The following is a 57,671-nucleotide window of genomic DNA, read 5'->3' on the forward strand; positions in this document are numbered from 1 at the left end:
ACGACCCGACCAGCGCCGGGCAGGTGGGTGACCAGCTCAGCGCCGCGCAGGTCGACGAGCTGCTGGATGACGGCAACCTGCGCGAGCTGATGACGGCCTTCTACAACGCCGCCTACTTCCACCACGCCTCGCCCGATCCGACCCTGAAGACCGTCGTCCAGGAGCTGTTCGCCGACGCGGACTGGGACCGGGCCGCGCAGCTCGGGCTGGACGTGCCGGCCCTGCAACGCCAGCACAAGCAGCTCGACACGCTCTCCGGTGCGCTGATCGGCGGGCTGGCCAAGCTGGCCGGCCGGGGGCACACCTTCGGCGAGGGCGACCCGTTCGCCCTCGGCCGGGTGGCCGGGCAGTCGGAGAAACCGCTGACCGACCTGATCGCGCTCGGCGGCAGCCAGGCCAACCGGATCGCCCGCCACGGCGACCAGGCCAACCGTGGCGGGCCCGGCAAATTCACCCCCACCCACCTGGCTTCGCTCGGCGCGCCGCTGAGCGACCGGGAGAAGAGGTATCTCTCCGGCCGGGGACGTCGGCCCTTCACCGCCGTCGAGACGGACGGCACCGGGACGGTCCACGCCGAGCCCGACGCCTCGTGGACCGCCGAGGGTTCGCTGGGCGTCGAGATGCCCCTGCCCTGGATCGGCGGCCGGGCCGGCGTCGTGCTGGACACCGGTTCCCGGCTCGCCTCGGTCTGGTACCGCCGGACCCACCACGAGGCGGGCCTGCCGGTGACGGCCGGCATCTCCGGCACCACGGCCCGGCTCATGATGGCGTTCGAGTGGCTGAACGTGCCGGGGGTCAGCCGCGAGGACTTCCTGCTGGCCGTCATCGCGTGGATGCTCACCTTCCAGGACCACTCGCTGTACGAGATCCTGCGCGGCGCCGAGATCGTGGGCAGCGGCCCCCCGGTGTCCACCATGGCCGCCGACGAGGTGTACGAGGCGCTCGCCGCCCTCGGCGTTCCGGCCCCCGTCCTGCGCCAGGTCGGCGATCCGCAGCACCGGCTGCCGGCGGCCGCGCCCGAGGGGCTGCCTCCGGCGGTCGACCTGGCCGACACGGCGCTCCTGGAGCAGTTGCTGCCGCACGAGGCCGCCTACTTCGCCAAGGCCCGGGCCGCGCACACCGCGCACGGCTACGCCGCGGTGACGTCCGACGAGTTGGACGGGTCCCTGGAGGTGGCCGACGAGTTGGCCAACGCCGCCTACGACGTGGCGACGGCCAAGCAGCTCACCCAGGAGTGGCTCAACTTCAACTCCGTGGACCCGAAGGCCCTGGCCAACCGGCTCACCCGGGCCCACCTGCTCGCCCTGCAGGTGTGGACCGGCTCCAACCACAGCCTGCTCAACGCGGTCGCCCCCGCCGGCCCGTTCACCGACCTCGCCGCCGAGCTGCTGCTGGAGCACAAGATCCGGGAGGCCGTCGACCTGCTCATCGACCTCGTCCCGGCCGAGATCCCGACCATCCTCGCCAACGACCCGGTCCTGCGTGGCCTGCACGACGACATGGCCACCGACCCCGACCGGACGCCGGAGCGGATCGCCGCCGCGCGGGAGCAGGCGCAGGACCGGGGCCGGGAGATCCGGGACGCCGTCGAGGCCGAGCTACGGGCGCACTTCGACATGGTCGTCGACGCGCTGCGGCAGCTCCCCCCGGCCGACAAGGGCGTCGTGTGGCGCGCGGACTGGGCGGCCGGCGGCCTGACCAACCCGCTGGGGAAGATGTTCTCGGCCTACGGCGGGGACGACCTCACCCTCTCCGGCCTGAACAGCGCCAGCCGGGACGAGCGCGTCGCCCGGGGGATCCTGGCCAAGTACACCAACAGCGCCACCAGCCACCGGGTGCTGATCGGGATCGAGCTGGCCGGTCACGCCGGCCGGGACATCACCCCCTTCTCGGCGAAACCCACCGAGCAGGAGGTGCTCTTCCTTCCGGGCGCCCGCTTCGTCGTCACGTCCCGCGAGATCGACGAGACCGCCGGCATCGAGAAGATCATGGTGAGGGAGGTGGAGCCCGAGGGGGTCGCCCGGGAGACGCTCGTCGCCGAGGCCAAGCGGTCCGTCGCGGAGGTGTCGGGGCTCGGCGTCGCCGTCCGGAGTCTCGCCGAGACCGTTCCCGCCCTGGCCGAGCAGGTGCGGGCGCTGAAGCCGGGGTTGACCGCGGCCATCGCGAGGTTCCGTGACCTGCTCGACAGGTCCACGGCCCCGTCCGACGCCGACGGGTCGGTGCGGGAGCGGCGGAGCAGGGTGCTGGCGGCGCAGCGGACGACCGCCGACTACCAGCACACGATCGCGAGGGCCTGGGTCGCCGTGCGGGACCTGGAGGACCGGGCGCAGGACCCGGGCAACGCCCGCGCGATCGTGACGGAGGCCGAGCGGATCTGGGCCGACCTGTACCAGGCCGGCGAGGACGCCCACGACATCCTCGAGGCCATGGAGCACGAGGCCCTGGCCGCCAACCGGGCCCTCGGCCAGGCGCAGCACGTCCTCTTCACCGACTTCCCCGCCACCGAGTCGGGGCCGCGCACCATCGACGAGGCCGGGCAGGCCGTGGACACCATCGAGGACGGCGTCACGCAGCTCGCCGCGGCCGAGCAGGAGTCCGCCCGGCTCACCCACGGCCTGCCGGCCGACGACGACGACGGACTGCTGAGCCGGTCGGCGGCGCTGGCCCGCAACCGGGACGCCGCCACCCGGGCGATGCTGGAGGCCGAGGCGGCGCACGCCCACCTGCCGACGCAGATCCGTGGCCTGGCCGACGACCTCCGGCGGGTCGAAACGGCGGTCGCCAACGCGGAGTGGGAGATCGGCAGCGCCGACTCGGCCCTCGACGCGGTCCGGTCCCTGGCGGAGCAGATCGACGACCGGTACGGCCAGTCGCAGGAGCTGGCCCGGTTGATCGACGAACTCCTCGACGACCTCGACGTGCTCGTGTTCGACGCCGCCAACACCTTCGGGCCGGCCGCCTCGCCGCTGGAGGGCGAGCTGACCATCGGCTGGGTCACCGACCCGGTCGTCGACGAGCAGGTCCCCGCCGGACGGGTCCTGGTCACCGCAGCCGACGGGGCGAACCTGGACGCCGCGCGGGCCTTCCCGGCCGACCCCGACCGGTACGTGATCTTCGCGCACGGCACGCCGCACGAGCTCGACCTCGGCGGGGGGCGGGGCCGCAGCCCGGCGGACGTGGCCCGGCTGATCAGGGACGACCCCGGGTGGCAGGGCCGGCCGATCCTGCTGATGTCGTGTCGCACCGCCGCCGACGCCGACACCGGCTTCGCCGCCGCGCTGGCCCGCCTGCTCGACGTGCCGGTGACCGCCCCGACCGGCACCGCCTGGAGCACCCCGGACGGTTCGGCGCTCGTCGCCGGCACCGTCCTCGACGCCGAGGGGCGGCCCCGGCCGGCGCAGCCGGGCCCCGACGACGGGTGGCGCACCTTCACCCCCACGGCCGACGACCTCCTCGCCGTCGACGACCTGGGACCCCGCCTCGCCGGGTCGGCTCCGCCCCACACCACCGCCTCCGCGCCGCCGCCGCACCCGGTCGCCTGGAGTCCCGACAGCCGCCCCTACGGCGCCCGGCCCATCCTCGACACCGCCGAGTACCGGGAACACGCCACCCGGTTCGAACGCGACCTCGGCGCCCACCTCTACCAGCTCCCCCACGTCCAGCACGCCGCGAAGGCCACCGTCGAACGGCTGCGTGAGGTCCTGGAGGCGTACGCCAACGACGGGCGTCCCGACGGCGTGCGCCGCTCGTTCGTCAAGGACGACCCGACCAGCGCCGGCCAGGTGGGCGACCACCTCACCGACGCGGAGGTCCGTGCGCTGCTGCGCGACGGCAACCTGCGTGAACTCATGACCGCCTTCTACAACGCGGCCTACTACAACGACGCCGGCCCCGAGGCCACCCTCAAGAAGGTCGTCCAGAGCATCGTCGCGGACCAGGACTGGACCCGGGCCGACGCGTTGGGCCTCGACAGCGCCGCGCTGCGGAAGCTGCGCCGGCAGTTGACCGGCTGGAACCGCACCGTCATGCAGGGCATCGCCGGCATCGTCGGCAAGGGCTACAACTACGCCTTCGACCCCTTCGCCCTCGGGAACATCACCGCCCTGTCGAAGAAGCCGGCCGCCGACACCACCGCCATCACCGCCAGCCAGGCGGGCCGCTCCAACCGGCTCGGCACGGCCGACTTCGCCAAGAACCTCGGCGTGCCCGGCAAGCTCACCCCACGGCAGCTCGCCGCCCTCGGCGCCGCGCTCAGCGACCGGGAACGCCGCTACCTCACCGGCCCCGGGCGCAGGGCCTTCACCGTCACCACCGCCGACGGCACCGAGCAGCGCCATGCCCAGCCGGAGAGCAGCTGGACGGACGAGGGCGCCCTCGGGGTCGAGCTGCCCCTGCCCTGGGTCGGCGGACGCGCCTGGTTCGACAACGACACCACCTCGCTGTGGTACCGCCACACCCACACCAAGACCGGCCTGCCGGTCGTCGCCGGCATCTCCGGCACCACCGCCCGGCTGCTCGCCGCCTTCGCCTGGCTCAAGGTCCCGGGCGTCGCGCCGGAGCATTTCCTGCTGGCCATCGCCGCCTGGATGCTCACCTCCGAGGACCACTCGCTGTACGAGATCCTCCGCGGCGCCGAGATCGTCGACGTCGGGCCCGTCGTGTCGGAGGCGACGAGCGCCGAGGACGTCTACCACGCGCTCGCCACGCTCGGCCTGCCGGTCACGACCCTGCGTGGCCTCGCCGACACCGGCATGCTCCCGCACGAGGCCGCCTACCAGGCCAAGGCGGAGGCACACGGCTTCAAGAGCATCACACCGGGCGACCTGGCGCGCGCCGGCAGGAGGCGGTACGAGCTGTGGCAGGCGGTGGGCCAGCCGCACCTGGCGTCGACGGCCATGCTCGACTGGATCGCCACCAACGGGATGGACACCCGGGCGCTGACCCGGCAGCTCACCCCGGCGCACTTCACCGCGCTCCAGGCGTACACGGGCAGCAACCACAGCCTGCTCAACGCCGTCGCGCCCGCCCCCGTCGTGGGCACCGTCGCGTCGGGCCTGCTCCTCGAACGTGCGGTGCGAAGGAGCGTCGACCGCCTCGTCGAGATGGTCCTCGGCGCTGCGCCCCAGGAGATCCCCTCGGCGGTCAGCACGGACCCGGCGGTCGTCGAGCTGCTCGGGCAGTTCCAGGCCGACCCCGACAAGCACGACAAGGCCGACTCCTACCGGCAGAAGCTGCGCGACCGGGCGAGCGCCCTGGCGGCCGAGCTCGAGGCGGAGATGCGGGCGCACTTCGACATGGCCATCGAGGCCATCCAACTGCTCCCGCCCGCGACGGGCATGACGGTCTGGCGCAGTGACTGGGCCGCCGGGAAGCTGGGCGACCCGGTGTCGGGGAAACTCGGCCAGTACGGCGGCGCCCAGATCACTTTCGGCACGCTCAGCAGCGCGAGCCGGCGGAGCAGGGTCGCGGAGGAGTTCCTGGCGGGCTACACCGCCGACGGCACCACCCATCCGGTGCTGCTGGAGCTGCGGCTGGACGGCCATTCGGGACGGGACATCACACCGCTGTCGGCCAAGCCCGGCGAACAGGAGGTGCTCTTCCTGCCCGGCGCCCGCTTCGAGGTGGTCAGCCGCACGACCAACGACCGCTACGAACACATCGTCGTCGAGGAGGTCACGCCGGCCGCCATCGCCCTGCACACCTTCGACACCACCGCCGAGCACGCACTGTTCGAGCTGACGGGCATCGGCCGCAGCATCGAACGGACCGTCGACGCGGTCACCGACCTGACCGACGCGGCGACCCGGACGGCGGCGCAGGTCGACCAGGCCGCCGCCGACGTCGGCCCGCCGCACCGGCGGGTGGCCGACCTCGCCCGGCAGGCCCTGACCACCCTCGGCGAGGCGAAGGCACTCGACGAGCAGGCCGGACGGGACCGGCAGGCCGCGCTGACCGTTGGCGAGCGGGCCCTCGCGGAGATCGCGCCCCTGGTCACCGACCGGCCGACGCCGGCGGCGCAGCGGGCCAGGCAACGGCGGGACGCGTTGACCCAGGCGCTGCGGGGCGCGATCGCCGCCCGGTCCGCCGCCCAGCAGGCCCTGCAAGGCGCCCTGCACGCCACCCAGCAGCTCGACCTGCTCGACCGGGCGACCCGCCAGGCGGCCGACGTCGCGTCGCGGGCCGCCGCCTACACCGACGGCGTCGCCCGGCACGCCCGGCAGGCGGAGACGACGGCACAGGCCAGCGCCACCACGATCGCCACCGCCATCGCCGCCGCCTCCGATCTGGCGAAGCAGGCCGCCGACGGGACGGCAGCCGACCCGAGGACCACCGCGCTGCTGCTGGCCCGGCACCGGGACTCGGCCGGCAACGCGGCGGCGGACGCCGAGTCGGCCCGGTCCACCACGGAGGCCGGGATGGCCGACGCCCCCCGCGCCCTCGCCGACGCCACCCGGGCCCTCGCCGAGGCGACGTCCCACGCCGGCACGGCCGAGCGGTACCTCGGTCGGCTCGACGCCGAACGTCGACACGTCGAGCACCACACGAGCGAGGTCGCGCGCCTGAACGCACTCGTCGTGCAGGCCGCGGCGGACGCGGTCGACGCGGCCGAGATCGCCGGCATCGAGGACATGGCCGCCCTCGACGTCGCCCTCACCGACCTGAGCGCCGAGGTCACGGCCGCGTCGGCCGAGGCGGGCCGGCTCACCGGGGAGTCGCGGTCGCACCGCCGCACGGCGGATCTCGACCGGGCGGCGACGGCCGGGATCGCCGCCGCCGAGGCCGCCGACGGGCAGGCGCGCACGGCGTACGACGACGCCCGCGCGGCCGTCGAGCTGGCGGCAGCGAAGGTCACCGAGCTCGCCGCCAAGGTGCCCGCCGCCAGGCTCCAGCCGGCGAGGGACGCCCAGTCGGCCGCGCAGGACGCCCTCAGCCGGGCCGAGGAGGCGCTGGCCACCGCCGCCGGGTCGCTCGACGGGGCCCGGGAGACGGCCGAGCGCCTGCACGCGTACGCCGCGTCGGTCCACCCGGCCGTCGCGCAGCTCGACCGGGCCGCGAAGGACGTCAGCGAGGCGACCGCCGAGGTCGCCAGGGCGCAGGCCGCGGCCCGGGACGGCGCGGCCCGGATCGCCGCCGCCGAACCCCACTCGGCCGCCGCCCGCCTGGCCGCCCGCGAGGCATGGGCGGCGTACGCCGCGGCGAAGTCGGCCCACGGCCGGGCCCGGGCCGCGCTCACCGCTGCCGCCGACGGCCTCGCGCGGGCGGACGCGGCGGCGGGGAGCCCCGAGCAGTGGTCGGCCGCCCTCGACACGGCCCTGCCTGAGGTCACCCGGCAGCAGCGCAGCGCGACCCTGCTCGCCGGGGAGACGACCGAATTGGCGACCAAGGTGACCACGGCCGCGCAGCAGGCGGCCCGGGAGCCCGTGCCGTGGGCGCGGGGGGACGCGCCCGGCGACGTGGTCGACCTGTCCGTGCCCGCCGGACGGGTGCTGGTGCCGGGGTCGGACCGGGCCAACCTCGACGCTGCCCGCGCCTTCGCGCCCGACCCCGACCGGTACGTCGTCTTCGCCCACGGCACGCCCGAGCACCTCGTCGTCGGCGACCGCCGGATCACGCCCGCGCAACTCGCGCGGATGATCCAGGACGACCCCGCCTGGGGTGGCCGGCCGGTCGTCCTGATGGCGTGCGACACGGCCGCGTCGCCGGCCGGGGCGGCACCGTCGGCGAGCTTCGCCGAAATGCTGGCGGGCCTGCTGCCGGGGACGCCCGTCACCGCGCCGAACGGCACGGCGTGGCTGGCCGGGGACGGTCAGGCGTTCGTGGCGGGCACCGACTACGACGCCGACGGACGTCCCCGGCCGGCCCCCAGCACGGAGGCCGACCAGTGGCGGACCCTGACGGTGGATCCGGACACCGGTCAGGTCGACTCCCGTCCCGACGGGGCACGCCTGGGCGGGGCGGCGCACCCGGCGGTGGCCGGGCCGGTCAGCTGGGCGCCGTCACCGCCGCCGCCGTCCTGGGAGCAGCAGGCGTGGCAGGCCTTCCAGGACCTGCAGGAGGCCCGGGGCTCGGAGCGGCAGGCGGAGCGGGAGCAGCAGCTCCAGGCCCTCGCCGGCACCCCGGAGCAGCAACAGAAGCTGCTGCTCATGGTGAGCGACCACGTGATCGAGACGACGAAGCGGCACCTCTACCGTGGCTCGGCGAACCAGGTCGACCACGTGGCCCGCACCGGCGGGCTGACCCACGAGTATCTCGGCAAGGTCCGCAGCGGCGACTACTTCACCCCGGACCAGGATCCGGCCGTGCGCCTGGCCCAGCAGGGCGTGGTCGCCACGCACCTGCACACCGGCAACTGCGGCGAGAACGCCGCGCTGGCGTTCTCGCTGCTCTGGCAGCTGCTGCCCGGGGTCCGGCTGACCCAGATCAACCACAGCCTCGACCACGCGTTCGTGGTCATCGGCGACCCCGACAGCGCCGACGCGGTGATCTGCGACCCCTGGCCGGTCCAGGCCACCGCGACGACCCGCCGCGACTACTTCATGTCCAACTACGACGGTCAGGACAACTTCACGGCGGTCTCCGACGGCACGGACCTGCTGGCCCGCGCCGCGTCCACCGTCGACCTGGAGGCCCTGGGCGCGGTCATGGACATGGAACGGCCCAGCGTCGGACTCGACGAACTCACCAGCCAGTTCGGCGACACCCTTCCGCGGGGCCTGTACCGGCACCTGCACACCACCGCCAACCCGCCCCCGCCCGTGGCGGCGGCCACCGGGCCCGGCGACGGCGACACCGGGGGCGGCGGCCGGGCCGATGCGGAGTCGGAGTCCGACGGCGGGGCCGACGCCATGGACACCGAGGACCTCGACGACGCCGCCTCGGACGACGACGCGACGACCGACGATGCCATGGACGACGCGATGGACGAGGCCCCGGACCCGGCCGACTCGGACGACGACGAGGGGGCCGACGCCGGCGACGACATGGAGCTGGACGACGGCGACGGCGACGGCGACGGGATGGACGTGGACGCGCCCGCCGCCGTCCGGTTCGCCCAGCCGCCGACCGCCGCCGGTCCGGGCCCGATCGTGTCCACACCCGTGCCCGCCGGCCTCGTCTGGCTGCCGGCCGCCGACACCGCCAACCTGGACCTCGCCGCCAGCCACCCGCACACCTCGGGCCGGTACCTCGTCTTCGCCCACGGCACCCCCACCCACCTCGCCGCCGCCGACGCCACGCTGACCGCCGCCGAGCTCGCCGCCCTCGTCCGCGCCGACCCGGCCTGGCGTCCCGGGCAGGCCGTCACCCTCGTCAGCTGCGACACCGCCGCCCGACCCGACGGGTTCGCCACCCAGCTCGCCCACCACCTCGGCGTGCCCGTCACCGCGCCCACCCACGCCGCCTGGACCACGCCCGACCACCACACCTTCACGGCACCCACCGTCTACACCGCGGACGGCCGCCCCCGACCCGGTGCCGCCGGCACCGCCGTCTGGCACCACATCACCCCCGGCGCCGGGGCCACCACCAGCGTCGGACCCCACCTCGACCAGCCGACGACGGCGCCCGGCCCGGTGGCGGTGCCGTGGGGCCCGGCCACGGCACCGGTGGCCCCGCGACCGGTGCCGGCCGGGCTGCTGCTCGCCGACCCGGACGACACCGCCGCCCTCGACGCCGCGCGACGCTTCCCCGCCCGCGACGGCACGTTCGTCGTCTTCGCCGACGGCGACGCCGGCGGGATCGTCGTCGGCGACACGCCGCTGTCACCCACGCAGCTCGCGGACGCGATCCGCGCGGACCCACGCTGGACGGGGCGGCCGGTGCTGCTCCTCGCCGGGCGCACGGCGGCCGGGTCGGGCTTCGCCGAGCAGCTCGCCCGGCTGCTGCCCGGCACACCCGTCACCGCCCCGGAGGGTACGGCGTGGACCACGTCGGACGGCCGGGCGTTCGTCGCGCCCACCCGGCGCGACGGCGGCCGGGGCCGACCGGCGGAGCCCACCACCGCCGACCGGTGGAGGACGTTCACCGTGGACCCGGCGACGGGCCTGACGAGTGAGGAGTTCCTCGCCGCCGCGCTGCTCCCGGCGCGCCCCGACGCCGTGCCGGCCGGCGGGGAGGACCCGGTCTCCTGGGACGTGTCGGCGGCCGGACCGGGCACGCCGGACCCCACCGGCGACACCGACCTGGGCATCGGCGACACCGAGAACATCGTGCTCACGGACAGCTCGGGGAAGGTGGTCGCCGTCGTCTTCCCCGTTCAGCCCCGCGACCGCGAGCACATGCCCGAGAGCGTGCTGGGGATCGATCAGGACGGCGATCTGGGGTCCTACACGCAGACCACCAGCCTCCAACCGGACAGCGAGGAGCAGGAGCTGCCGATGCCCTTCGGCGGCCGTCGGGCGTTCGACGGACGGGAACCGGTGTACGTCTACACCCAGGGAAACCCGACGAGGTTCGCGGTGGCGTTGCGCGGCGGCGGCACCAGACTGCTCACGGGCGGGGACTTCGCCGCCCTCGTCCGGCAGACCGGCGCGTTGCGGCGGGCGCGTTCCGGGGCGCTGGCGCCGATCCTGTTCCTGACGCCCTCCAGCGCCCGCTACCCGGGCCCGGGCGGTGCCGCGCACGACTTCTTCCGGCAGGTGCAGGAGTGGGGACATCTCGGCGAGGCGTACGGGCCGACCCAGCGGCTGGTGCCGTCCATCTTCGAGAAGAACAAGATCACTGTCTCCGACATGGGGATGTTCGTGCAGATCCCCCAGTCGCCGGGCGACCTCACACCGGCGCCGCCGACGGCACCGGCCGTGCCCCTGGCCGTCACCGCGCCGACCGCCGCGGACCAGCCGACCAGGCGGGGACAGCCCCTGACCATCGACGACGTCGAACACGTCGTCGTGCGCAAGGCGGACCGGGTCGTCGGCATCGTCTTCCCGATCAAGGGCAGCACCAGGATCTGGTACGAGTTCCAGGATGTCGCCGAGGACGACCCGCTGGACCACTACGCCCAGACCAGTGACGGCGACCCCGACAGTTTCCAGCAGGAGCTGCCAACCCCGTTCGGCGGTCGCGCGGGGCTCGGCCAGCGGCAACTGTTCTACATCAGCGCCCACGCCGAACCGGCGAGCTTCCTCGTCCGGCTGGCGGCCAGCGGCGCGCACCGCAAGCTCAGGGGCAACGAGCTGGCGTTCCTGGTGTGGCAGTCCGGCGCCCTCCTCCAGGCGCCCTCCGGCAGGCAGGCGCCGCTGCTGTTCGTGTCGTGCAGCGGCGCCCGCTATCCCGGGCCGGGTGGCGCGGTGTACGAGTTCGTGCGCAGCGTCCAGGCGTGGGGACACGACGGCGAGGCGTACGGCGGCACGCAGACCACGTGGGTGTCGCTCACCGACAAGCACAAGATCACCGTGTCCGACATGGGGACGCTCGTGGCGTTCCCCGGCTCCGGCCGGCCGGCCGGGGGGCCGCCGCCCTGACGCGGCCGCCCGGCCGAGGCGGCCCGCCCGGCCGGGGCGCGGTGCGGTCGGGCAGTCCACCGCGCTGCCGGGGCAACGATGCGCGGGCACGGCTCGCGGGACGCCGCGCCGCCGTAGGTTGGGGCGCAACGACAGGACGGGAGGCGGGCGATGACCGAACCGACGACGCTCGGGCGTTACCACGAACTGCTGCTCAGACTGGCCGGACGGGTGTCGGACGTGGTCGTCACGGGGGCCCGGCAACGGCTGTCCGAGGGGCGCGTCGAGGACGTGGCCCGGGCGCTGCGCGCCGCGGTCGGGTCGGGCCGGCTGACCGTCGACGCCGCCGAGGCGGCGCTGCTGGCCGCCGCCCTGCCGGACGTCGACGATCCCGCCCCGCGCAACGCCGGGCGGGCGGCTGCCCTGCCGGCGTACGCCTTCGCGCCGCTGCTGCCCGGGGATTCCGCCACGATGGTGCCGGTGGTGCTGGACCTCACGTCGACCGTGGCCGCCGACGGTGGCCCGGACGCGGCAGCCGTCGCCGTGGCGGCCGCCGCGCCGGGGGCCGTCGGCCTGTGGCGGGCGTGGCGGGCGCCCAACGCCACGAACCCGGGCCGGCCGGCGCCGGTCTACCTGCTGGAGACCACGGCCGATCCCGAGGGGCAGCCCGGCATCGCCGCCGCCGTGCAGGGCGCGCTGTGGTCCGCCGGGGTCGAACACCCGCAGGTCGAGGTGTACGGTCCGGCGACCGCGCTGCCGCCGTACCAACGGCTCGCGCGCGGCCGTTCCGCGCTGCTGTGGGCCGCGCGGCCCGCCGGCCCGGTCACGATCGCCCGGGTCTTCGACCGGGTCGACCCGGTCGCCGGGCCACGCTTCGACCCCGGCCACGAGGTGCTGCCGGCCGGCCCGGAGCGGGACCGCGTCCTGTCCTACCTGCGCGCCGGGCACGTGCTGATGGCGACGACCGCCGGCGCACCCGACGTCGTCGAGCCGCGGCGCGGCGACGTGGTGCCGATGAGCTACCGCACCGACGGGGCCTGGATCTGGACCGACACCGTGGCGTACTACCTGGAGTGTCACGGCCTGAGCCCCGACGTCGAGCTGATGGCGCACCTACGGTCGGCCGGTGACCGTCCCGTCGTCGACTCGGTGGCCGCGCACCGCGCGATGGTGGCGCTGACCGCTCCCGTCGAGCAGCCGCCCGCCTGGACCGTCGCCGCGGCTCCGGCCCGGTGAGGCCCGGTGCCCCCGACCCGAGAGGCCGCCGAGATGCAGCCTGAGCTGCCGCACGACGCCGCGCACTACTTCCTCCTGATGGACCCGGCCTGGGAGCCGGAGCCGGGCGAGGAGGTGCCGCCGCTGGAGGTGGTCGTCGGCGGATGGCCGGTGACCGACGACGGCGACATCGGGGCGTTCCGGGCGAACCCCGGTTACGTGCCGAGCGACGAGAACGCCCCGACGGATCCGCTGGACGCCGTGCTGCGGCTCGTCATGTCCCACCGGGCCGACGCGGAACAGTTGCAGCTCGTCCTCCGCGACTCGGCCCTCGACATCGGCATGGACGGCGACGGGCGGCCCCTGGTCGCCCGGTCCCCCGACGGCGTGCCCTGCGTGGTGGTGGCGACCGGGCCCGCGCACCGGGCCCGCAGCGCGCCGCCGGCGTGGCGGCGCGGGGACCTCGACGACCTGGTGACCCTGCTGGTCGACGGCGTCGACGTGCTGGTCAACCCGGGTGGCCCGGCCGCCACCCGGCTGACCGGCGAGTTCGTCCGCGAGACGGTGCTGATGACCGACGCGGAGGTGAGCGCCGCTGCCGGGCGCTGCCTGCGCGCCGACGACCGCGTCGCCGTCGTCCGGTGGGACACTCCCCCGGCCGACGGCGACGCGGCCCGCCCCGGCGACGGCGCTCAGCCGGCCGCGCCGACGCCCGCCGGGGCCTCCGACGACGGCTCCACGCCCGAGCGGCACTCGGGTGAGCTGGTGCCCGACCGGAACCCGATCCCCGCGTACCGTTCGTAGTCGGCGACCGTGCGCGCCGGGCCGCACCCCCACGGGCCCGGCGTCGCGTTGCGCAGCATCGTCACGACCCGGCGGCGGCTCGCCCGGTCCCGCGCCCACCAGGGCTTGCCCGCCCCGGGCTCGGTGTGGTCGGTCCAGTGCTTCGCGTCCTCCTGCCGCAGGTAGTAGTGCCAGGCCAGCAGGTCCGGCAGGTGGAACAGGTCGTAACCCCAGGTGTACGCGCGAACGGTCAGGCTGATCTCCTCGCCCATGAAGTAGACCCGCGGGTCGTACGGGACCTCGGTGACGAACGACCCGGGCGCGAAGAGGAAGTGCGCCGAGACGAACCGCGCCCGGGGTGGGCCCGCGAGCTGCTGCCAGCCGTCGATGGCCCGCTGGCCGAACAGCGGGATGCCGTCGTCGGTGAAGCTCTCGCACACCATCACGGTCGGCTCGCCCGTGCCGTCGCAGTCGGTGCCCGGCTCGTAGGCCGGCAGGTACGACGTGACGATCGGCTTCGCCGCGCCGGTGGCCGCCGCGTGCCGCAGCACCCTGCTGTCCCAGCCCGGCGCGAACCGGGTGTGACTGTCGATCTGGAGGAAGTGGTCCTCGCCGTCGTAGAGCCGCATGACCTCGGCGCGGGCCCAGCAGGCACCCCGGCTCTCGGCCGCGTCGAACTCCACGATCCTGATCCGCGCGTCGCCGCGCAGCGCGGAGATGTCCTCTCCGTCGGCGTGCTGCCAGTTGACCCCGATGCGGAGGCTCTCGGGCCGGTCGGCCTTGGCCAGGCAGTCCTGGACCGTGGCGACGAGCTCCGGGTCGCGGTACGAGGCCACGGACACGAAGATCGTCCTGTTGGTGGCCGGTTCGGTCATTCCTGCTCCCTGGTTGGTCTGGCTTCCCGGTCAGGCCGTGCGCGCCGGGGCGAGGTCGTGCCGGAACGGGACCGGGTGGTCGCGGCCGTGGCCGCGCGCCGCCGACGCCGGGGCGGCCTCGGCCCGGGCCGGGGGACGCCCGCCCGCCGCCAGCACCCGGCGGTACGCGGCGCGCAGGGCCGGACCGGGCTCGACGCCGAGTTCCTCCCGCAGGGTGCGCCGCAGCCGCCGGAACACCACGAGGGCGTCGGCGTGCCGGCCGGCCCGGTGCAGCGCCCGGACCAGCAACTCGTGGACGGGTTCGTGCAGGCAGTTGGCGCGGGCCAGGCCCGCCAGCTCGGCCACCAGCCCGTCGTCGCGGCCACGGTCGAGCAGCAGCCGGGCCCACTGCTCGGCGGCGGCCAGCCGCAGCTCGGTCAACCGCTCCCGCTCCCACTCCAGGTGCGGCGCGCGGAGCCCGGCGTAGGGGTCGCCGTGCCACAACCGCAGCGCGTCGCCCAGCCGCCCGATGGCGCCCTCGGCGTCCCCGGCGGCCACCTTCGCCGCCGCCTCGGCCCGCCAGCGCTCGAAGACCGCCGCGTCCAGCGCGTCGCCGGGCAGCCGCAGCACGTAGCCGTGCGGCGTGGAGGTGAGCAGGTCGCCGGCCGGGGGGCGGGCCGGGTCCGGCTGGAGCCGGCGGCGCAGCCCGCAGACGTACGTGTAGACGCTGCCGACCGCCGTGGCCGGCGGGGAGGCGCCCCACACCGCCTCGACCAGCTCGTCCCGGCCGACCGCCCGGCCGGCGCGGGCGGCGAGCACCGCGAACACGGCCCGCTGCCGCGCCGGGCCGAGGTCGATCTCACTGCCCTCTACCCAGGCGCGGAGCCGGCCCAGGACCGACACCCGCAGGCGCGCCGCGGCCGCTCCGCCGACGGCGACCCGTTCCATCTGTTCTGTCCCCACCATTGCTGACCGCCTTTGCGCAGCTTCGACGAACCGTCTTCCCGGCCACCGCCGGGTGGACGCCGGAAAACATAGGTCAGCGGTTTACGGCGACGATGGGTCCAAGTGCCCACCGCGGTCGTTGTGGGGGGCCCAATTCTCGGGCCCCGCCGTCGTTTCGCAATGGCGGCACCGGATCGCCGGACGACAGTTTCCGGCGGGAACGCGCTGTTCGCATCCATGCTGGACACCGGGCGGAAACACCGCGTCAATCTGCTCCGGCTCAACTTGCTCCGCTTCCGCCGCGGCCGGTATCGTGCCCGAATCATGGGGACGGGGGACGATGTGGGCGGGAAGGATTCGTCCACAGAGGACGCCGCCGGGTCCGACCGGCACATTCTCCCCCGGGGCGAGGCCCAGCGTCGCGTCCAGCTCGGCGCGCTCCTCGTCGGCGTCGCCGTGGCGACGATCGCCCTGCCGTCCCTGATCATGGGGCCCGGCGGCGACGACGACCCGCCGGCGACGAGCCCGCCGCCGATGGCGGTGTCGGCTCCGGCGAGCACGCCCGTCGGCCCACCGGCCTCGTCCGGCTCGCCGACCCCGGTGCCGTCGTCGGCTGCCGCGTCGCCGAGGTCCGGCGCGGCCACGCCCTCCGGCGGCTCCGCGTCGCGTCCCGCTTCCGGGTCGACCGCGTCGGGCACGACGCCTCGGTGCGCCGCCGAACCCGAGGGCAACGACGTCACCCTCACCGCGGCGGTCTCCTGCGGCGTCTACAACGCCGGTTTCGGCAACGGCTGGCGGGCAACCGGCGACGGGCTGAAGCTCCTGCCCGGCTGGAAGGTCCCGGACACCGGCGAGGTCGGCCTGCGGGTGGAGCGCACCCGGCCGGGGCTGCCGCAGACCGAGATGGCGCTGATCGCGGCCCGACCCGTCCGCATCGACGGTGACGACGAGCTGCGGTTCCGGGTGTGGGGCGGCCGGGACTACGGCACCGTCCTGCGGGTCTCCGTCTCCCCCGCCGGGCGCGGCATGGTCACCGTCAGCGCAGGCGCGGACCGGTGGACCAACTACTCGGTCCGGCTGGGTCAGCTGACCGGCGCCGCCTCGCTGACCCGCATCGACCTGGTGGTGGCCGCCGACGAGGTCCCACAAGTCAACCGGTTCTACCTCGATGACATCGCCATCGTCGGCTGACCGGATCCACCCGGCCACCCAGGTCGAGCGGCTGGCGGCGGTGGCGGCGCTGTGCCGCGCCGTCCTGCTCGGGCGGGCGATCGTCACGGTCACCGCCTCGGCCGCCGGCCTGCTCATCGTCGAGCGCCCGGACCGGCTGCTGATGGTGATCGGCCTCGTCGTGCTGTCGACCGCCGTCGAGGTGACCGTGCTCTCCCGGCACCCCCACTGCGTGCGGTTCGTCGGCTCCGCCCTCACCCTCGACGCGCTGCTGCTCGGTGCGGTGCTCGCCCTCCAGGCCGGCGGCGCGGCGTTCTTCCTGTTCGCCGCCGGCGGCGCCGCCCTGGCCGGGGTGCTGCTGGGCACCCGCGCCTGGCCGTTGTGGGCGGTGGACGCGCTCCTCGGGTTCATCGCCGCGGCGCGGATCCTGCGCGCCGACGACGTGCCGTCGGAGGTGTCCGCGTTCGTGGTGGCGTTCCCGATGGCGACCGTCGTGACGGGGATCGTCGCCGCGTGGGTGACGCAGGCGACCGTGCGGCACGTGGACATGCTGGTCGACATCATCGGGGTCGCGCAGCGGTCGGCGGCGGCCTCCGAGCGGGCTCGGCTGGCCCGGGAGCTGCACGACTCGGTGGCGAAGACGTTGCGGGGGGTCTCCTTCGCCGCCCTGGCCCTGCCGGCGTCGCTGCGCAGCGGCCCGGAGCTGGCCGAACAGCTCGCCAACGTCGTCGCGGCCGGTGCCGACGCCGCCGCCGGCGAGGCGCGCGACCTGATCGAGGGGCTCCGCCTCGACGACGCCGACCAGGACTTCGCCGCCAGCCTCGACCGGATCTGCCGGGAGTGGTCGGCGGCCACGGGGACGCCGGTGCGGCTGACCGCCGAGGACGTCGACCCGACGGCGGCCGTACGCTACGAACTGAGCCGGATCCTGCGGGAGGCGCTGCACAACGTCGAGCGGCACGCCGAGGCCGGCCGGGTGACGGTCGGCCTCGCGCACACCGGCACGGTGCTCCGGCTGACCATCGAGGACGACGGGAAGGGCTTCGACGTGCCGGCCGACCTCACCGAGCTGCGCGCCAGGGGCCACTACGGCCTGCTGGGGATCGCGGAGCGCGCCCGCACGGTCGGCGGCACGGCCACGGTGCGCTCCAGCCCGGGGCGCGGCCTGACGGTCGAGGTCGGCGTACCGCGACCCGCGCCGGTCGCCGCGCACCGACCGGCATGATCGACCTCGTCGTCGTGGACGACAACCCGATCGTCCGGGCGGCCGTGCGGGGCTTCCTCGCCGCGGCGTCCGACGTGCGGATCGTCGGCGAGGCGTCGGACGGCCGGGAGGCGCTGCGGCTGGTGACCAGCCTGCGCCCGCACGTGACGCTGCTCGACTACCGCATGCCGGTCGCCGACGGGCTTTCGGTCGTCGGCGACCTGAGCGCGCACACCAGGATCCTGGCGTTGACCAGTGACACCGACCCCGGGACCGTCTCCGGGATGCTGCGCGGCGGGGCCGGCGGCTATCTGGTCTGGGGCCAGTTCCGGCCGGACGACCTGCTCGACGCCGTCCGGGAGGTCGCCGCCGGGGGAAGCTGGCTGTCGCCCACCGCGGCCTCCGTCGCGGTCACCGCGCTGCGCCGGCACGAGCCCCCGCCGGACGACGCCCGGGACCGCGACCTGGCCCGGCAGTCGGCGCTGCGCAGGTATGGACTGTCCCGGCGCGAACAGGAGGTGCTCGACCTGCTGGGCACCGGCATCACCAACGCCGCCATCGGCCGCCGGCTGGGGCTCACCGAGAAGACCGTGAAGAACCACCTCAACCACGTCTTCGCGAAGCTCGGCGTCCAGAACCGCACCGAGGCCGTCCTGCTCTGGCTGAACCACGACCACTGATCCACCCCGTCGCTCCCGCCGGTCTGATTCTGCACCGCCCCGAGGCCCGCGCTCGTCCAGCCTGGCGCTCGCGTGCAGTCATGTTGCGCGCTCGTACCTCCCCGCCGCCGGGGCGCAGACCCGGCCGGGCCCCCGCTTGTACGGTCCGGTTGCCGCATGGCCCGCAGCGGGCGAGCCGCGCGGGTCGTGCGCCCGTCACCCGACCTCGACGGAAGGTGGAACGCCGTGGTATCCCTGCTCCGAGGCCGCTTCCGTGGTGACCGGGACCCCGGAGGCATCGTCCGGCACACCGTGGGCAACGCCGTGGTGCTGCACGCCGAGGGCGTGATCAGCCCGGAGGCCCAGTCGCTGGCGCTCTCCGTGGCCGAGGACCACGAGAACGACGTGGTGGTGCTGGACCTCGCCGACGGGATGCCGATCACGTCGTGGGAGTCGATGGCCGGGGCGCTGCCCCGCCGCCGCCGGGGCATCCGCCTGATGACCTGCGGTCGCCAGCACGGGCCGGCGGCGATGGCCGGGCAGTGGCTGTCCGAGCGGCTCAACCGCACGGTCGTCGCCCCCGACGGCACCCTCGTCCGGGGGGCGGCCGGATCGCTGTTCGTCCACTCCGCCTCCGACAGCGGCTGGATCCGGTTCCGGCCCGGCCGGGCACCGGAATGGGACTCGAAGCGCTATCCGGCGCCGTCCTGGGACGCCGCCGCCGTGCGGCGTCGCGCGTCCAGCTCGACGGGGGAGATCGAGCCGCTGCCGGGCGGCGTGTGGATCCACGACACCGGCGAGCCGGAGCTGATCGAGCGGCACCGCGACCGGCTGGTGAGCGGCGTGCCGTGCCACCACGAGACGATGACCGTGCTCCTCGGCTGCCCCGGCACCGCGCCGTTGTCGCTCGACGACGTCATGCGGTTCTGGCGCGATCTCGACGCGGACAGCCGCACCCGGGCCCGCTTCGTCCAGTACGGCACCGTCGACCTGCCCGACGGCGAGGCCCTCGGCCAGCGGCTCGCCGACCTCTTCCAGTCCACGGTGGTCTGCTACACCGGGGTGCCGATCGGCACCCCGGACCGGACCGAGTTCCGCACCGTACGCGCCGACGCGTCGCTGGGCTGGCCCGTCTTCGCCAGCGAACTCGGATACGCGCCCCGCTCGCGCCCCCGGTCGGCGGCCCGGTGTCCCGTGGTGCTCAGCCACCGTGGCCCGCTGCGCTGGAGCGACGAGGTGGAGCCGCGCGTCTACTGGTACGCCGCGGACGCCGTGATCGAGGTCGTGCAGGCCGGGCTGTGGATCCGGCCGCCGCAGGTGCCCCCGAACGCCGAGCGGGTCCGCGCCGCGTTCGTCGACCCGGAGCACAGCACCCTGTTCTTCGACGACTCGGTCGAGGAGACCGCCGCCCGGATGCGGGAGCTCGCCGCGGACGTGCTGGCCCGGCTCGACGAGCGCACGGCGGCGGGCAACGTGCTGCTGCCCGCGTCGGCCCTGGCCCCGGAGCCACGGCCCGCCGGACCGGCGCTCGGCGCGCTGAGCCCCGACGGGGATCGGCCGCCGGTCGTGGCGGTCCCGGCCGTCCCGGCGTCACCGGCCGTCGGGGTCCTGCCGCCCGCCCCCACCATCGGGACCGCCGCTGCCGTCGTGGGTGCCGTCGCCGAGGTCCTCGCCGCCGAGGTCGTCGCCGCGATCGAGCCGGTCACGGCCGTCGAGCCGGAGCCGACCGCAGCAGTGCCGATCGCCGCCCTGCCGGAGCCGATCGCGCTGGCGGTCGGGCTGGCGCCGGTGTCGCCCGGACCGGCGTCCGCCCCGCCGCCCCCCACGCCGCGCCCGCACGACACCGCCTCCGACGCGACCGGCACCGCCCCCACGCCGCGCCCGCCCGCGCCCGCACCGGCCCCGGTCCGCCGGCAACCCGTCCCCGCTCCGGCGGCGGCGGCGCTGCTGGTCGAGGGACGACCACTGACCGACGAGCGGGCCTGGCTGCGGCGGACGCTGAGCCGCGAGTTCGACCAGCTCGCCAGCTCGGTGGCCCGGTTGCTGTCCGAGCATCCGGGGATGCAGCGCAGCGCCGGGCACGCCGTCGACGAGGTCCTGGCCGACTGGGTGGCCGTCCGCCTCTACCTGTCCCGGCGCGGCGCGGCCATCGACGCGGGCCTGCGCAGCGGGGAGCCCGGACCGCACGTGCCCTTCGCCCGCTGCGCGGTTGCCGGCCTGTCCCGGCTGCCGTCGCACCGGGGCGCCACCGTCTACACGACCACGGCCTCCGACGCCCAGTGGGCGCTCTACCGCCGGGGCGGGCTGGTCACCGAGTGGGGCTTCGTCAACGCCCTCACCGCGCCGTGCGCCGGTCAGGACGGCGACGTGGACGTGCTGCTGTGGTCGATGACCGCGCGCCGGACCGCCCTGCTCGAACCCGGCGGCGAGGAACGCGCCGACGACCGCGTGCTGTTCGTGCCCGGCACCAGCTTCAAGATCCTTGAGGTACGCCGCCCTGAGGGCGGCCGGCGCGGTCACGTCATGATGCGGGAGCTCGGCGCCAACGAGATCGACCCCGACGGGCGGGTCGACCCCCACCGGCTGTCCCTGGACGAGCTGGCCCTGACCACGCTGCGGCGCGGGGTGGACCGGTGGGCCGGGGCCGAACCCGCCACGCGGGTGGGCCCCGGGGCGGCGGGCCGATTCGCCGCGCTGCCCGGCCTCGTCGGCGGTGCGGCGCGATGAGCGGCGAGGTGCTGGTGGTCGGCGGCGGCCGCCCGAACGCGTACCCGAGCATCGGCTCCGCGCTGTCGCGGGCCCGCCCGGGCACGACCATCGCGGTGCACGCCGGGCGCTACAGCGAGAGGCTCGTTGTCGGCAACAGCGTCACGATCGTCGCCGAGGACGGCGTCGGCACCGTCGAGGTGCACGTCGAGGAGGGCAGCGTCCTGGTCGGCAACGGCACGGGGGCGCAACTGCGCGGCATCGTGCTCTCCAGCGCGGACGACCGGCTCGCCGCCGTGGACGTGCACTCCGGGCAGGTCGCGCTGGACAACTGCACCGTCCGGGGTGCTGCGTGGGTGGCGCTGCTGGCCCGGCACGAGGGCTCCATCGCGCTGCACGGCTGCACGGTCGGCAGCACGGGTGGCGCCGGCATCGTGGTCACCTCGGAGCGGCTCAGCACGGTCGAGGACACGGTGGTCACCGACGTCAGCTCGTCCGGCATCGTGGTCGCCGAGAAGGGCGTGCTCACCCTGCGGCGCAGCGCCGTGCGCAGCCCCGGCGACAACGGCATCTGCGTCAACGGCGACGCCCGCTGCGTCATCGAGGAGTGCGAGATCACCGGTGCGGGCAAGCCCGCGCTGGTGGTGGAGCAGCGCGGGCACGCCCGGGTCACCGGGCTCACCGTGCGCGACAGCCGCAACGTCGACCTCTACGTCCGCGGCGAGGTGGACGTGACGGTCACGGGCTCCGAGTTCGCCGGCGCGCAGGTGCAGGCGGCGCACGTGGCCGACGGCGCCACGCCGCACTTCCACGACTGCCTCTTCCGCTCGGCGGGCGGGGCCGCCGTGCACGTCACCGGCGGCGCCCGCCCCCGCTTCACCGACTGCACGGTCGCCGACTCCCCGGTCGGCGTCCAGGCCGACGGCGGGAGCCGGCCACGGTTCGACGGCCTGACCGTGCACGGCACCGGCGAACACGTCGCCAGGGTCGTCGGCGGCGCCGACGTCGAGCTGGGGCGGCTGCGCGCGGACTGGTTCGCCGGCGCCGGCCTGCTGGTCGACGGCGCGACGGTCGAGGGCACGGACCTGCGGGTGGACGGCGGCGCGGGGGTCGCCGTCGAGGTCCGCGGCGGGGGCGTCGCGACGGTGTGCGACGCGCGGCTCTCCGGCGGCGGCGAGCACGCCGTCACGGTTGGCGGCGGGTCCACCCTGGGGCTCGAATCGGCCCGGCTGCGGGGCGCCGGACTGCTCGCCGTGGACGCGGCGACCGTCACCGTACGCGACTGCGAGATCGTGGCGGCATCGGGCACCGCGCTGACCGCCGGGGACGGGGTGGTCCTCACGGCCACTCGTACCCGGATCCGCGACGCCGGCGGCACCGGCGTGCTGCTGGGCCCCGGCAGCAGCGGCAGCCTCACCGAGTGCGAGGTGCTGGACAGCGCCGGCGACGGGGTCGGCGTCGACACCGGCCTGCCGGTCGAGCTGACCCGTTGCACGGTGCGGGGCAGCGCCGGGGAGGACCTGCGCCGCGGCGCGGACGCCCGGGTGGCGCTGCGGGACACGGAGGACCCCGCTCGCGCGCCGGGCCACTCCCCCCGCCCGCCCGACGCGTCCCCGGCCGACGACGGGCCGCCGACCCCACCGCCCGGCGCGGAGTCGCCGGCCGGGGCGCTGGGCGAACTCGCCGGCCTGATCGGGCTCAGGGGCGTCAAGCAGGAGGTCAGCGCCCTGGTCAACCTCATCCGGATGGCGCAGGCGCGGCAGCGGATGGGCCTGCCGATGCCGCCGATGAGCCGGCACCTCGTCTTCGCCGGCCCGCCGGGCACCGGCAAGACCACGGTGGCCCGGCTCTACGGCTCGGTCCTGGCCGAACTCGGCGTCCTGACCAAGGGACACCTGGTCGAGGCGGCCCGGGCGGACCTGGTCGGGCAGTACATCGGATCGACTGCGATCAAGACCACCGAGCTGGTCACCAGGGCGCTGGGTGGGGTCCTGTTCGTCGACGAGGCGTACACGCTCTCCGCCGGCTCGGGCGGGTCCGGGCCGGACTTCGGCCAGGAGGCCATCGACGCGCTGATGAAGATGATGGAGGACCACCGCGACGAGCTGGTCGTGATCGTGGCCGGCTACTCGGAGCTGATGGGGCGGTTCCTCGACTCCAACCCCGGCCTGGCTTCCCGGTTCACCCGGACCGTCGAGTTCCCGAACTACTCGGTCGACGAGCTGGTCACGATCACGTCGAACCTGTGCGCCAAGCACTACTACGAGCTGACCGACGACGCCCACGACGCCGTGACCCGCTACTTCGAGCGGGTGCCGAAGGGGCCGACGTTCGGCAACGGCCGGGTCGCCCGCAAGCTGTTCGAGGCGATGATCAACAATCAGGCGTCCCGGCTGGCGGCCCTGCCGCCGGGCCGGGACGTCGCCCTGAACCGCCTGACCGCTGCCGACCTGGGGCCGGAGCTGGCCCTGCTCGACGAGCTGCCGACGCCGGCCGACGCCGCGCCCGACGCGGCGACCGACCCGGCCGGCGCGGTCGACGCGACCCACGGCTGGCGGCGGATGGGCGAGCTGGTCGGCGGCGAGGCCGTGCGCGAGGCCGCGGCGGCGACCCTGGTGGAGCTCTGCCGGCTACGCGGCCGTCACCGGTCGATCGGCAGGGCCGGCAACGTCGTCATCACCGGCCGGCGGGGCGACGGCCGCACCGAGTACGCCCGGCACTACGCCGCGGCGCTGTCCGAGCTGGGCCTGGTGTCGACCGGCCAGTTGGTCCGGGTGTCGGTGGCCGGCGAGCTCGCGCCGCAGTGGCCCGGCCAGGCCCGCCACCTGGTCCGGGCGGCGGTCCGCGACGCGCGGGGCGGGGTGCTCGTCGTCGAGCACGCCCGCGCCGAGGCCGCCGCCGAGGTGCTGGAGGCGTTGGTCGACGAGATGCGCGACAACCCGGCCGACCCGCTGGTGGTCCTGATCGGCGAGGAGCCGGCAACCGACGGGGTGCCGGGGCTGGCGGACGCCTTCGGCCGGCACTGGCGGGTGCCGCCGCACTCGGCCGCCGAGCTGGGCGAGATCGCCGTACGGCAGCTGCTGCGCCGGGGACACGAGGTGCCCGACGACGTCCGCGCGGCGATCGCGGACCTGGCCGCGCGGCTGGCCGAGCCCACCGTACGCGGCGCGCACCTGCTCGCCGCCGGCCTGGCCCGCACCGCCGCGTCGCGTACCCTCGCCGTGGCCGACCTGGTCGGCGTGAGCTGGAGCCCGCAGCCGACGGGCGGCCTGGCCGCGGTCGGCTGAGGGCGGGCCCGTTGGACGCCGAGGACTTCGCCGGGGACCTGTTCCTCGCCCTGGCCACGCAGGGCCGCCTGGAGCTGGACGCGGCGGTGGCCGACGAGGCCGTCGCCGGGCTGCGGCGCACGCTGGACGTCGTCGTGGAGCGGATGCGGATCCTGCGGGTGTGGGAGGGCGGGGCCCGTCCCGCCGTGTGCGACCTGCCGCCGGGGCTCGCCCAGGCCGTGGTGGACGTCGTCTTCGCCGAGCAGCTGACGCCCGGCCGGCTGGAGCACGCCGCCCGGGAGCTACCCAAGTACATCGAGGCCCTCCGGCTCGCCCGCCGGCCGCCGCGGTGAGCCGCCCGCCGGGATCGTGAAGGGTTCGTGAAGACGCCCTGCCGAGACTTGGTCGCGTGCCGAGTCACCGGGAGGTTGTTGTGGAACAGGTCAGGGTCGCCGTGCACGCGACGGATCCGCTGAGCCGGGCCGGCGTCGGCGACTACCTTCGGCATCGTGCCGACGTGACCCTGCTCGACGACGGGCGGCAGGACGAGGCCGACGTGCTGCTCGTCGTCGCCGACCGGCTCACCACCGACGTCGTGGCGGTGCTGCGGCGCAACGCGGCCGGATCCGGCACGCCCGCCGTCCTGATCGCCAACGAGATCAGCCAGACGGAGTTGATCACGGCGGTCGACTGCCGGGTGGTGGCGATCCAGCCCCGGGCGGCGATCACCACGGACCGGCTCGTCGACAGCCTGGTGGCGGCCCGCGACGGCGGCGGGGTGATGCCCCCGAACCTGGTCGGCGAGCTGCTCAAGCACATCGAGCGGCTCCAGCGCGACGTGCTCACCCCGCACGGCCTGACCGCCTCGGGCCTGAACGCGCGGGAGATCGACGTGCTCCGCCTGATGGCCGAGGGCCTGGACACCAACGAGATCGCCAGCCGGCTCTGCTATTCCGAACGCACCGTCAAGAACGTCATCTACGGCTTCACGCACCGCCTCAAGCTGCGGAACCGCTCGCACGCGGTCGCGTACGCCCTCCGTGCCGGGATGATCTGACCGCTGCCGTCGGCTGCGGGTCGCCCCCGCGTCGCGGCTCGTGCGCAACGGCGCCGGATCACTGCTGCTCCCCGCACGAGCGGCGGGCCACCAGTGCCGGTCAGAACCGCTCGAACCGGAACGCGGCCAGGGCGTCGTCCCGGTTCTCGCCGAGCGCCTCGGCGGCAACCAGGTCGCCGGCGTGCACGCTCAGGGTCGCCCCGCTGTGTGAGACGGCGAAGTGGAAGTTGGGCAGGTCGACCACGCGGCCCAGCACCGGCAGGCCGTCACCGGGGATGGGGCGCTCGCCGACCCGCACGCTCTCCACGACCACGTCCCGCAGCCCCGGGTACAACGCGCGGCCGGCGGCGAGCACCCTGTCGACCGCCGGTTGGTCGACGCTGATCTCGCCACTGTCGTCGAGGTGCGCCGCGCCGTCGATTTCGTGGGTGTGCAGCAGGAGCCGTCCGCCGCCGTCGGGGCGCAGGTGGACACCGGGTGCGTGGACGACGCGGGACACCGCGACCGCGGCCGGGGACGTGTAGACGAGCACGCCCCGGGTGTTGCGCATCGGCAGCGTCAGGCCCGCCAGTCCGGCGATCCGGTCGGCCCCCGGCCCCGCGCAGTTCACGACCGCGTCCGCGACGATCCTCCGCCCCGAGGCGAGGTGCACGGACCGGACCCGGCCGTCCGCCACCTCAAGGCCGGTGACGGCGTCGTCGCGCACCAGCTCCGCGCCGGCGACGACCGAGGCCGAGAGCAGGTGGCCGATCAGCCGGGTCGGCTCGATCCATCCCTCCTGCGGGAAGTAGGCGATCCCGTCGTCGGGCAGCTCGGCGGGGTTCATGTCCGGTTCCAGGCGCAGCGCCTGCGCCCGGGTGAGCCAGCGCGCCTCGTAGCCGTAGTCGAGGACGCCGTCGACCTTCCGGCGCAGCTTCGCGCGCCCGGCCTCGTCGTCGGCCCATTCCAGGTTGCCGCCCTCGTGGTACCAGTCGCTCAGGGGCACCTCGGCCGCCAGCCTGCGGTGTGCGGCCATGCCCGCGACGCTCAGGTCGTGGTACGGCCGGGGCTGCTTGCCGCAGGAGTTGGTCCAGGAGAACGTCGCGCCGGAGGTGCCGCCGGCCGGCGCCGCCGCGTCGACGACGGTGACGCGGGCGCCGCGCCGGGTCAGCGCGGCGGTCACCGCCGCGCCATAGACGCCGGCGCCGATGACGACTACGTGCTCAGCCATCTGGGTTCCGTTTCTCTCCGGGGACAGGTCGGGTCACTGACGGGGGGCAGCGGGACGGGGTGCACCTGTCGGGTCGTCCCGAACAGTCCGATGTAGAGCTCCGCCAGGGACGCGTACGCCCGCCGGACCTGTCCCGTGTCCACCACCCCACCCTAGGGCGATTTGACACCCCCGATAGCTAACAGTTATCTATTACCGGTCTACGAAGGGTGGGGCCGGGTGCAGGACGTGGTGCTGGCCATGCTGGCCAAGGAGCCGGCGTACGGCTACGACCTGCGCAGCCGGTTGCGGGCCGCGCTCGGCCCCCTCGGCGAGACGATGAACGCGGGGCAGATCTACGTGACGCTGACCCGGCTGGCCAAGGCGGGGCTGGTGACCTCGCAGCGCGTGGAGGGGCTGCCGGACCGGCCCGACCGCCGGGTCTACGCGTTGACCCCGGCCGGGCAGCAGCGGGTCGCCGCCTGGCTGGCCGAGGTGCACTGGCCGAGGCCCGACCTCACCGAGTTCCACCTCAAGCTGGTGGCCGCCGCTGCCGCCCGGCTCGCCGACCCGGTGGATCTGGTCGACGCGCAGCGGCGTGAGGTGCTGCGCCGCCTGCGCGACGCCCAGCGGGCCGCGTTGGACCGGGCGGTGGACCCGGTCGTCGGGTTGCTGTTGGAGGGGGTCGTGTTGCGGCTGCGGGCCGACCTGGAGTGGCTGGAAGCGTGCGAGCGGACCTGGACCGGGCGTGACCAGGCCGGGCAGGAGGGAAAGCGATGACCGAGGGCAGCGGGGGCACGCCGGGTGGCGCCGCATGACCGGGCCGGCGGTGCTGCGGGCCCGCGCGGTGAGCAGGTGGTACGGCCGGGACAGCGCCCTCGTGCGCGCGGTCGACGACGTCGACCTGGAGGTGCCTGCGGGGCAGACGTTGGCCATCATGGGTCCCAGCGGCTGCGGCAAGTCGACCCTGCTGCACCTGCTCGGCGGGCTGCAACGCCCCACCCACGGCGAGATCGTGCTGGCCGGGCAGCGGGTCGACGCCATGAGCGAACGCGCCCTCGCCCGGCTGCGGCGACAGCACATCGGCTTCGTCTTCCAGTCGTTCCACCTCATGGACGAGCTGACCGCCGTGGAGAACGTCGAGCTGGCCGCGCTGCTGGCCGGGCGGTCTCCCCGCCGGGCCCGGCAACGCGCCCTGCACCTGCTGGACCGGGTCGGGCTCGCCGACCGCGCCCGGCACCTGCCGTCGGCGTTGTCCGGCGGGCAGCGGCAGCGGGTCGCGATCGCCCGGGCGTTGAGCAACGAGCCGCTGGTCGTGCTGGCCGACGAGCCCACCGGAAACCTGGACAGCGCCGCCACCCTGGAGGTGCTGCGGCTGTTCGAGGAGCTGCGCGCGGCGGGGCAGACTCTGGTGGTGGTCACCCACGACGCGCGCATCGCCGCGGTCGCCGACCGGGTGATCTCCATGCGGGACGGGGCGTTCGCCGACGACAGCCGGTTCGCCGCCGGCACCGCCGGCCGCGCGGGCACCGGCACCGTCTACGGCGGGGGGCGCTGAGATGACGGGACGTCTGCTGCTCGTGTGTCGGCTGCTGGCGCGGGACCTGCGCCGACGCCGCGTCGAGACCGCACTACTGCTGCTCGCCATCAGCGCCGCGACCGCGACCCTGACCCTCGGCCTCACCCTGAACGACGCTCTCGCGAAGCCGTACGAGCGGACCCGGGCCGCCACCGCCGGCCCCGACGTGGTGGCGACGCCGGCCGCGTCGGGCCCGGCGGCCCTGGCCGCCCTCGCGCCGCTGGCCACCGCGCCCGGCGTCACCGCGCACAGCGGACCGTACCCGATCGGCTATCTGATGCTGACCGCCCGAGGACGGACCGTGCAGGCCGTCGTCCAGGGCCGCGACGACTCCCCGGCGACCCTGGACCGGCCGGCGGTGACCGGCGGCACCTGGGTACGCCCCGGCGGCGTGGTCGTCGAGCACGCCTTCGCCGCCGCCCTCGACATGCGCATCGGCGACACGGTCAGCATCGACCGCCACCCCCTGCGGGTGGTCGGGACCGCGGTGACCGCCGCCCGCGCCGTCTACCCGCGCGCCGACTGGCGCGCCGATGCGGGCAGCCCCCTGACGGAGAGCGCCGGCCTGGTGTGGGTCGACCGCGGCGAGATCTCGGCGCTGGCCGGCGCACGGCCCCTGTCGTACGCCCTGAACCTGAGATACGCGGACCCGCACGTCGGCACCTCCTTCACCCACAAGCGCGAAGACGGAATCGAGTACACGAGCTGGACAGGGATCGCCGAGGCGAACGGCAGGCTCGTCACGGGGGCGCGGCTGGCCCTGCTGGTCGGCAGCTGGCTGCTCACCGCCCTCGCGGTGGTCGGCGTCGCCAACATCGTCGCCGGCCGCATCGCCGACCAGCGTCGCCGGGTGGGGCTACTCAAGGCCGTCGGCGCCGGACCGGCCATGGTCGCCACCGTCCACCTCGCCGAACACCTCGTCGTCGGGCTCGCCGCCGCCGGCACCGGCCTCGCCGCCGGCTGGCTCGCCGCGCCGGCGCTGACCGACCCCGGCGCCGGGCTCCTCGGCGCCACCGGGACCCCGCCACCCGGGCTGCGCGCCGTGGTCGCCGGCACCGCCCTCGCCCTCGCCATCGCCGCCGCGGCGACGCTGGCGCCCGTGCTCCGCGCCGCCACCACCGACACCGTCCACGCCCTGGCCGACGCCGCCACGCCACCCCGGCGGCGCGGATGGCGCGTCTGGCTGTCCCGCCGGATGCCCACCGCCCTGCTGATCGGGGTACGCGTCAACGCCCGCCGCCCCCGCCGCGCCCGCCTCGTCATGGTGAACACCCTGATCACCACGACCGGCCTCGCCGCCCTGCTCATGGGCCTGCGGCAGGACCGGCAGATCGGGCTCGGCGGGGCGGAGCTGGCCAACCCCCGCGACGCCCGGACCATCCAGGCCATGCTGCTCGTCATCGGCGTGCTGTGCGCCCTCGGGCTGGTCAACGCCGTCGTGAGCACCTGGACCGCGGTCCTCGACGCCCGCCACCCCCTCGCCGTCGCCCGCACGCTCGGTGCCACGCCGGCGCAGGTGACCATGGGGATGGCGGTGGCGCAACTCCTCCCCGCCACGCTCGGCGTCGCCGTCGGGGTCCCGGCCGGCATCGGCCTGTACCTGGTCGTCAGCGCGGGCGAGCAGCGGTACGCACCCGTCTCCTGGCTGCTCGCCATGGCCTGCGCGGTGCTGCTCGCCGTCGCCGCGCTCGCCGCCGTCCCCGCCCTGGCCGCCGCCCGGCGGCCCGTCGCCGACGTCCTGCGGTCCACCCCGGCCTGACCCGCACCCGGTTGAGCTATAACGACCTGATGGGAACAAGGCCGACGCTCGTCGTCGTCAGCGGACCGTCGGGGGCGGGCAAGACGACACTCGCCCACCTGCTCGCCCGGCGGATCGGGTGCCCGGCGATCTGTCGGGACGAGATCAAGGAGGGCATGGTCCACGCGGCCGGCGACTTCGTCGCCGCACCGACCGACGAGCTGAGCCTCCGGACCCTGCCCACGTTCTTCGAGGTGCTGCGGCTGCTGTTGACCGCAGGCGTCACGACGGTCGCCGAGGCGGCCTTCCAGGACCGCCTCTGGCGCCCCGGCCTGCAGCCGTTGCTCGGGATCGCCGACGTCCGGGTGGTGCACTGCCAGGTCACCGCGCAGGCGGCCTTCGACCGCGTCCGGCGACGGCAGGACGAGAACGCGACCCGGCGGGCCCACGCCGACGCGTACCTCGGTGACCGGCAGACCCACGCCCTCGGCCACCGGGGCTTCCAACCCGTCCGGCTCGCCGTGCCCGAGATCGAGGTGGACACCAGCGACGGCTACCGCCCGGGGCTCGACGAGATCGCCGCCTTCGTGAACGCCGGCCGATGAGGCGCTGCCGCCCGCACGCCGCACGGAGGGGAGGTCACGGGTCGATGAGCCCCTCGGCCAGCAGATCGCCCCACAGGGCGTCGGGCACCGGCGTGGCGGCGAGCTGCACGTTGCGGTCGACCTGTTCGGCGTTGCCCGCGCCGAACAGCACGGAGACGACGGCCGGATGCCGCGCCACGAAGGCCATGGCCGCCTGCGGCAGGCTCACCCCGTGCGCGCGGCACACCTGCGCGATCCGCACCGCCCTGGCGTACGTCGCGTCCGGCACCGGCCCGTAGTCGTACGTCCGTCCCGGTGGCTCGGTGGCGAGGATGCCGCTGTTGAAGACCCCGGCGGCGAGCACACCGACCGCCCGTTCCCCGCACCGGGGCAGCAGCGTACGCGCCGCCGACTGGTCGAGCAGGGTGTAACGGCCGGCGAGCATCACGGCGTCGATGTCGGTGTCGGTGACGAACCGCTCCAGCATCTGCCACTGGTTCATCCCGACGCCGATCGCACCCACCACGCCCTGGTCGCGCAGCTCGTGCAGGGCCGGGTACGCCTCGTCGACCGCCTGCCGCCAGTGCTCGTCCGGGTCGTGGATCAGCACGACGTCCACCCGGTCGAGGCCCAGCCGGGCGAGGCTGGACTCCAGCGACCGGCGTACCCCGTCGGCGCTGAAGTCCCAGCGGCGCGCGTGGTCGGCGGGTACGTCGAACCCGCCGGCGTCGTCGCGCAGATGCGCGGTCTGCGGCGACGGCACCAGGATCCGGCCGACCTTCGTGGAGACCGTGAACTCCGCGCGGGGCCGGCCCGCCAGCGCCGCGCCGAGCCGGCGCTCCGACAGGCCGAGGCCGTAGTGCGGGGCGGTGTCGTAGTAGCGGATGCCGGCCTGCCACGCGGCCTCGACCGCCCGGCGGGCCGTGTCGTCGTCGACCGCCCGGTACAGGTTGCCGATCCCGGCCGCGCCGAACCCCACTGTCGTGACCGGGGCCGACGAGCGCCCCAGGCGGGTGGTCCTCATGACGTCTCCTCGTTGCCGGGTCGGGGGTGGGTGCTCGGCGGGGGGCCTCCGGCGGCGGCCGGCCGGACGCGCAGGCCGTGCACGCCGCCGTCGACGGCGAGCACGGTCCCGGTGGTGGAGGCGGCCAGCGGGCTGGCCAGGTAGGCGATCGCGGCGGCGACCTCGTCGGCGGCGACCAGCCGGCCCATGGGCTGGCGGGCCCGCAGGGCGGCGAGCTCGGCGGCCGGGTCGGCGGCGGAGTCGAGCAGCCGGCGCACCCAGGGGGTGTCGGCGGTGCCCGGGTTGACGCAGTTGACCCTGATCCCCTCCGCGACGTGGTCGGCGGCCATGGCGAGGGTCAACGCCTGCACGGCGCCCTTCGTGGCGCTGTAGAGCGCCCGGTCGGGCAGACCCACGGTCGCCGCGATGGAGCAGGTGTTGACGACGGCCGCGCAGGCGGAGGCCCGCAGGTGGGGCAGGGCCGCCCGGGTGACCCGGACGATGCCCACCACGTTGACGTCGAAGACCCGGTGCCACTCGTCGGACGGATTCGCCTCGACGGACCCCTGCGCGCCGACGCCGGCGTTGTTGACCAGGATGTCGATGCCGCCGAGGTGGTGGGCCGCGGCGGCGACGGCCTCGGTCACCGACGTGTCGCTCGTGACGTCGCAGCGCAGGCCGTGCAGCGGGGCCGGCACCCCGAACGGGTCCAGGTCGAGGCAGGCGACGGCCGCCCCCCGCCCCGCGAGCATGCGGGCGGTGGCCAGGCCGATGCCGGAGGCACCGCCGGTCACCACGGCGGTCAGTCCGGTGAACTCGCCGGTCATGACTCTCCCCACTCGGTCCGGACGCGGCCGTCCCGGCCGGCGTGGTCGCTCATCGTCTCCTGTCGAAGCATCGCACCGAAACCCCGGCGCCGCAGTCACCACCGGTCGCCCATTTCCCATGACCCAGGGGGGTTATCGTGGTGACGCCCTCCCCCACCAGCGACGGAGACCCCAGTGTCCCTGCACAAGCTCGGCTTCCTCACGATCGGCCTCTTCGACGAGGCGGATCCCCTGGCGGGCCACGAGGCGACGCTGAACCTCATCGAGCTCGGCGAGCAGCTCGGCTTCGACAGCGCCTGGGTGCGTCACCGCCACCTCCAGTTCGGCATCTCCTCGCCGGTGGCCGTGCTGGCGGCCGCCACGCAGCGCACCCGCCGCATCGAGCTCGGCACCGCGGTCATCCCGCTCGGCTGGGAGAACCCGCTCCGCCTCGCGGAGGACCTGGCCACGGTGGACGTCCTCTCCGGCGGCCGGTTGAACCCGGGGGTCAGCGTGGGCCCGCCGATGCACTACGACCGGGTGCGGCACGCACTGTATCCGGACACCGGCGACGCCGAGGACTTCGGCCACACCCGAGTCCGTCGGCTGCTCGACCTCGTACGCGGGGAGCCGGCCAGCGACCTCGACGGCGTCGAGGGATTCGAGGCGTACTCCCGCCGGGTGCAGCCGTACTCCCCCGGCCTGATCCACCGGATGTGGTACGGCGCCGGCAGCCTCCGGTCGGCGCGCTGGGCCGGCGAGCAGGGCATGAACCTGCTGACCAGCAGCGTGGTCAAGGCCGAGGAGGCCACCGAATTCGACGACATCCAACTCGCGCACATCCGCGCGTACCGCGCCCACCACCCGGCCGGGCCCGCCGCCCGGGTGTCGCAGGGGCTGGTGGTCATTCCCACCGACAGCGCCACCGCCGAGCAGCGCGCCCGCTACGAGGAGTACGTCCGTCGGCGCACCTCCCGGACGGCGGCGCCGCAGGGGCCGCAGCGGATGGTGTTCGCCCGCGACCTGATCGGGCCGTCCGACCGGATCGCCGAGGAACTGACCGCCCTCGCCGCGTTCCGGGAGGTCGACGAGGTGGCCTTCGCCCTGCCCTTCACCTTCGACCACGCCGACTACGTGCAGCTGCTCACCGACATCGCGACCCGGCTGGGCCCCCTGCTCGGCTGGCGCCCGGCACGCTGACCCCGCCCGCCGGGAAGCGCCGGACGGCCTAGAGCGGGAAGCGGCCCTGCCGCCACTGCCAGTGACGCCCGGCCGTCAGGTGGTCGACGACCGCCCGCTGGAGCGCGGTGCGGCGCGGCAGCCGGTCCAGCGGCGTGGTCAGGGTGCGGAACACGAACCGCAGCACCTCGACGTCGGCGTCGAGCCCTTCCGGCTCCTCGTAGGGCTCCAGCTCGAACCTCCGCTGGAACCGCACGATGTTGGAGCTCTCGGGCAGGTATTCCCGCAGCTGCGGGTCGAGCAGCCACGAGCCGCAGGCGAACGCCGTGTAGCGCTCGTCGGGGAAGTGGCGCGGGAAGAATCCGCGGGCCTCGTCGAGCGACGCCGCGACCGCCTCCGGGGTCAACGGCCCCGAGTCGGGGATGTGCAGGCCGATCGCGCCGTCGCCCCGGTGGTGCTGCAACCGGCCCAGCTCGTAGAGGCCGCCGCGCACGTGCAGCGTCAGCCAGCTCTGCATCACCGGCCAGCCCTCGCCGCGCATCCGCCGGTCGACCGCGAGGTTGCGGCCCAGGTCCGCGAGGGTCGTCCACGACACGGCGTCGGCGATGCCGTGGTCGCGGTGGTAGCCCCTGACGACGTCGACCAGCGCCAGGTAGGCGTAGCCGTAGAGGTGCCGCCAGGCGGGACCCCGGTCGCGGGGCAGCGCCGGGCCGGGCGACAGCCAGCCGTGCCCCCCGAGATCTGCGCGGACCAGGGCGGTCGAGCGATCGAGCAGCCAGCGCAGCTCGGGTGTCCACAGCGGAGAGTCGGCGTCCGGCCAGCCGGCCATGATCTCGGCGGCGTCGTCCGGGGGCACCGCGAGCCGGTCGAGGATCGCGGGCGCGTCGGCCCTGGCGGGCAGCGGAGCCGACGGCCCGTCCCCGGCGAGCCGGTGCACGCGCTCGACGTCCTCGACGGGCACCCCGAGCCGGGCGGCGATGGCGGCGAAATCCACGCCGACGACGCTACCGGCCGCCGGGCCGCCGCGACAGGCCGGCGACCTCGGCCGCCTCGGTTGGACCGCTCGGTTCGGCTGGCCTCGGTTGGGCCGCCTCGGTCCGGCCGACCTCGCCGTGCTGGCCCGGTGCGGGCGGGAGCACGAACAGGGGCGGCGGACCGGGGCACGGGCCGGTCAGCGGCGGTGCTGCGCCGCCGGGTCGAAGCGGGCGACGAAACGCCGCTGCCACGGCGTCTCCACGGCCTGGGGCAGGTAGTGCGCGCGGACGTAGGCGACGGCCTCGGCCGGGGGCACCCCGTCGAGGATCGCCAGGCACGACAGTCCCGTCCCGGTGCGCCCGAAGCCGCCCCCGCAGGCCAGCTCGACCCGCTGCGTGCCGGCCCGGTCCAGCGCCTCGCGCAGGGCGGCCACGAAGTCCGCGCGGTCGGCCGGCAGCCAGAAGTCGCGGCAGCGGACCCACCGGCTGTCCCACGGCACCGGCCCCGGCGGGGCGCCCACCAGGTAGACCCCGAACTGCGGCTCGGGCCCGTCCGGCAGCGGGTTCCGCAGGCCACGGCCACGCACCAGCCGTCCGGACGGCAGTCGCATGACGCCCGGCGCGCTCGGCTGCCAACCGGCTTCGGTCATCGCCACACCTTCCCCACCGCCGGCGTCAGCGCCGGGCACCGCCCGGTCGACGCCGGTCGCCGCCGGCGGCCCGGTGGCCGACGCGGGGAGCCTGCACCACCGGGGAGTTGCCCCGCCCGGGGCGGGGGCTTCGCGCCGCGTCGGCGACCATCTCGTCGGGGTCGTCACGGAGCGCCTGCCGGATGTGCGGCGGAACCAGCTCCGACGTCGCCACCGCCATCCGCACCTGCACCGACCGGTCGTCGACCAGGTGCCGCAGGTCCGCCTCGGTCAGCTCGACCGCGAGCACCAACGCGACGCGCACGTCCGCCACGGGGTCCCGGGCGAGCGCGCCACGCTGGGCGGTGCTGGTCCGCGGGTTGCGGGCGAGCCCCCGGCGTACGCGCGCGGTGCGGTCGGCCAGCAGGGCGGTGATCACCTCGGGGTCGTGGGTGTGGGTGGCGAGACGTTCCCGCACCTCGGGGGAGACGTCGTCGACCAGCCGCGCGGCCAGGTCGGGCTCCAGTTCGCGCGACTCGGCGAGGAGACCGCGAAGCTCCTTGTCGTGGGCCTGCGCCATCACCCGGCGAACCGACTCGTCGCAGGCCGGATTGCCGGCGACCGCCCAGCGGACCCACCGGTCGGCGTCCTTGACCAGCCGCACCAGGTTGCCGACCGAGGCCGAGGGGTTCCGCGCCACGGCCTCCCTGACCTGACGGTCGTGGTCCCGGGCCAACGGCCGCAGCGCCTGGGCGGGCGCGTCGGTGCGGCCCGCGACCGCCCTGCGGACCAGGGGCGACGGGTCGGCCGCCAGGTCGATGAGGGTCAGCTGGGGCGTCTCGGGGTGCTGGGCGAGGGCGAGCCGCGCCTCGGCGCTGTCACCGTCCGCGCCGTCCGCGAGAGCGCCCGACCCACTGCGGCGGTGGGGCCCGCCGACGTCCCCCTGGTTTGCCATGGGCGCCATCATGTCACGGGCCCGTCCGGGTACGAAGTTCGTCGGCCGGGCGGCGGGCAGGCGCCTCAGTACCGGTCCCGGGTTCCCAGGAGGGCGTGGTGCGCGGCGCGACGCCAGGGCTTGAGTTCGGTGTCGATCGCGGCCCAGCGGGTGTCGTCGACGCGGAGGGCCCCGTCGACGTCGGGCAGGGCCTCGATCAGGCGCATCCGCTGGTCCTCGCTCGGGTGGGTGCTCCACAGGTCGGTGGCCCGCCGGCTGACCTGACGGGCCAGCGGCAGCTGGACGGCCAGGCGTTGCCGGGCCTCGGCCGCCAGCTCCTCGAGCTGTTCACCGTCGATGCGGGGCGCCAGATGCCACAGGTCCCGCCAGATCCGGTCGGCGAGCAGCACCGTCTCCGACGAGCGGAGGAAGGGCGCGGTGCCGGCGACCCGGCGGGCGACCAGATCGGCCCGGTACTCGGCGCGGCGGCTGTCGGGCATCGCGACGCTGTCGACGAGCAGCTGCACGGTCGCGCCGACGACATTGACCAGGGCGATGGTCCCGTGGACGGCCATCCCGAGGAGGACGACCAGGCCACTCTGCCGTTCGGCCAGCGAGTCCGCCGTGCCGAGGGCCCGCCGCCACGGGTTCCGCCCACCGGTGGCCGCCACCGCCCGGGCGCCGAACGTCCTCGCCGGCAGCGTCCACCGCACCCGCAACGGGTCGCCGTTGGCGAGGTGACCCAGTTCGTGGGCCAGGACCGAGACGCGGGCGGCCCGCGGCAGCATCACCCAGAGGGGGATGCCGATGACGAGCACCGACCGCTGGCGCCACCCCAGCTGGGCGACCGCGGCGTTGATGCTCAGGTCGGCGCAGATCACGTCAGGGACCGGCGTTCCGGCGGCCTCGGCGACCTCGCGCACCAGCCGGTGCAGCTCGGGGGCCGCGCGCTCGGTGATCAGGCCATGCCTGGGCACCCGCCCGAACGCGGGCTTGACCAGCAGCAGGACGAGCACGGCGGGGATCGCCAGGACCAGCCGGATCCCCGGCGACAGGTCGCTGGCGACCACGAGCCAGCCGAGATAGCCCAGCGCGGCCACCCCGAGCAGGGCCAGCACCACGGAGACCGCCAACAGCCAGACCTCACCGGTCGACGCGCCGGCCTCGCGCCCCTGCGGGTCGGCCAGCAGCTGCTCGTGCGTCGACCGGTCGAGCTTGAGCCCGCGCCGGAATCCCCATCGGCCGATCGTCCTGGTGCCGCGCCAGGGAGCCAGGGCGACGTCGTACACCTCCAGGTTCCACCGGCAGGCGGGGCACCAGGGAACCGTGCCCACCTGCGGCGGAAACAGGTCGTGGGCACAGGACGGACACCTGCTCGGCGTCCTCGTCGTCGTCGGCACGACGCCGGAGTCTATAGCGCGGCGCCTGCGGATCCAGGCGTGGCGATCAGACGGGTCGCGACGGTGGCCCAGATCGCGCCGGCCATGGCCGGCGGCCACCATCCACTGTGGCAGGCGGGTGTCACGCCGGTTCGCCCCAGACGACGGCGACGCTGTTCGGGTCGGTCGGGCTGTAGCGGACCGCCACCGTGCCGCCGGGTCGGAGTTGACCGAGGTACACCGGCGGCACGAGGCCGGTGTGCGTGGCGGGGAACGGCGGCCGGTCGGCGGGGGTGACCATGAGCTGGATCTCGACGAGGGGGGCGTGGTTGACGTACCCCCCGGTCTGGCGGAGCCCGACGATCGTGGCCGTCGCCGGCGTGCCGGTCGTGGCGAGGTGGGCGGTCGCCTGCTGACCGGCCAGTTGCTGGCGCATCTGCTGCATGGCGGCCAGCCCCTGGCGCAGTTGGGCCCCCGGGTCGTAGGTGCGGTCGATCTCGTCGGCCTGGCGGCGCAGGTCCCGCAGCGAGCTGAAGAATCCCATGGTCAGACCTGCGCTTCCTGGTAGAGCCGACCGAAGTGGGTGGCGAGCTGCATGTCGCCCCGCATCCGGGCGTTCCACCCGGCGACGGCCGCCGGCCAGGCGGCCGGGTCGACGCCGAGGGTGGCGGCGTACCGGGCCATGCCGGCCTCGTCGAGGCCGCGGGTGGCGGCGGCCTTCGACGCCCGGGCGTACAGCTCCAGGCCGACCCCCTCGATCGGGGTGAGGCGCGGGTCGCCCGGCGGCACGTCGGCCGGCTGCGGCACCGCCACGTTGCCGTAGCCGGCGACGCCACCGCCGTAGCCGGGGCCGAAGCCGCCGGCGGCCTGGGCCTGGCTGGCCTGCTGCTGCAGGGCGCGGGCCTCGGAGATCATCGCGGGGGCCGCCTCGACGACGTTCCGCATGTCCTTGAGCTGCTTGAACAGTCCCATTGCCGGGTTCCTTCCCTCTCGGCGCCGGCGCGGTGCCGGCGGTGGAACCAGTTCACGCCACCGCGCGGCCCGACGCCTGAGTAGCCGCTACTCATCCTGCCCAGGGCCGTTGCTCAGCCGCCGGCCGGCGCACACCCCCTAAAGCGTCCTAGGACAGATTGGTCGGCGGGTGGCCGGCCGATCACTGCGGCCCGCCCGCCTCGGTGAGCCGGCCGCCGGCCAGCCGGAGCCAGCGGTCCACCCCGATCGCGGCCAGGAAACGGTCGTCGTGGCTGACCACGACGAACGCCCCCCGGTACGCCAGGAGCGCGCTCTCCAGCTGCGCCACGCTGGCCAGGTCGAGGTTGTTGGTGGGCTCGTCGAGCAGCAGCAGCTGCGGTGCCGGCTCGGCGTTCAGGACGCACGCCAGCGTGGCGCGCAGCAGTTCACCGCCGGACAGCACGCCGACCGGCAGGTGGGCGCGGGCGCCCCGGAACAGGAAGCGGGCCAGCAGGTTCATCCGGTCCGCCTCGCTGCGCGAGGGCGCGAAGACGGCGAGGTTGGCGGCGACCGTCCGGTCCGGGTCGAGCAGGTCGAGGCGCTGCGACAGGTACGCCACCCGGCCCTCCGCCCGCGCGACGGTGCCGGAGACCGGCTCCTGGTGGCCGCCGACCAACCGCAGCAGGGTGGACTTGCCCGCGCCGTTCGGCCCGACGAGGGCGACCCGTTCGGGGCCACGGATGTCCAGGCCGACGCCGTCGCCGGCGAAGACCGGACGCCCGTCGTAGGCGGCCTGCAGGGCCTCGCCGTGGAAGACGGTGCGGCCGGCGGGCACCGTCGTCTCCGGCAGGTCGAGGGCGAGGTCGTCGTCCCGGCGGGCAGCCGCGCTCGCCTGATCCAGCCGGGCCTGCGCCGCGCCGAGGCGCGCGGCGTGCACGTCGTTGGACCGGGCCGCCGACACCTGCGCGTCGCGCTTGAGGTTGCCGGCGACGATCCGGGCCAGCCCCGCGTCGGCCAGGTTGCGCGAGGCGGTGGACGCGCGGCGGGCGGCCCGTTCGCGGGCCTGCTGGAGCTCGCGCTTCTGCCGCTTGACGTCCTGCGCGGCCTGCCGCACCTGCCGCTCGGCGACCTCCCGCTCGGCCCGCACCGCCTGCTCGTACTCGGTGTGGTTGCCGCCGTACCAGCGGATCTCGCCGTGGTCGAGGGCGGCGATGCGGTCCACCTCGTCCAGCAGCGCCCGGTCGTGGCTGACCACGAGCAGGCAGCCGGCCCAGGAGCGGAGCACGGCGGTCAGCCGCGCCCGCGCCTCGCCGTCGAGGTTGTTGGTCGGCTCGTCGAGCAGGAGCACGTCGGGCCGCTTGAGCAACTGGGCGGCGAGGCCGAGGGACACCACCTCGCCGCCGCTGAGGGTGCCGAGCCGGCGGTCCAACGCGACGTCGGTCAGCCCGAGGCGGTCGAGTTCGGCGCGGGCCCGTTCCTCGACGTCCCAGTCGTCGCCGACGTTGGTGAAGTGCTCCTCGGCGGCGTCGCCGGCCTCGATGGCGTGCAGCGCGGCGACGACGTGGTCGACCCCGAGCACCCGGGCGACCGTCTGGTACCGGGCGAAGGGCAGGTGCTGGGGCAGGTAGCCCAGCGTTCCCTCGACGGTGATGCTGCCGCTGGCGGGCCGGAGCTCGCCGGCGACGAGCCGCAGCAGGGTCGACTTGCCGGCGCCGTTGGGCGCGACCAGGCCGGTGCGGCCGCCGGGCACGGAGAACGACAGGTCCTGGAAGACGGGGGTGCCGTCCGGCCAGGAAAAGGACAGGGCGGAGCTGACGACATGACTGTCGGACATGGGGAACCTCGGCAGACAGGTGATCCGGGCGCGCACGCGCCGCCCGGCGTGAGCAGGGCATGACGACATGGGCGACGCGAAGGCGCGGGTCGTGCGCCGTCGGTCACCGCTGCGGGCTCTCACCCGGAGATGTCGTCGTCACCTGCCACGCTGTGCTCCTGTCCGGTCGGCTGGAGCCAGGATAGCTCACCGGGCCTTCGCCGCCCGGCGTCCTGGATCCGGCTCAGGCCGCACCGCGCGACGACGCGGCGCGGCCGCTGATCTGGATGAAGTGGAAACCGTTCACGATCACCCGGTGATCGCCGAGAGCCTCGATCGCCGCCGCCAGATCCGCGTCGGTCAGGCCCTGCGCCAGCAGCGCGGGCCGCAACTGCGGGATGCCGGCACGCAGCAGCCGGCAGCCCGGATCGCCGCCGCGCCAGCTGCCGCCCCGCACCCGGAAGGCCACCTCGGTGAGGCCCGCCGCGACGAAGGCCGCAGGAGCCCGCTGGGGCCACGCGAGGTCGAAGCCGGCGGCCACGAGAGCCGCCGCATGAGCCGCCATGTAGCGGGTCAGCACGTCGGCGGTCGCCTCGTCCGGCGCGTACGTCACGAAGTCGCCGGGGGCGGGCGCGAACTCGCCGACGAGCAGCACGCCACCGGGCGCCACCGCCGCGACCATCCGCCGCAGGGCCTCCTCACGTCGGGGCAGGTGGCCGAGCAGCAGGCGGGCATGCACGAGGTCGAAGAGGCCCAGCGGCCCGTCGGCGACGATGTCGTGTCGGCGGACGGCCAGGCGCGCACGAGCCGGGATGTGCTGCGGCGCGATGTCCGTGGCGACCACCTCGGCGCCCCGTTCGGCCAACCACACGGCGATGCTTCCCGCGCCGGCGGCCACCTCGAGGCAGCGCTTGCCGTCCAGTTCGGTCAGCGCCCCGAGCAGCTCACGGGTCGACTCGTCCAGCAGGTCGGCCAGCGCGTCGTGGTGGCTGCCGGCCTGTTCGCTCGCGTTGTCGAACGCGTAACCCTTCGTGGTCATCTCACCATCGTGCATCGTGGCTCTGCCGAAACGGTGACGCGCCCGCCCGCCGGGCGGCCGGGCCACCCCGTGCGCCAGCCGCGCACCCTGGGTCTGACGGGCCGGGACCTGCGCCGCCCCGTGGCCACGTCACCCCGCCGGGGGTGCGGTGCTCTGCCGGACCGTGAGGGTCGTCGCCAGTTCCAGTCGCACCTGGGCGGTGCGTTCCCCCCGCCCGAGGGCGAGCGCCAGCTCGGTGGCGGTGGCGGCCATCTCGGCCAGCGGCTGGTGGACGGTGGTCAGCGGGGGGTCGACCAGCGCCGCCAGCGGCAGATCGTCGAAGCCCACCACGCTGAGGTCGGCGGGGATCCGCAGCCCGCGCTCCCGCGCGGCCTGGTAGACGCCGAGGGCCTGCTGGTCGTTGCAGGCGAAGATCGCCGTGGGCCGGTCGGGTCGGCCCAGCAGGTCAAGCGCGGCGGACCGGCCGTCGACGTGGTTCAGCCCGGTGTGGACGACCAGGCCGGGCTCCACCGGCAGGCCCGACGCGTCGATGGCGGCCCGGTAGCCGTCCAGCCGGGCCCGGCAGCACAGGACGTGCTCCGGGCCCCCGATCATCGCGATGCGCCGGTGGCCCAGCTCGATCAGGTGGCGGGTGGCGGACCTTCCGCCGGCCCAGTTCGTCGCCCCGACGAACGGCACGTCGTCGGGCAGTTCGGCGGTGGGATCGAAGACCACGAACGGGATCCCGCGGGCGCGTAGCTGGTCGTGCTGCTCCGCGCCGAGCTGGGCGACCACCACCAGGCAGTCCGGGCGGCGGGCGAGGGTGTCGTCGATCCAGTACCGGATCGCGTTGTGCTGCGGGCCGAACTCCGTCAGGACGACGCCGACGCGCTGCTTGCGGGCCGCCCGCTCGACGCCGCGGATGATCTGCAGGCCCCACATGTCCTCGATCTCGTCGAAGACGAGCTCCATCATGTTGCTGCGGGTGACCGGCGCCGACCGACGGTATCCGTGCTGGCTGAGGGCCGCCTCCACCCTGGCCCGGGTGTCGGCGGCGACGCCCGACCTCCCGTTGATCACCTTTGACACGGTCGGGATCGACACTCCGGCCGACCGGGCGATGACGGCGATCGTCACCGGCCTGGTCGAATCGGCGACCGAGCCCGCCTCGTCGACCGGCTCGCCCGACTCGCCGTGTGTCAACCCGGCCTCCTCTTCCGCACCAGCCTCGCCGACGACGCCGACGCACCGCTCCCGCGACGGCCACCCGCCACGCCGGTCCCGCCGTGTGGCGCGCCACCGGCGTCGTTCCGCGCGCAAGGATAGCCGTTCGGCCGTCGCCCGGCGGGCACCGACGCTTTCCACGCTTGATCTGAAAATTTCCGAAGTGGATCGCCACCCGCGGGAAAGGCTTCTCGCCTGGCGAGGGCCCGGCGACACCGCCGCCCGCCGGCCCCCGTCCCCGGGGAGGCGAGATTCATTGACGCACATCACCGGTTGACGTACCGTCGGGCCGGAAACTTTCGGCCTTGACGGACCGATCGTTTCCCTTCGGGAGCCTTGAAGGTCGCGGCGGACGCCTGGGCAGCGTCCGCACACTCCGCATTCTCCGGTCGCGCGGGCGGGCGGCGCTGTCCGCCCGCGCGGCCCCGCGTACCCCCTCAACCGCCACCATGGCGAGGAGTCCCTGATGAGTTCGCAGTACCTCGGAAAGACGCGACGGCGGATCGGCCTGATCGCCGCCGCGGTCGCCACGCTGATGATGGCGGGCACGATGGTCGCCGGCAACGCCCAGGCGGCGGCCGGCTGCCGGGTGGCGTACGCGGTGCCGTCCCAGTGGCAGGGCGGCTTCACCGCCGACGTGTCGGTCACCAACCTCGGCGACGCGGTCAACGGGTGGACGCTGGGCTGGACGTTCCCGTCCGGCCAGCGGGTCACCCAGGCGTGGAACGCCACGGTCACCTCGTCGGGTGACCAGGTCACCGCGAAGAGCATGAGCTACAACGCGGCGATCGCCACGAACGGCTCGGTCTCCTTCGGCTTCAACGGCTCGTGGTCGGGCGGCAACACCGCACCGACCTCGTTCACCCTCAACGGTGTGGCCTGCACCGGGAGCGTGGGCGGCACGCCGACCCCGACCCCGACCAGCACCCCTCCCCCGTCCCCGACGCCCACCACCTCGCCGTCACCGTCGCCGGGCGGGGACGCGATGGCCACGGTCGCGGCGATGCAGCCCGGGTGGAACCTGGGCAACACCTACGACGCCATCCCCGACGAGACCGCCTGGGGCAACCCGCCGGTGACCCAGGCGCTGCTGCAGAAGATCCGTTCGCAGGGCTACCGCAGCATCCGGATCCCGGTGACCTGGAGCAACCACCACGGGCCGGCGCCGACGTACACCCTCGACCCCGCCTGGCTGGCCAAGGTCCGGCAGGTCGTCGACTGGTCGCTGGCGGAGGGTCTCTACGTGTTGGTCAACCTGCACCACGACTCCTGGCAGTGGATCAACACCTATCCCGGTGACCGCACGAACGTGATGAACCGGTACACCGCGCTGTGGACCCAGCTCGCCACCACCTTCCGCGACCACTCCTCGAAGCTGACGTTCGAGAGCATCAACGAGCCGCAGTTCACCGGCACGTCCGGGGACGCCCAGAGCGACGAGGTGCTGCGCGAGCTGAACGTCGCGTTCGTCCGCCTGATGCGCCAGTCCGGGGGCAACAACGCCACCCGGCTGCTCGTGCTGCCCACCCTCTACACCAACTCCAACCAGGAGCGGCTCGACGCGCTGACGGCCACGATCGACCAGCTCGGGGACCGCAACATCGCCGCGACCGTCCACTTCTACGGCTGGTGGCCGTTCAGCGTCAACATCGCCGGCGGCACCCGCTACGACAGCAACGTCGAGCAGGACATCGTCGACGGCTTCGACCGCGTCCAGCAGACGTTCGTCTCCCGGGGCATCCCGGTGATCGTCGGCGAGTGGGCGCTGCTCAGCTACGACTACACCCGGCCCGGCATCATCGAACGCGGCGAGCTGCTCAAGTTCTTCGAGGCCGTCGGCTACCACGCCCGGATCCGCAAGCTCACCACGATGCTCTGGGACGCGGGCTCGTTCCTCAACCGCAACACGCTGCAATGGCGGGACCAGGGCATCTACGACATGATGAAGGCGAGCCTGACCACCCGCTCCGCCACCGCCTCCTCGGACCAGGTCTACGTGCCCCGCACCGGCACCATCACCAGCAGGTCGCTCACCCTGAACCTCAACGGTGCGACGTTCCAGGGCCTCCGGCAGGGCAGCACCAACCTGGTCAACGGCACCGACTACACCGTCTCCGGCACCACCCTCACCCTGACCGCCTCGGCCCTGACCCGGCTGGTCGGCAGCCGCGCCTACGGCGTCAACGCCACCATCGAGGCCCGCTTCTCGCAGGGCGTGCCGTGGCAGATCAGCATCATCACCTACGACCCGCCGACCCAGGCGGCGGCCACCGGGACGACCAGCTCGTTCACCATCCCCACCCAGTTCCGCGGCGACCAGCTCGCCACCATGGAGGCCACGTACGCCGACGGCAGCCCCGCCGGCCCGGCCAACTGGACCCCCTACAAGGAGTTCTGGTCCAACTTCCAGCCCGACTACACCGCCAACACGATCATCATGAAGCCCGAGTTCTTCGCCGAGGTCACGGACGGCCCGGTCACGCTGACGTTCCACTTCTGGAGCGGCACGAAGATCAAATACCAGGTGACCAAATCCGGGACGTCGGTCACCGGCGCGCCCGCCTGACCCGCGTCCGGCAACAGGCGGGGCCCGCAGCCAGGCGGCTGCGGGCCCCGTCGCGTCGGGGAACAGCGGGGATACGGCCCGCCGGGGCGGGGCGCGTCCGCCTCAGCGCAGCCCGGCGAACAGGTCGTCCTCGGGCGTCGGCGCGCCGGTGGTGTCGCGGACCCGGACGAAGGTCTCCACGCCCATCAGCTCGGTGAACCGTTCCTGGCCCAGTTGCAGGAAGAAGATGTTCTCGGCCTGGCTGGCGTGCGTGGCCAGCGACTCGAACTTCTGCGCGCCGTAGGCGCTCGTGTCCACCCAGGTGGTGATCTCCTCGTCGGGCAGGCCGAGCGGCGGCAGCTCCGCGGACCCGTCCGGCTCGGGGAACTCGGCGCCGATCTCCTTCATGACGCGGCCGAACTCCTGGAACGCGCTGCGCGGCACGGTGGTCCAGTAGACCTTCGCGGGGATGCCCGTCCGCTCGACGGCGGCCATGGTGATCCGGTGCGCCTGGATGTGGTCCGGGTGGCCGTAGAAGCCGTTCTCGTCGTAGGTGACGACCACGTCGGGCCGGTAGCGCCGCATCAACTCGGCCAGCCGGTCGGCCGCCTCCGCCACCGGCGTGTTCCAGAACGCGCCCGGCGCGTCGTTGGCCGCCCAGCCCATCATGCCCGAGTCGGCGTAGTCGAGCGTCTCCAGGTGCGTGACCTTCAGCGCCTCGCAACTGGCCGCCAACTCGGCCCGGCGCATCGCCACCACGGCCTGCGTGTCGTGCGCCTCGTCGCCCGGCTTGACGCCGCCGGGGCCGTCGCCGCACCCGCCGTCCGTGCAGGTCACGAGCACCGTCGTGATGCCCTCCGCCGCATACCGGGCGAGGACGCCGCCGGTGCTGGTCGCCTCGTCGTCGGGGTGCGCGTGCACTGCCATCAGGGTCAGATTTCGTTGGGCCACCCCACCACGATACGGGGCAAGCCCGGCCCACTAGCATTGCCGCGGTCCGCGACGTCTGCTGAATCGAGGCGAGATGCGTTGGCTGCGGCAGTTACTGGGTGGCAACCGGGTCCAGCTCGACCCGGAGCGGCAGCAGGCGCTGCTGCGCGACGTCCGGCACCGGTACGGCGCCCGCTCGCAGGCGCGGTTCCCGGAACAGGCCGAGGCCATCTCCCGGCTGCTGGACGACGACGACGGGCTGGTGGTGGCGGCCCGGATCCTCGGCGAGGCCGCCGACGAGGCCCACGCGGAGCTGCAGGCCCAGGTGCACGACGTGCACCGGCGCACGGGCCGGCGGCTGCTGCTGCACCGCCGCAACTACCGGCCGCTGTGGAAGGAGGCCGGTCCCTCGCTGCGCTGGCCCCTGTTCGCGCTGCCGTCCGGCCTGCACCCGTACGCGCAGGTGGCCGCCGCCGTCGCGGTGGTCGGCAACCGGGCGTCCCGGCTCGACCGGGTGACCGACCCGACCCCGCTGGTGACCCACGTGTTCGAGGTGCTCGACCTCACCACCGCCGGCTGGGAGTACGGCCGGGTGCGGGTGGACACCGATGCCGCGGCCCTGGCCGAGCGTCTGATCTCGACCGCCGGGCAGATCCTCGCCACCATGGACGACCCGCCCCGGCTGCCGCCCGCGGTGCGCGAGCTGATGCGCCGCAACAACACCCTCGACGTGCACGACCCGGCCGGTAACCGGGTGGTCGGCGGGTTCAACCCGGGCGCGCGGATGCGGGAGGTCCTGCTCGCCTGAGGCCGCGCGGGCCGGGGGCGGCGACGAACTCCGGCGGCGGCCCCGACCGGGCCCGCGCGGCGGCCCGTCGCGAGCGGGCGGGCCGCCGGGGGGCCCTCAGTGGTCGCCGGGCGCCCGGGACAGGACGCGGGAGAGGGCGAGGCTGGCGGTGCGCACCGCCGGGGCGAGCCGGGCCGGCGGCAGCCGGTGGGCGGGCACCGAGATGGACAGCGCGGCGACGATCCGGCCGTGCACCAGGACGGGCGACGCCACGCAGGAGAGCCCCGGGGCCGCCTCCTGCCGGTCGTAGCCGACGCCGGCGTGGCGGATCTGGGCCAGCTCGTCGGCGAGCCGCCCGGGGTCGGTGACCGAGTGCGGGGTCAGCCGGGGCAGCGGCTGCGCCAGCACCTCGTCGATGAGCTCCTGCCCGGACCAGGCGAGCAGCACCTTGCCGACGCCGGTGCAGGTCAACGGCAGGCGACCGCCGACCCGCGACGGCGTGTCGACGCCCGCGTGCCCGCGGATCCTGTCGGCGTAGACCACGTCGAGGCCGTCGCGGACGCCGAGGTGGATGGTCTCGTGGGTGGCCTCGTAGAGGTCCTGCAGGAACGGCAGCGCGGCCTCGCGCAGGCGCAGCTTGACCGGCACGAGTTCGCCCAGTTCGAACAGCCCGATGCCGAGTCCGAAGCCCGCCGGGGCGCGGCGCAGCAGGCCCAGCCCGACGAGTTGCTCGGCCAGCCGGTGCACGGTGGCCTTCGGCAGGCCCGTGCGCCGGGACAGCTCGGTCAGGCGCAGGGTCTCCTCCGCCGGGCGGAACGCGCGCAGCAGCCGTACCCCCCGGTCGAGCACGTTGCCCCGGGTAAGGCCCGCCGGGCCGGACGGCGGCGCGCCCGGGCCGTCGGCGTCGGCGGATCCCGCCGTGTTGTTCCGTGGCATGGAACACGAGGTTGCCAGCCGGTGGGCGCGGCGTCTACACCTGGAGGCCGGGATGCCGGGTGCGCCAGCGCCGGCATGGTCGTCCGCCGGGCGGAACGGCCGGGGTGTCCGTTTTCGTCCCAGGCCAAGGAGCAGGAGACATGCCCAAGACGAAGGTCGCCATCATCGGCTCCGGCAACATCGGCACCGACCTGATGATCAAGATCCTGCGGGGGTCGGAGACGATGGAGGTCGCCGCCCTCGTCGGCATCGACCCCCGCTCCGACGGGCTGGCACGGGCGGCCCGGCTCGGCGTGCCGGTCGTCCCGACCGGCGTGCGGGGGCTGCTCGACCATCCCGACTTCGGCGACGTCCGGATCGTGTTCGACGCCACGTCGGCGCAGGCCCACCTCGCCAACGACGCGGCCCTGCGGGGGGCCGACCTCACGCTCGTCGACCTGACGCCGGCGGCGATCGGCCCGTACGTGGTGCCGCCGGTCAACCTCGACGAGCACCTCGGCGCCCGCAACCTGAACATGGTGACCTGCGGCGGGCAGGCGACCATCCCCGTGGTCGCCGCGATCGCCTCGGCCGCCACCACGCACTACGCCGAGATCGTCGCGTCGATCTCGTCGCGCTCGGCCGGCCCCGGCACCCGGGCCAACATCGACGAGTTCACCGAGACCACCTCGCGGGCGATCGAGCAGGTGGGCGGGGTCCGGCGCGGCAAGGCGATCATCGTGCTGAACCCCGCCGAGCCGCCGCTGATCATGCGCGACACCGTCTTCTGCGTCGTCGACGACTGCGACCGCGACGCGGTCACGGCGGCCGTGCTGACCATGGCCGAGAAGGTCCGGGCGTACGTGCCCGGGTACCGGCTCAAGCAGGACGTCCAGTTCCGCAGGATCACGGCGAGCAGCCCGGAAGCCGACCTCGTCCCGCACGCCCCACCCGGCGACCGCTGGGTGGTCAGCGTGTTCCTGGAGGTGGAGGGGGCGGGCCACTACCTGCCGACGTACGCGGGCAACCTGGACATCATGACCTCCGCCGCGCGGCAGGTCGGCGAGCGACTGGCGACGGCGGTGGCGGCCCGATGAGCACCCGGATCTACGTCCAGGACGTCACCCTCCGCGACGGCATGCACGCCATCCGGCACCGCTACACCCTCGACCAGGTCCGGGCCGTCGCCGCGGCCCTGGACGCCGCCGGCGTCGCCGCGATCGAGGTCTCGCACGGCGACGGGCTCGCCGGCAGCAGCATCAACTACGGCCCCGGGGCGCACACCGACTGGGAGTGGATCGAGGCCGCCGCCGAGGTGGTGCGCCGGGCGACCCTCACCGGCCTCCTGCTGCCCGGCATCGGCACCGTGCACGAGCTGCGGAAGGCCTGGGACCACGGCATCCGTTCGATCCGCATCGCCACCCACTGCACCGAGGCGGACATCGCCAACCAGCACATCGCCGCCGCGCGGGAGCTGGGCATGGACGTCTCGGGCTTCCTGATGATGTCGCACATGGCGCCGCCGAAGCTGCTCGCCGAGCAGGCGAGGATCATGGAGGCGGCCGGCGCGCACTGCGTCTACGTCACCGACTCCGGGGGCCGGCTGACGATGGACGGCGTCCGGGAGCGCGTGCGCGCGTACCGCGACGTGCTCGCGCCGGAGACCCAGATCGGCATCCACGCCCACCACAACCTGGGCCTCGGCGTGGCCAACTCGGTCGCCGCCGTCGAGGAGGGGGTGTACCGGGTCGACGCGTCCCTGGCGGGCCAGGGCGCCGGCGCCGGGAACTGCCCGATCGAGGCGTTCGTCGCCGTCGCCGACCTCACCGGCTGGGAGCACGGCTGCGACCTGTTCGCGCTCATGGACGCCGCCGACGACATCGTCCGCCCGCTCCAGGACCGTCCGGTGCGCGTCGACCGCGAGACGTTGACCCTCGGGTACGCCGGGGTCTACTCCAGCTTCCTGCGCCACGCCGAGGCCGCCGCCGCCGAGTACGGCCTCGACACCCGCAGCATCCTCGTCGAGGTGGGTCGGCGGCAGTTGGTCGGCGGCCAGGAGGACATGATCGTCGACATCGCGCTCGACCTGCGACGACAGCGGTCGTAGCGGCTGGCCCAGCCCCGCCCCGGCCGGTCAGCCCGGCGCGGAGCCGTTGTCGACCAGCCGGAACCGGGTGGTCACGGCCGCGTCGCCGGCCTCCTCCAGGATCAGCCCCCACGTCGGCGAGAACTGCAGGTACGCCGACTGGCTGCTGATCGCGTACGCCGAACCGTCGCGGACGACCGTGAACCGCTGCCTCGGTTCGTCCCGCGCGCATCCGGCCGCCTCGATGCGCAGCGGCTCGCTGCCCGACGACCGGACCTCCCAGCAGGTGTCGGCCCCGTCGGGGCCGGGCTCGGCGGCGCGGATCTGGTAGGTGTCCCCCAGCGGCGCGAAGACGAACAGCTGGCGGCCCTCGTCGCCGTCGACCTCGGCCAGCCGGCCGCCGTCGAGCAGCGACACGCCGCCCGCCGAGGCGGCCACCCGTACGACGGTGACCTGACGCTGCCCGGACAGCACCGGGTCGCCGCCCGGGGGGCCGGCGGGCGGGCCGGACGATCCGGTGGGCGGGGCGGACGTGCCGCCGGTCGGCCCGGACGACGTGCGCTCCGGCCCGGACGACGTGCGGTCCGGCGCGGGCGAGGTGCGGTCCGGCCCCGGCGACGTGGGGTCCGGCCAGGGCGACGCGACCGGGCCGGAGGTGGGGCCCGCCGGCCCGATCGGGACGGGGTGCGGCCGGCCACCGGCTCCGGCGAGGGCGACACCCGCGCCGAGCGCGGCGACGGCGAGGGCGGCGAGCGACACCGACGCGGTCCGGCGCCGCCGGCGGCGGGCGTCGCCGCGCCGTCGGACATCGGCGGCGGCGGGGACCGTCCCCTGCCCGCCGTGGCCCGCCAGCGCCCGCAGGGCGTCGGCGAGCTGGTTGTCAGAACTCATGACCGCGCCCTTTCGTCCACGCCGTGGTGCTCCGGTTCGGTCAGGTGTGCGGCGAGGGCCCGACGGCCCCGGGCCAGCCGCGTCTTGACGGTGTTCTCGTTGGTGCCGACCTCCGCCGCGATCTCGGCCACGCTCAGCCCGACCAGGTGGTGCAGCACCACGGCCCGGCGTTGCTCGGCGGGGATGTGCCGCAGCGCGGCCACGATCGCGACGTGGTCGACCGAGGCCGCGTCGACGCGTTGCTCGGTGACCTCCCGGCGGTGGGCACGCATCCGGTTGACGGTCTTGCGCCAGGCGCTGACCGCCACCCGGTATGCCACCCGGCGTACCCACGCCTCCGGGCTGTCGCACCCGCGCACCGCGGCCCAGCGGTCCCAGGCCCGGGCGTACGCCTCGGCCACCGCGTCCTCGGCCTCGGCCCGGTTGCCGACCATCGCGTACAACTGTCCCAGCACCCGGTGGGCGGACGCGGAGTAGAAAGCGTCGAACTCCGCGGCGTCACGCATCGGTCAAAGTCTCCACCAGAGCTGGTCGGTTCCGGAAATGGGGTCCTCCCGGGTGACGTCGGCGGCCCGGCGGGGGAACTGCCGGCCGGGCCGCCGACGGGGGGTCACCGGCGCGGGGCGGGCCCCGTGTCGTTGAACCGGAAGCTGCTGACCGGCGGGGCGTCGCCCAGCTCCTCCAGGATCAGCCCGGACCGCGCCGAGTCGCGCAGGTACGCCCACCGGTTGCTGACCAGGTACTCGCGCGCCCCGCCGCCGGGGGCGGGCGCGATGGCGAACCGCTGCGCCGGGTCGTCCGCCCGGCAGGTGGCGCCGGCGACGTACAGCGGCTGGCCGTTGTTCGGGTTGCGCGCCTGCCAGCAGACCGGCTTTCCGGTGCCGCCGCCGTAGTACGCCTTGATCAGGTACTCCCCCGCGCCCAGCGGGGTCGGCACGAAGACCTGCCGGCCACGGTCGTCGTCCACCTCGGCCAGCCGCCCGCCGTCGAGCAGGGAAAGCCCCGACTCGAACGACCCCACCCGGACGATGGTGACCCGGCGCTTGCCCGACAGGACCGGGTCCGTGCTCGCCCGCGCCGCCGGTGCCGCCGGGGCCGCGGCACCGGGCGGTGCCACCCCCGCCGCCACCGGTGCCGGCGCCACCCCGGCCGGCGCGGTGTCGCCCGCGGACGCGGACAGCGCGCCGTAGAGCGTCGCGGCGGCACCGGTCAACACCGCCAGGCCCGCCCCGGCGAGCCACCTACGCACCAACACCGTTACCTCCCCACTGCCCCGGCTCCCCGAGGCCCCGGCCGAGACCGGCCAGCCCTGCCGGCTGCCGGTCCTCGCTCGACTCGATCTGATGACGCGCGAGGCGGGCCGCAGGTTTCAGCAGATCCCATCGAGGTACGTCTGCGGCCGCGCGGGTGGCCGCCGCCCGCGCGGCGCACCGGTCGGTCGGCTCCGGCCGCCGGGGTCAGGAACCGGACGGCCCGCCCAGCCGCAGGGCCAGGAAGAGGTCCACCCGGTCGGCGAACCGGTCGAGGTCGCGGCCGGTGAGCCGCTCGATCTGACCGATCCGGTACCGCAGGGTGTTGACGTGCACGTGCAGCGACTCGGCGCACCGCCGCCAGGCGCCGTTGGCGGACAGGAACGCGTTCAGGGTGTGCACCAGCTCCGTGCCGTGCTGCCGGTCGTAGCCGGTCAGCGGGTCCAGCAGCCGGGCCCGGAAGGCCCGCTGGGTGTCGGCCGGCACCCCGGCGAGCAGCATCAGATGGGAGGCCACCTCGTCGGAGCGGACCACGGCCACCGGCCCGGGTCGGGCCGCCGCCGCGCGCAGGGCGTGGGTGGCCTCCTGCACGAGACCCGGCAGCGCCGTGGCGGCCCGGCCGGCGGTGCTGATCCCGACCGAGAGACGCCCGGTGCCCAGCCCGGCCGCCAGGACGTCGAGGGCGTCGCGGAACGCGCCGGCCACGCTCGCGGCGGTCGGCCCGGACGCGGCGTCGCCCACCACCGCCAGCAGGGTCCCGTCGGGCGCGTCACCGGGCAGCGCCGCCGTCACGGCCGCCGGCAGTCCCGTGGTGCGGATCGTCTCGCGCAGCACCGCCAGGGCCAGCGCCGGGGGCGTCCGCAGGCCGGTCAGGGTCGCGGCCAGCGCGACGAAGCCCCGGTCCGGCGCCAGCCCGCAGGCCCGCAACCGGGCCCGCAGGTCGGCCTCGTCGCCGTCGCCGGCCAGCGCCCGCCCCACCTGGTCGGCCAGGCGCTGCTCGACCCGCTCGGCCTCGTCGGCCTGGGTCCGTTCCAGGGCGACCACGTCGACCAGCTCGGCCAGCACGTCGTCCCCGCCAGGCTCCGGCCCGGCCGGCGGGAGCGCCCCGGCCGGGCGGTGCGCCCCGTCCGGCACGTGCGCGCCGGCCGGGGCGCAGGCGAGCAGCCAGGACGCCATCCGGTGCTCCGGGGACCCGGTGATCGCGGTGACCGACACGCGGGCCCCGTCGACCCGGGTGGTCGTCGGCAGCCGGGTGGCCGTCAGGAAGGCGGTGCACAGCTCCCGGGCGGCCGGGGCCGGCAGCGGGGCGGTGCCGGCGATCAGCCGGCCGGCGGGCGAGAGCAACCAGCAGCGTACGCCCAGGTCGGCGGCGATGGCCGGGAGCAGGTCGGGCAGCCGGGCCCCCGCGGCCATCGCGGCGACCACCCCCCGCTGCCGGCCGAGCATGGTGGCCAGCCCGGTCGCCCGCTGCTTCCACACCGACGGCGCGAACGCCTCGATGACCTCGCGGAAGGACACCTCCACCGGGACCTCGAACAGGGGCACGCCGTGCCGGCGGCACGCCTCGACCAGGTCGGCCGGCACCCGGCCGAGGGCCGCGTGACCGGCGCCGATCGCGGTGACCCGGGCCGTGGCGCAGGACCGGACGAAGGTCTCGGCGTCCGTGGCCCCCCGCCGCCACATCAGGCCGGTGAGCACCACCTCCCCGCCGCGGAGGTAGCGGCGGGGGTCGGGCAGGTCGGTGACGAAGACCTGGGTGACCGGGCGGTCCAGCCCGTCGCCGCCGGTGAGCAGGGTCAGCCTGAGGGCCGGTAGGGCCAGCGCGTCGCGCAGCAGCATCGTCATCCCCGTCGTCGAGGAACCCGATCGGCACACGGTAGGACGGTGAGGTTTCGGTTACGTGTCCGATCCTCGCGGTTCACGGCGGAACGTGGCGGCCGTCCGCACCGGAAAGACGGTGCCAGACCCGGTCGCGGGTGAACGGCAGGTCGGTGAAGCGGACCCCGGTCGCGTCGCGCAACGCGTTGGCCATGGCCGCGGCGACCGGGTTGAACGGGCTCTCGCTCATCGACTTCGCCCCGGCCGGCCCCACCGGGTCGGCGGTCCGCGCGAAGTGCACCTCCGTACGCGGCACGTCGGCGAAGGTCGGCAGGTGGTAGTCGCGGAAGCCGGTGGTGGTCACCCGGCCCCCGGCGTCGAGGCGGACGTGCTCGGCGAGGGTGGCGCCGAGCGCCTGCGCCACGCCCCCCTCGACCTGGGCGCGGCACTGCATCGGGTTCAGCACCGTGCCGGCGTCCGCGGCGTGCACGCTGCGCAGCACTGTGATCTCGCCGGTCTCGGGGTCGACGGCGATGCGGAACCAGTGGACGTTGAACGCCACCGACCGCTCGGCACCGTCGGCGTGCCCGGTGGCGGTCGGCGGGGTGCCCCGGGCGGCGGCCAGCCGGTGCAGGTCGGCCAGGGGCAGCGGCGCGCCGCCGCCGTGGACGGCGTCGGGGCCCAGCCGCAGGCCGGCGGGGTCGGCGCCGGGGCGGGCCCCGGCCGCGAGGTCGAGCAGCAGCGCGCGCAGCGCGGTGGCCGCCCGGAGCACGGCGGTGCCGGCCACCGTCGTGGCGGTGGAGGCGAACGCGCCGGTGTCGTGCCCGACCAGCGCCGTGTCCGACTGCCGGACCCGGATCCGGTCCACCGTGGTCTCCAGCACGTCGGCGGCGATCTGCCGGTGGACGGTGGTGGAGCCGTTGCCGAACTCGGCCGTCCCCACGTCGAGCTGGTAGCCGCCGGCCGGGGTGAGGCTCAGCCGGGCGCGACCGTGGTGTCCCCCCGGCGGCCCGGTGGCGATCATGGCCAACGCCGATCCCTCGCCGACCAGCCATCCGGCCGGCGCGTCGGGCCCGGTGCCCGGCCGCGCCGCCGCCGAGCGGACGACGTCGAGGCACTGGTCGAGGCCGTAGCTGCGGATCGCGAGGTCGGCCGCGTGGCCGGCCGGGGTGACCAGGTCGTCGCCGTCGCGGACGACGTTGCGGGCGCGGAACTCCTCCGGCGCGACGCCCAGCCGGCGGGCCAGCTCGTCGACGGCCGACTCGACGGCGAAGGAGACCTGGCCGAGGCCGTACCCCCGGAAGGCCCCGGCCGGGACGGTGTTGGTGTAGACCGCGAAGGCGTCGATGCGCGTGGCGGGACACCGGTAGACGGCCACCGACTCCGCGCAGCCGTGGAAGAGCACCCCCGGGCCGTGGTTGCCGTACGCGCCGGTGTCCGAGACCACCCGCAGCCGCAGCGCGGTCAGCGTCCCGTCGCGCCGGCCGCCGACGCGGACCCGGACGGTGAACGGGTGCCGGGTGGTGGCGGCCGTGAACTGCTCGGCCCGGGTGAACTCCAGCTTCACCGGCCGCCCGGTGCGCAGGGCGGCGAGCAGCGCCACGTCCTCGACCAGCATCTCCTGCTTACCGCCGAAGCCGCCGCCGACCCGGCCGGCGACCACCCGGATCCGCTCGGCCGGCAGGTCGAAGATGCGGGCGAGGGCCCGCCGGGTGAGGAACGGCGTCTGGGTGCTGCTGCGCACGACGATCCGCCCGTCCGGGTCGAACGACACGATGGCGCAGTGCGTCTCCAGGTGCGCGTGCTGCACCCGCTGGGTGCGGAACGTCTCCTCGTACACCACGTCGGCGGCGGCGAACCCGGCGGCGACGTCGCCGCACTCGCCGTGCAGCTCGGCGGCCACGTTGCCGGCCGGTCGGGCGATCCGCGACCGCGCGCCCTTGTCGCCGTGGATCGCCGGCGCGCCCGCCCGCATCGCCCGCTCGGGGTCGGTGACGGCGGGCAGCGGCCGGTAGTCGACGCGGACCAGGGCGCAGCCCTGCTCGGCGGCGGCCTCGGTCTCGGCGACGACGGCGGCGACCCGCTGCCCGACGTGCCGGACCACGTCGTCGAGGACCCGGGTGTCGGCCGGGTCGTCGTCGGCGTTCTCGTGCTGGGCGGTGGAGAAGAGCGCCGCCGGGGCGTCCCGGTGGGTGAGCACGGCGAGCACGCCGGGCACGGCCAGGGCCGCGCTCGCGTCGACGTCGACGATCCGGGCGTGCGGCAGCGGGGAGCGGACCAGCCGGACGTGGGCCAGGCCGGGCACCGAGACGTCGGCGGTGAACCGGGCCGCGCCGGTGACGATGTCGGGCCCGGCCGGGGCCGGCAGGTTGCGGCCGACCGCCCCGCCCGGTGCCGCGTCCTCGGTGGTGCGGACGCCGTGCAGCGCGTCGGCGATCGACCGGTACCCGGTGCACCGGCACAGGTTGCCCTTCAGGGCGGCGGGCAGGTCGGCGCGCTGCGCCTCGTCGAGGGCGACGGCGGTCATGATGAACCCGGCGGTGCAGAAGCCGCACTGGAAGCCCTGGGCGTCGAGGAACCGCCGTTGCGTCTCGGCCCCGCCGGGCACCGCGGCGACGCCCTCGATGGTGGTCACCTCACGGCCGACGGCCCGCACGGCCGGATAGAGGCAACTGTGCACCGGCACGCCGTCGACGTGCACCGTGCACGCCCCGCAGTCGCCGGTGTCGCAGCCCTTCTTCACCCCGAACCAGCCCTGTTCCCGCAGGTAGCCGCGCAGGCACTGGCCGCCGGTCGGCGCGACGGCGCACGGCTGGCCGTTGACCCGTACGCTCACGGCGCCGTCACCCGTGCCAGCTCGGCGCGGACCTGCTCGGCCAGCCGCAGGGTCATCCGCCGCCGCCACGCCGGCAGGCCGTGCACGTCGTCGTACCAGTCCGCGGCGGGGATCCGGGCGTCCAGCAGCTCCGCCAGCTCACCCGGCCGGGGCGGGCCGGGCAGGGCGACGCCGACCGGACGCCGGGTGGCGGCGGTCACGGTGAGGGTGAACGCCCCGGTGTCGGAGTCCCGGTGGCCGACGACGAGCGCCGCCGAACGGCCGAGCGGGTGCAGCGACGCCCGCCGCAGCGCGAACCGGCCGCCCAGCACCCGCGCGGGCAGGCGGATCGTGTGCAGGTACTCGTCCGGGCGCAGCACCGTGACGCCCACGTCGCGGACCAGCTCGGTCGCCGGCACGCGCCGTTGCCGCCCGGCCAGGTCCCGGATCAGGCAGCTCCCCGCGGCGGCGGTGACCAGCGAGATCATCGGCCCGGCCGGCAGCGCCGCGCAGAGGTTGCCGCCGACCGTCGCGACGTTCCACACCTTGAACGAGGCGAGGAACGCGTCGCAGCAGTCCCGGATCAGCGGGCCCAGCGACGGCCAGCACGGCGGCGGTGCGTACCGGGACAGCTCGGCGACGGTGCAGGTCGCGGCGACGTCGAGGCCCGGCTCGCCGGGGTCGGGGCTGACCCGCAGCGGGGGCCAGGCCAGGGTGGTGAGGTCGCGCAGCCGGCGGACCTGCGGTTGCGGCTGCGCGAAGAGGTGGGTGCCGCCGCCGAGCCAGCGGTCGCCCTCCCGCCACGCGTCGGCGTCCGCGGCGATCACGTCCTGCACGGTGAACAGGTCCACAGGCATCGCGCTTTCGTTGGGGGCGGATGCCGCCGGCCGAGGTGCCCGGGGTGCGGGCGGGCCGGCGGCGGTGGCCGTTGAGGGGAATCCAAGCAACCCGGCCGCCGGCCCGACAATGCGCGCCGGCGACAACGCCGCCGGGGGCGGGACCGTCCCGGTTGGACGAAGCTCCAAACCGGGGCGGGTGTCGCCGGGACCGGGGCGGACACCCTTGACAGCCTCCCGGCCCGCTCCGCATGGTGGGCCGGTCGACGCCCGTCCGGGCCGCGCCGGGACCGCCGGTGGCCCGGCGCGGGCATCGGCAGGCGTGGGCGCTCCACCCGGCGCGAGGGAGACGTCGTGCAGCTGTCCCGTACCCCCGGTTCACCCCCCGCCGTCGCCGGGCTGGTGCTCGCCGCCGGCGCCGGCCGCCGCTACGGCAGGCCCAAGGCGCTCGTGCACCACCGCGGCTCGCTGCTGGTGGAACGCGCGGTGCGTACCCTC

41 protein-coding genes and 1 pseudogene (1 of these 42 running past the window's edge) are annotated in these 57,671 nt (G+C 75.2%); 20 read left to right on the forward strand and 22 right to left on the reverse strand.

Features of this window, described 5'->3' with window-relative positions:
- Positions 1 to 23 precede the first annotated feature (23 nt).
- The 3 genes and pseudogenes from LPA42_RS27010 to LPA42_RS27020 form a co-directional block, all read left to right on the forward strand.
- The gene (locus LPA42_RS27010; RefSeq protein WP_228986940.1) at positions 24 to 11,462 is read left to right on the forward strand and encodes a hypothetical protein; all 11,439 of its coding nucleotides are present in this window, start codon (positions 24 to 26) and stop codon (positions 11,460 to 11,462) included.
- Positions 11,463 to 11,612: 150 nt separating this feature from the next.
- Complete coding sequence (locus LPA42_RS27015; RefSeq protein ID WP_077937376.1) at positions 11,613 to 12,677, forward strand: hypothetical protein; 1,065 nt, start codon at positions 11,613 to 11,615, stop codon at positions 12,675 to 12,677.
- Positions 12,678 to 12,710: 33 nt separating this feature from the next.
- Positions 12,711 to 13,217 (forward strand): annotated as a pseudogene (locus LPA42_RS27020) (type VII secretion system-associated protein); the annotation flags it as partial.
- A 131-nt stretch (positions 13,218 to 13,348) separates the two neighbouring features.
- Here the strand turns inward: LPA42_RS27020 and LPA42_RS27025 are convergent.
- Positions 13,349 to 14,314 carry a GlcNAc-transferase family protein gene (locus tag LPA42_RS27025; RefSeq protein WP_077937375.1) on the reverse strand — a complete coding sequence of 322 codons (966 nt, stop codon included), beginning with the start codon at positions 14,312 to 14,314 and terminating at the stop codon, positions 13,349 to 13,351.
- Between the two features lie 30 nt (positions 14,315 to 14,344).
- Positions 14,345 to 15,259: a BTAD domain-containing putative transcriptional regulator gene (locus LPA42_RS27030; RefSeq protein ID WP_228986941.1), complete on the reverse strand. Its 915-nt coding sequence runs from the start codon at positions 15,257 to 15,259 to the stop codon at positions 14,345 to 14,347.
- Between the two features lie 303 nt (positions 15,260 to 15,562).
- Between LPA42_RS27030 and LPA42_RS27035 the strand changes: the two genes are divergently transcribed.
- The 7 genes from LPA42_RS27035 (at position 15,563) to LPA42_RS27065 (ending at position 25,300) form a co-directional block, all read left to right on the forward strand.
- Positions 15,563 to 16,429 carry a hypothetical protein gene (locus tag LPA42_RS27035; RefSeq protein WP_144082614.1) on the forward strand — a complete coding sequence of 289 codons (867 nt, stop codon included), beginning with the start codon at positions 15,563 to 15,565 and terminating at the stop codon, positions 16,427 to 16,429.
- On the forward strand, positions 16,407 to 17,633 hold the full coding sequence (locus tag LPA42_RS27040; RefSeq protein WP_077937372.1) for a sensor histidine kinase: 1,227 nt from the start codon (positions 16,407 to 16,409) through the stop codon (positions 17,631 to 17,633). Before LPA42_RS27035 ends, LPA42_RS27040 begins: the two co-directional genes overlap by 23 nt.
- A complete protein-coding gene (locus tag LPA42_RS27045) occupies positions 17,630 to 18,292 on the forward strand; it encodes a response regulator transcription factor (protein ID WP_077937371.1) in 663 nt (220 codons plus the stop codon). The genes LPA42_RS27040 and LPA42_RS27045 overlap by 4 nt, the downstream gene beginning before the upstream one ends.
- 225 nt (positions 18,293 to 18,517) lie before the next feature.
- On the forward strand, positions 18,518 to 20,998 hold the full coding sequence (locus LPA42_RS27050) for a hypothetical protein (RefSeq protein ID WP_228986942.1): 2,481 nt from the start codon (positions 18,518 to 18,520) through the stop codon (positions 20,996 to 20,998).
- Positions 20,995 to 24,264, forward strand: coding sequence for a right-handed parallel beta-helix repeat-containing protein (locus LPA42_RS27055; protein ID WP_077937366.1), 3,270 nt, complete (start codon positions 20,995 to 20,997; stop codon positions 24,262 to 24,264). The genes LPA42_RS27050 and LPA42_RS27055 overlap by 4 nt, the downstream gene beginning before the upstream one ends.
- Positions 24,265 to 24,275: 11 nt before the next feature.
- Complete coding sequence (locus LPA42_RS27060; RefSeq protein ID WP_228986943.1) at positions 24,276 to 24,596, forward strand: hypothetical protein; 321 nt, start codon at positions 24,276 to 24,278, stop codon at positions 24,594 to 24,596.
- An 80-nt stretch (positions 24,597 to 24,676) separates the two neighbouring features.
- Entirely contained in the window at positions 24,677 to 25,300 is a 624-nt protein-coding gene (locus LPA42_RS27065; protein WP_077937365.1) for a LuxR C-terminal-related transcriptional regulator, read from the forward strand.
- Positions 25,301 to 25,400: 100 nt separating this feature from the next.
- Here LPA42_RS27065 and LPA42_RS27070 read toward each other — a convergent pair whose 3' ends face one another.
- A complete protein-coding gene (locus tag LPA42_RS27070) occupies positions 25,401 to 26,510 on the reverse strand; it encodes an FAD-binding oxidoreductase (protein WP_077937364.1) in 1,110 nt (369 codons plus the stop codon).
- Positions 26,511 to 26,729: 219 nt separating this feature from the next.
- Between LPA42_RS27070 and LPA42_RS27075 the strand changes: the two genes are divergently transcribed.
- Genes LPA42_RS27075 through LPA42_RS27090 form a run of 4 tightly spaced genes read left to right on the forward strand, consistent with a single transcriptional unit; the run spans position 26,730 to position 30,411 of the window.
- Positions 26,730 to 27,269, forward strand: coding sequence for a PadR family transcriptional regulator (locus LPA42_RS27075; RefSeq protein ID WP_077937363.1), 540 nt, complete (start codon positions 26,730 to 26,732; stop codon positions 27,267 to 27,269).
- Between the two features lie 34 nt (positions 27,270 to 27,303).
- On the forward strand, positions 27,304 to 28,047 hold the full coding sequence (locus LPA42_RS27080) for an ABC transporter ATP-binding protein (RefSeq protein WP_077937362.1): 744 nt from the start codon (positions 27,304 to 27,306) through the stop codon (positions 28,045 to 28,047).
- 1 nt (position 28,048) lies between these two features.
- Positions 28,049 to 29,827, forward strand: coding sequence for an FtsX-like permease family protein (locus LPA42_RS27085; RefSeq protein ID WP_077937361.1), 1,779 nt, complete (start codon positions 28,049 to 28,051; stop codon positions 29,825 to 29,827).
- Positions 29,828 to 29,856: 29 nt separating this feature from the next.
- Positions 29,857 to 30,411, forward strand: a complete 555-nt coding sequence (locus LPA42_RS27090) for an AAA family ATPase (protein ID WP_077937360.1) — start codon at positions 29,857 to 29,859, stop codon at positions 30,409 to 30,411.
- A 34-nt stretch (positions 30,412 to 30,445) separates the two neighbouring features.
- On the opposite strand, the gene LPA42_RS27095 is transcribed toward LPA42_RS27090, so the two are convergent.
- The gene (locus LPA42_RS27095; protein ID WP_077937359.1) at positions 30,446 to 31,414 is read right to left on the reverse strand and encodes an aldo/keto reductase; all 969 of its coding nucleotides are present in this window, start codon (positions 31,412 to 31,414) and stop codon (positions 30,446 to 30,448) included.
- The gene (locus LPA42_RS27100) at positions 31,411 to 32,220 is read right to left on the reverse strand and encodes an SDR family NAD(P)-dependent oxidoreductase (protein ID WP_077937358.1); all 810 of its coding nucleotides are present in this window, start codon (positions 32,218 to 32,220) and stop codon (positions 31,411 to 31,413) included. The genes LPA42_RS27095 and LPA42_RS27100 overlap by 4 nt, the downstream gene beginning before the upstream one ends.
- A gap of 174 nt (positions 32,221 to 32,394) precedes the next feature.
- Here LPA42_RS27100 and LPA42_RS27105 point away from each other — a divergent pair, with 174 nt between their 5' ends.
- On the forward strand, positions 32,395 to 33,399 hold the full coding sequence (locus LPA42_RS27105) for an LLM class flavin-dependent oxidoreductase (RefSeq protein ID WP_077937357.1): 1,005 nt from the start codon (positions 32,395 to 32,397) through the stop codon (positions 33,397 to 33,399).
- Between the two features lie 28 nt (positions 33,400 to 33,427).
- Here the strand turns inward: LPA42_RS27105 and LPA42_RS27110 are convergent, their stop codons facing one another.
- From LPA42_RS27110 to LPA42_RS27150, 9 genes are all read right to left on the reverse strand, one after another.
- The gene (locus LPA42_RS27110) at positions 33,428 to 34,372 is read right to left on the reverse strand and encodes an acyltransferase domain-containing protein (protein WP_077937356.1); all 945 of its coding nucleotides are present in this window, start codon (positions 34,370 to 34,372) and stop codon (positions 33,428 to 33,430) included.
- Between the two features lie 177 nt (positions 34,373 to 34,549).
- Entirely contained in the window at positions 34,550 to 35,002 is a 453-nt protein-coding gene (locus tag LPA42_RS27115; RefSeq protein ID WP_077937355.1) for a protein phosphatase, read from the reverse strand.
- 25 nt (positions 35,003 to 35,027) lie between these two features.
- The gene (locus tag LPA42_RS27120) at positions 35,028 to 35,936 is read right to left on the reverse strand and encodes a hypothetical protein (protein WP_077937354.1); all 909 of its coding nucleotides are present in this window, start codon (positions 35,934 to 35,936) and stop codon (positions 35,028 to 35,030) included.
- 65 nt (positions 35,937 to 36,001) lie between these two features.
- Positions 36,002 to 37,249 (reverse strand): M48 family metallopeptidase, encoded by a 1,248-nt coding sequence (locus tag LPA42_RS27125; RefSeq protein WP_158229406.1) that lies wholly within the window; start codon positions 37,247 to 37,249, stop codon positions 36,002 to 36,004.
- Between the two features lie 187 nt (positions 37,250 to 37,436).
- Positions 37,437 to 37,838: a hypothetical protein gene (locus tag LPA42_RS27130; protein WP_077937352.1), complete on the reverse strand. Its 402-nt coding sequence runs from the start codon at positions 37,836 to 37,838 to the stop codon at positions 37,437 to 37,439.
- Between the two features lie 2 nt (positions 37,839 to 37,840).
- Positions 37,841 to 38,266: a hypothetical protein gene (locus tag LPA42_RS27135; RefSeq protein WP_077937351.1), complete on the reverse strand. Its 426-nt coding sequence runs from the start codon at positions 38,264 to 38,266 to the stop codon at positions 37,841 to 37,843.
- A gap of 181 nt (positions 38,267 to 38,447) precedes the next feature.
- Positions 38,448 to 40,079, reverse strand: a complete 1,632-nt coding sequence (locus LPA42_RS27140) for an ABC-F family ATP-binding cassette domain-containing protein (protein ID WP_077937350.1) — start codon at positions 40,077 to 40,079, stop codon at positions 38,448 to 38,450.
- 223 nt (positions 40,080 to 40,302) lie between these two features.
- The gene (locus LPA42_RS27145; protein ID WP_158229405.1) at positions 40,303 to 41,097 is read right to left on the reverse strand and encodes a class I SAM-dependent methyltransferase; all 795 of its coding nucleotides are present in this window, start codon (positions 41,095 to 41,097) and stop codon (positions 40,303 to 40,305) included.
- Positions 41,098 to 41,226: 129 nt separating this feature from the next.
- On the reverse strand, positions 41,227 to 42,279 hold the full coding sequence (locus LPA42_RS27150; RefSeq protein WP_228986944.1) for a LacI family DNA-binding transcriptional regulator: 1,053 nt from the start codon (positions 42,277 to 42,279) through the stop codon (positions 41,227 to 41,229).
- Positions 42,280 to 42,766: 487 nt separating this feature from the next.
- On the opposite strand from LPA42_RS27150, the gene LPA42_RS27155 reads away from it, so the two are divergent.
- Positions 42,767 to 44,866 carry a cellulase family glycosylhydrolase gene (locus LPA42_RS27155; protein ID WP_077937347.1) on the forward strand — a complete coding sequence of 700 codons (2,100 nt, stop codon included), beginning with the start codon at positions 42,767 to 42,769 and terminating at the stop codon, positions 44,864 to 44,866.
- A gap of 102 nt (positions 44,867 to 44,968) precedes the next feature.
- On the opposite strand, the gene LPA42_RS27160 is transcribed toward LPA42_RS27155, so the two are convergent.
- On the reverse strand, positions 44,969 to 45,796 hold the full coding sequence (locus LPA42_RS27160) for a PIG-L family deacetylase (RefSeq protein WP_091281807.1): 828 nt from the start codon (positions 45,794 to 45,796) through the stop codon (positions 44,969 to 44,971).
- 73 nt (positions 45,797 to 45,869) lie between these two features.
- Between LPA42_RS27160 and LPA42_RS27165 the strand changes: the two genes are divergently transcribed.
- Positions 45,870 to 46,583: a hypothetical protein gene (locus LPA42_RS27165; protein ID WP_077937345.1), complete on the forward strand. Its 714-nt coding sequence runs from the start codon at positions 45,870 to 45,872 to the stop codon at positions 46,581 to 46,583.
- Positions 46,584 to 46,679: 96 nt separating this feature from the next.
- On the opposite strand, the gene LPA42_RS27170 is transcribed toward LPA42_RS27165, so the two are convergent.
- A complete protein-coding gene (locus LPA42_RS27170; RefSeq protein WP_228986945.1) occupies positions 46,680 to 47,498 on the reverse strand; it encodes an IclR family transcriptional regulator in 819 nt (272 codons plus the stop codon).
- A gap of 140 nt (positions 47,499 to 47,638) precedes the next feature.
- Here LPA42_RS27170 and LPA42_RS27175 point away from each other — a divergent pair, with 140 nt between their 5' ends.
- A complete protein-coding gene (locus LPA42_RS27175; protein WP_077937344.1) occupies positions 47,639 to 48,574 on the forward strand; it encodes an acetaldehyde dehydrogenase (acetylating) in 936 nt (311 codons plus the stop codon).
- Positions 48,571 to 49,584, forward strand: a complete 1,014-nt coding sequence (dmpG, locus tag LPA42_RS27180) for a 4-hydroxy-2-oxovalerate aldolase (protein ID WP_077937343.1) — start codon at positions 48,571 to 48,573, stop codon at positions 49,582 to 49,584. The genes LPA42_RS27175 and dmpG overlap by 4 nt, the downstream gene beginning before the upstream one ends.
- Before the next feature lie 27 nt (positions 49,585 to 49,611).
- On the opposite strand, the gene LPA42_RS27185 is transcribed toward dmpG, so the two are convergent.
- The 6 genes from LPA42_RS27185 to LPA42_RS27210 all read right to left on the reverse strand — a co-directional run bounded on the left by LPA42_RS27185 (position 49,612) and on the right by LPA42_RS27210 (position 57,194).
- Positions 49,612 to 50,454, reverse strand: a complete 843-nt coding sequence (locus tag LPA42_RS27185) for a hypothetical protein (protein WP_077937342.1) — start codon at positions 50,452 to 50,454, stop codon at positions 49,612 to 49,614.
- The gene (locus LPA42_RS27190; RefSeq protein WP_077937341.1) at positions 50,451 to 50,960 is read right to left on the reverse strand and encodes an RNA polymerase sigma factor; all 510 of its coding nucleotides are present in this window, start codon (positions 50,958 to 50,960) and stop codon (positions 50,451 to 50,453) included. Before LPA42_RS27190 ends, LPA42_RS27185 begins: the two co-directional genes overlap by 4 nt.
- Before the next feature lie 104 nt (positions 50,961 to 51,064).
- Positions 51,065 to 51,709 carry a hypothetical protein gene (locus LPA42_RS27195; RefSeq protein WP_043963012.1) on the reverse strand — a complete coding sequence of 215 codons (645 nt, stop codon included), beginning with the start codon at positions 51,707 to 51,709 and terminating at the stop codon, positions 51,065 to 51,067.
- Between the two features lie 202 nt (positions 51,710 to 51,911).
- Positions 51,912 to 53,579, reverse strand: a complete 1,668-nt coding sequence (locus LPA42_RS27200; RefSeq protein WP_198956523.1) for a PucR family transcriptional regulator ligand-binding domain-containing protein — start codon at positions 53,577 to 53,579, stop codon at positions 51,912 to 51,914.
- Between the two features lie 43 nt (positions 53,580 to 53,622).
- Positions 53,623 to 56,358, reverse strand: coding sequence for a molybdopterin cofactor-binding domain-containing protein (locus LPA42_RS27205; protein WP_077937340.1), 2,736 nt, complete (start codon positions 56,356 to 56,358; stop codon positions 53,623 to 53,625).
- Complete coding sequence (locus LPA42_RS27210; RefSeq protein ID WP_228986946.1) at positions 56,355 to 57,194, reverse strand: FAD binding domain-containing protein; 840 nt, start codon at positions 57,192 to 57,194, stop codon at positions 56,355 to 56,357. The genes LPA42_RS27205 and LPA42_RS27210 overlap by 4 nt, the downstream gene beginning before the upstream one ends.
- A gap of 333 nt (positions 57,195 to 57,527) precedes the next feature.
- On the opposite strand from LPA42_RS27210, the gene LPA42_RS27215 reads away from it, so the two are divergent.
- Positions 57,528 to 57,671, forward strand: partial view of an NTP transferase domain-containing protein gene (locus LPA42_RS27215; RefSeq protein WP_228986947.1) — the start only. Its footprint extends 534 nt past the window's final position; only the first 144 of its 678 coding nucleotides appear in the window; its start codon is at positions 57,528 to 57,530; its stop codon lies beyond the right edge, outside the window.

It is taken from the genome of Micromonospora sp. DH13, assembly GCF_020873825.1.
Classification (GTDB): domain Bacteria; phylum Actinomycetota; class Actinomycetes; order Mycobacteriales; family Micromonosporaceae; genus Micromonospora; species Micromonospora haikouensis.

Coding starts and splice junctions, on each gene's coding strand:
- LPA42_RS27015 (WP_077937376.1), top strand. CDS start 11,613: ATGACCGAACCGACGACGCTCGGGCGTTACCACGAACTGCTGCTCAGA.
- LPA42_RS27025 (WP_077937375.1), bottom strand. CDS start 14,314: ATGACCGAACCGGCCACCAACAGGACGATCTTCGTGTCCGTGGCCTCG.
- LPA42_RS27030 (WP_228986941.1), bottom strand. CDS start 15,259: ATGGTGGGGACAGAACAGATGGAACGGGTCGCCGTCGGCGGAGCGGCC.
- LPA42_RS27035 (WP_144082614.1), top strand. CDS start 15,563: ATGGGGACGGGGGACGATGTGGGCGGGAAGGATTCGTCCACAGAGGAC.
- LPA42_RS27040 (WP_077937372.1), top strand. CDS start 16,407: ATGACATCGCCATCGTCGGCTGACCGGATCCACCCGGCCACCCAGGTC.
- LPA42_RS27045 (WP_077937371.1), top strand. CDS start 17,630: ATGATCGACCTCGTCGTCGTGGACGACAACCCGATCGTCCGGGCGGCC.
- LPA42_RS27055 (WP_077937366.1), top strand. CDS start 20,995: ATGAGCGGCGAGGTGCTGGTGGTCGGCGGCGGCCGCCCGAACGCGTAC.
- LPA42_RS27070 (WP_077937364.1), bottom strand. CDS start 26,510: ATGGCTGAGCACGTAGTCGTCATCGGCGCCGGCGTCTATGGCGCGGCG.
- LPA42_RS27080 (WP_077937362.1), top strand. CDS start 27,304: ATGACCGGGCCGGCGGTGCTGCGGGCCCGCGCGGTGAGCAGGTGGTAC.
- LPA42_RS27085 (WP_077937361.1), top strand. CDS start 28,049: ATGACGGGACGTCTGCTGCTCGTGTGTCGGCTGCTGGCGCGGGACCTG.
- LPA42_RS27090 (WP_077937360.1), top strand. CDS start 29,857: ATGGGAACAAGGCCGACGCTCGTCGTCGTCAGCGGACCGTCGGGGGCG.
- LPA42_RS27095 (WP_077937359.1), bottom strand. CDS start 31,414: ATGAGGACCACCCGCCTGGGGCGCTCGTCGGCCCCGGTCACGACAGTG.
- LPA42_RS27100 (WP_077937358.1), bottom strand. CDS start 32,220: ATGACCGGCGAGTTCACCGGACTGACCGCCGTGGTGACCGGCGGTGCC.
- LPA42_RS27115 (WP_077937355.1), bottom strand. CDS start 35,002: ATGACCGAAGCCGGTTGGCAGCCGAGCGCGCCGGGCGTCATGCGACTG.
- LPA42_RS27120 (WP_077937354.1), bottom strand. CDS start 35,936: ATGGCAAACCAGGGGGACGTCGGCGGGCCCCACCGCCGCAGTGGGTCG.
- LPA42_RS27130 (WP_077937352.1), bottom strand. CDS start 37,838: ATGGGATTCTTCAGCTCGCTGCGGGACCTGCGCCGCCAGGCCGACGAG.
- LPA42_RS27135 (WP_077937351.1), bottom strand. CDS start 38,266: ATGGGACTGTTCAAGCAGCTCAAGGACATGCGGAACGTCGTCGAGGCG.
- LPA42_RS27140 (WP_077937350.1), bottom strand. CDS start 40,079: ATGTCCGACAGTCATGTCGTCAGCTCCGCCCTGTCCTTTTCCTGGCCG.
- LPA42_RS27145 (WP_158229405.1), bottom strand. CDS start 41,097: ATGACCACGAAGGGTTACGCGTTCGACAACGCGAGCGAACAGGCCGGC.
- LPA42_RS27155 (WP_077937347.1), top strand. CDS start 42,767: ATGAGTTCGCAGTACCTCGGAAAGACGCGACGGCGGATCGGCCTGATC.
- LPA42_RS27165 (WP_077937345.1), top strand. CDS start 45,870: ATGCGTTGGCTGCGGCAGTTACTGGGTGGCAACCGGGTCCAGCTCGAC.
- LPA42_RS27170 (WP_228986945.1), bottom strand. CDS start 47,498: ATGCCACGGAACAACACGGCGGGATCCGCCGACGCCGACGGCCCGGGC.
- LPA42_RS27175 (WP_077937344.1), top strand. CDS start 47,639: ATGCCCAAGACGAAGGTCGCCATCATCGGCTCCGGCAACATCGGCACC.
- dmpG (WP_077937343.1), top strand. CDS start 48,571: ATGAGCACCCGGATCTACGTCCAGGACGTCACCCTCCGCGACGGCATG.
- LPA42_RS27185 (WP_077937342.1), bottom strand. CDS start 50,454: ATGAGTTCTGACAACCAGCTCGCCGACGCCCTGCGGGCGCTGGCGGGC.
- LPA42_RS27190 (WP_077937341.1), bottom strand. CDS start 50,960: ATGCGTGACGCCGCGGAGTTCGACGCTTTCTACTCCGCGTCCGCCCAC.
- LPA42_RS27210 (WP_228986946.1), bottom strand. CDS start 57,194: ATGCCTGTGGACCTGTTCACCGTGCAGGACGTGATCGCCGCGGACGCC.